The sequence below is a fragment of the Cognataquiflexum aquatile genome (assembly GCF_003316845.1).
In the GTDB taxonomy this organism is placed as follows: Bacteria; Bacteroidota; Bacteroidia; order Cytophagales; family Cyclobacteriaceae; genus Cognataquiflexum; species Cognataquiflexum aquatile.
In genome coordinates, this window is the sequence record NZ_QMIK01000001.1 from 346,029 (window position 1) to 403,699 (window position 57,671).

A 57,671-nucleotide genomic window follows, 5' to 3' on the forward strand; every position below is an offset into this window, starting at 1 on the left:
TACCCCTTTTGACCTGATCAACTTCACTATGGCTTCAATCTTCTCAATCAAGTCCTTGGAAGCGGTAGAAAAAACCAAATGGGCTTCGTCAATAAAGAGACATAATTTTGGTTTGTCGGCATCGCCCTGCTCGGGAAATGACTCATAAATCTCCGAAAGCAAGCTCAACATAAAGGTCGAAAATAGCTTGGGTTGGTTTTGGATATCAGTCAGGCGGATGATCGAAACCACTCCTTTGCCATCCACTGTTCTTACAAAATCCTGCACATCAAAGGAAGGTTCTCCAAAGAAATTCTCTGCCCCCTGCTGCTCCAACTCAATGATTTTCCGCATGATCGTATTGACCGTGGCGGAGGAAACAGCTCCAAACTCTTTGGCAATTTCATCCTTGCCCTCATTGATCACAAATTGAAGTACTTTCTTGAGGTCTTTGAGGTCAAGCAAAGGCAGGTGATGCGTGTCACAATACCTGAAAACCAAAGCTACCACGCCCCTTTGGGTATCGTTCAATTCCATAATCTGGGAAATGAGTACAGGACCAAATTCAGACACGGTGGCTTTGAGCTTCACTCCTTTTTCATGACTGATGGACATCAGTTCCACCGGCAGACCGGTAGCCTCAAAATCAATCCCGATAAGGCTGCTTCTTTTTTCGATGTGGGAATTCAAACTTCCGGCCTGCGCAATGCCGGACAAATCACCTTTGAGGTCCATCAACACCGAAGGAACTCCATGGAGTGAAAGCTGTTCTGCGATCACCTGAAGGGTTTTTGTTTTCCCTGTACCTGTGGCACCGGCAATCAGTCCGTGACGGTTTAGGGTTTTGAGGGGTATTTTTACCTGCGCATTAGCAATTGGTTCATGGTCCAAAATCCCTGTTCCGAGGATGATGGAATTCCCCTTGAAGGTGTAGCCTTGCTCTAAATGTTGTTTGAAATCTTCTGATTTACCCATAGCAAAAATTGAAAAGGAGTGAATTTTCAGCTAAAATAAAAAAACCTGAATACAAATAGCTGTATTCAGGTTTTTTGTAGAATGATTTGGGATTAATGGGTGACGACAGGTTCCAAAAGTTTGGCCTGTCCGATAAAATCCTCGATTTGGGACAGTGCGGGAACAGCCCTGGTGAGGTTTTTTTCTGCATTGGTATCAACCAAGGCTTTGTGAAGATTTTCAGCATTTCGGGTTCTCAGTTCTTTGACAGTATCGACTCCGGCAGCTTTGAGCAATTCGGCAAACTGACTTGCGATGCCGTTGATTCTAAATAGGTCAGCCATATTGACCCAATCAAGGATTACACCTTCTCCGATTCCGCTTGCATCGGCTATTTCTTTGCGGCCTTTTTTGGAAGCTCCTTTTTCCAAGAGCCCTTCAACTGTACTGATTCCGGCTGCTGCCAGTTTTTCTTTGTTTGCTGGACCGATTCCTTCGATCATGGTGATGGTTTTTGCCATAAAATTTAACTGTTTAAGTGAAAGAAATTATTTAAAGAAATTACCTAATCCACCTTTTAAAAGGTCTCCTGCCTTTCCAAGAAAGGAATCCCCAAGTCCGCCGCCGATCATTTTGGTAAGGTCAGAGATATCCAAGTTGCCTTCTTTGTAATCGGAAATGGCCTTAATAATAGCAGGGAGAATTACTGTACTGATTTTACCTGCAATCTCTGGGGAGACACCCATTTTAGAAATGAGGTCCTTGTCCAATCCACCGAGTAGATTTTGAAATACCGGTGACTGATTCGCAGATGCTCCCATATTCACCATATCCAATATCCCGTCCAGGTTTCCTGAAATGGCCTCCCGGCTGATGGAGGATACCAAACTGTCTTTTGACAAGTCCAAGGCCTGCTTGGCCTGGTCTGGGTCAAGACCTACTTTTTCTTTCAATCCTGCCGTAAGTTGGGCGGATACTTGTCCTATTATTTCCTGAAGCATGGTGTAAATGGTTCTTATTTTGAGACAAATTAATCAATAATCTGTTTTCGTGGTTTTCTGAAATGGTTTATTTTTTGATCTGTCCCACACTTTTTTACCATTGTTTTGTTGATTAAAGGTATTTACTTTGCTTCAGTTAAATTACCAAATCCCAATATTTACCAATGGTTTTGATCAAGCTTGGTTACAGTTCAGATTCTATTCTCAGGGTTTTCTTAATAGGAGTAATTTTCCTTTTCTTCGCTTCGCCTGTTTTTGCGCAAGTCAAACCAAATTTGGGGGGATCGACAAGGTTGATGAACAGTGCTTTGGCAGAAATGGAGAAAGGGGATTATGAAAAGGCCAATGCTTATTTCAGACAGATCATTGAGAATAACCTGTCAATTCCACCTGAAATGCCTTACTTTTTTGCAGAGACACTTTTTCAATTGGGACAATATGACAACAGCCTTAACTTTTTGACCAAATACCTTGAAATCAACGGGTTCAAAGGGGACAATTATGAAGCAGCCAAAGCCCTTGAGGCCAAGTTAAAAACCAACATGGCTGCCATTTACAACTGTAAATTGTGTGATAACCGTGGCTACCGTTATTTGAATTGCCCTACCTGTGAAGGTGAAAGGCAGATCGAACAGGCATGTATGTACTGCAAAACAAGGGGTATGGTCGGCTGTACCAAGTGCAGGGGTTCGGGATTGGTGACCAAAAAAAATGTATTCAATATTGTGGAATACTACGAATGTGAAAAATGCTCCGGTGACGGAAAACATACCTGTCCCAAATGCATGGGAAGTCTCAAGGAAATGAGTGATTGCAGGACCTGCAAAGGTCAGGGCAGGTTATTGTCTGAGGAGATCTGTGACCATAAACCGGGAACCCAACCGAGACATTTTTCTACCGGATTTGAAAAATTGAAAGAAATGAGCCATTGAGGGGTGGTTATTTGGTTAAGGGTTAATGGTTATTTGGTTATTTGGTTATTGGTTTTAGGTCCCTGAGCTTGTCGAAGGGTTGGTTATTGGTTATTGGTTATTTGGTTTTAGGTCCCTGAGCTTGTCGAAGGGTTGGTTAATTGGTTAATGGTTATTTGGTTAAGGGTTAATGGGTATAAAAAGAAAAAACCTGAGGGGACTCAGGTTTTTGTGGTATAGTGTATCAGGAAGATTTTTTACTTGCAATATTTATCCATCGCTACTTGTGCCTCTTCGTGACCAAGCTTGATGGCTGCACGGATATCTTCACAACCTGATTTTTTCTTGTCTGTCGCAATCTTCAGCATGCCCCTATAATAATACGCTTGCCCAAAATTCTTATCCATCTTGATGGCTGTACTGTATTCTATCATCGCCTCGCCGGTATTCCCAATTTGGTGCAATGCCCTTCCTTTCAGGAAAAAAGCCATCGCGGGCGCTCCGGGAATCTGCACTGCGTAGTCCGCAAACAACAATGCAGAGGTATGGTTTTTCTGCTTTTGGTAGATGTTGGAAAGACTCATCAAGACTTGTGTATTTTTGGAATCAACAGCATAGGCAGCAAGGAAGTCCTTTTCTGCTTTTTTGAATTCCCCCAATTCCTCATAGGATCGGCCTCTGTTGTAGAGGCCTTTTAAGTACTTGGGGTTGTTTTTCAATACATTGTCATACTCCTTTACTGCCTCCTCGTATTTTTCTTCGCTAAATAAATTATCTCCTTTATTGGAAATATTTTCCGAACAGGCTGACAAAGACATTATGCCGATAAGGGAGGCAAAAACCCAATGCTTTACTTTCATTTTGGTAATGGTAATCTTTAAACGGCTACATTATTTTCTCTTAATGCATCGTTGAGGGAGGTTTTCAAGTCAGTGGAAGGTTTCCGCTGACCGATGATGAGCGCACATGGTACCTGAAAATCACCTGCAGGAAACTTCTTGGTCAAAGATCCGGGAATAACCACGGACCTTGCCGGAACAAATCCTTTGTATTCTTTTGGTTCAGAACCGGTGACATCAATGATTTTTGAGCTTGCGGTGAGGGTAACCCCTGCGCCGATCACTGCTTCTTTCCCGATCCTCACTCCTTCTACGATGATTGCCCTTGAGCCGATAAAAGCACCATCTTCGACGATAACCGGGGCCGCCTGAACGGGTTCTAAAACCCCTCCAATTCCCACTCCGCCGCTGAGGTGGACATTTTTACCTATTTGGGCACAAGAACCAACAGTTGCCCAAGTATCAACCATCGTGCCACTATCCACATATGCCCCAATATTTACGTATGATGGCATCATTATTACGCCACTTGCCAAAAAAGCACCATACCTCGCTACTGCGTGGGGAACTACCCTGACACCCTGCTTGGCATAATTGGTTTTCAAAGCCATTTTATCATGGAATTCAAAAGGTCCCACTTCGATGGTGTGCATTTTTTGGATGGGGAAATAAAGGATTACCGCCTTTTTTACCCAATCATTGACCTGCCAAGAACCGTCTTCCAATGGTTCAGCAACCCGGATTCCGCCGCTATCCAATTCAGAAATCACGGTTTTGATGGCGATTTCTACTTCCTTTTCTTTTAACAATTCCCTGTTTTCCCAGGCTTTTTCGATTATTGACTTTAATAATTCCATATTTTTGGTTTCGGTCTTCTAAATTTTATCCATCAATGCAACAAATCCCAATTGTGATCGCTTCTGTGTTAAAACCACTCAAAGATCCAAGGGCGTATTATAGGTTTGCATTTTCATTGCGTGAAACAAATAAATACAATATTAACATCATAGGATTTTCCTTAAAAAAAGAACCTGAGGAAGAAAACATCAAATTCCATTCTATTTTCTCAAAAAACAGAAATGACAATTCAAGAGCACTCGCAGGAGCGAGATTTTTTAAAAGATTATTCCAAATCAAGCCAAAACTGGTCATTGTTACCACTTTTGAGCTTTTGCAGGCTGCAATTCTTGCCAAATGGATGTTGGGATTTGCCTTGGTTTATGACCTACAGGAAAACCACGTCCTGAATCTCAGTCAAAACAAAACCATGTCAGGATGGAAAAAAGATTTATCCAAAGCTTTCGTTTCTTTGATTGAATCCTGTTCAAAGCCTTTTATAGACCATTATTTCTTTGCGGAGAAAGTGTATCAGAAAGAATTCCCAAAAATTAAAAGCCCTACCCTCCTCCCCAACAAGTATTATGGACCTGCACAGGATATCAAGCCTGTTTCTTTTGCTTCAGGTAAAAACCTCCGGTTTCTGATATCAGGAACATTGACGGAAGTATATGGGATTTTGGAAGGAATTGAATGGTTTATATCTGTTCTTGCCAATTATCCACAAGCTACCTTGACTGTCATCGGACATGTCCCGATACAGGGTTATTATCAAAAACTTTGCGAAGCAACCGCTGACCAAAGGTCGATACAGTTCGAGGGATCAGAAAATCCCATTCCCTATTCGGCTATTTTAAAGGCTTATGCCGAGTCGGATATTGTCCTGCTTCCCTACCATCAAATCCCAAGTATCAGCCCCAAAATCCCGAGTAAAATGTACGAGAGCATTGCCTTGGGAAAGCCTTGCCTCTTTCAGGTCAACGCAGAATGGGAAGATATCTGTTCTGTTTATCCTGCTGGAAAAGCAATTGACTTTAGGGATTTGACACATTCTCAACAACATTTAAATGACTTTTTAAAGGGAACATATTTTGACCTCAAACCCGGGGATGAGGTATTGTGGAAAAGTGACGAAGCAAAATTTTTAGAGGTTGTTGCGCGGTTGACCGAGAAGGTTTAACCATTTCCATACCCACTTATTATCTTCTATAATACAAGCCAAATTCCTTTTTAGGAGCTTCTAATGGCGTTTTCGTGTTAAGGTAACAGCTTCCTTTTGGTCCATTTTGAGCACATACTATTTACCTGACATGATATAGGAATCAAGCTACTGTTCCTTTTTTATCCACTCACCACAAAAAAGTTATCCACTATCCTGCCTGTTTGGAAACTCCATTCGGATGTCAGGAAACTGAACGGCGTACCGTTGTTTGAGCCAATATATAAAAAATATGGTGTCATAAATGATTGTTTTTCAATGTCTTAATTCTATATTTATACTTAGCTAATTTTATTTTTAGCCTACCCTAAATCATAAACCACAGTATTGTTTGAGTTATCCACAGGCGATTTAGACACTATAAAACTATTTTTAAGGTCAATCTAAATTTCTATCTTTGGGACTAAACCAACGAGAACCATGATTACCCTCACCTCTGCTGAAGAGAATTATTTGAAAGCCATCTACCACCTGTCTGATGGTGGAAAGAAGGGCGTGTCGACCAATGATGTCTCCGCTGAAATGAAAACAAAGCCTGCCTCTGTCTCGGACATGCTTCGGAAGTTGGGCGAAAAAGAAGTGATCGAATACCGCAAATACTATGGCCTTCACATTACTGAAGAAGGAAAAAAACTTGCCCTCCAAACGATTCGCAAGCACCGCCTTTGGGAAGTGTTCTTGGTGGAGAAATTAAAATTCTCTTGGGATGAAGTCAATGAAGTAGCCGATGAATTGTCCCATGTCAAATGCAAAGTTTTGATCCAAAGACTCGATGAGTATTTGGGTTTCCCCAAGTTCGATCCACATGGCGATCCCATCCCGGATGAATACGGTGATGTACGGGCAAGACCACGTCAACTGCTTAATGAGCTTGACCTTGGTTCAACAGGTCAGATCGTTGCTGTCAAAGACAGCAGTCCTGCTTTCCTCCGATACTTGGACAAAGTGGGTGCTTATATCGGTGCCAGGATCAAAGTCATGGACAAGACAGAATTTGACGGTTCTGTCGAAATCCTTGTTGATAATAAAAAGTCAATATTCATGTCAAAAGATGTGGCGGGGAATATTTTGGTGATGGTGTAAAGGAGGGTTGAATGTTGTAGTTGTTGTAATGGTTATAGTTGTTGTAATTGTTATCTGCTTCGCGTTGTCGTTTTTGTCGGGTTGGGGAAGTTTAGGGTTAAAGGTTATTTGGTTATTTGGTTAACTGTTTCTGTCGCAATCCTGAATTATTAATTCATCATTCTTAATTCTGAATTTCCCAAAATGTTGGGTCTTGTGTCTCATGTCTCATGTCTTGTGTCTTATGTCTTGATACTTGATACTGAAAAAAAGACTTTTCCACGAAATTGAACTTCAAACCAAAGCAAGTCGTTAAATTGGAGTAAAATATGATTGACCAAAATATGAAAAAGTTATTTGGCGCTTTGCTGATCACCCTATTCAGCTTCCAAATCACCATGGCTCAGGATAAAATCACCTGGCTGACATTCGAGGAAGCCGCAGCCAAAACTGCTGAAAATCCCAAAATGATCTTTGTGGATGTTTACACCGATTGGTGTGGATGGTGCAAGAAAATGGACAAGGACACTTTCACCGATCCTGAAGTCATTGGCTTTATCAATGAAAATTTCTACGCTGTCAAAATGAATGCTGAGAATGGAAATAGGAAATTTAGTTTTAAAGGAAAAGAATATTCAGAAGCGACCATGGCCAGGGCGATGCGGGTAAGTTCTTACCCCAACTTTGTAATCATGGATGCCGTGATGGAAAACATCGCCCAATACCCGGGATATAGAGAACCTGTTCCATTTCTCGCCGGATTGGATGAGCTAGTCAATAAATTCGGCAAGTAAGTATGTCATTTTCCCTGCACGAAAAAGAAGATACCATTGTGGCATTGGCCACCCCTCAGGGAGTCGGTGCCATTGCGGTCATCCGACTTTCGGGAAAAGATGCCATCAAAATCACAAACAGTGTTTTTAAAGGGAAAGACCTGGAAAAGCAGGCTTCCCACACCATTCATTTTGGAACTATCCGCGATGGAGACAAAATCATCGATGAAGTCTTGGTCTCCGTTTTTGTCGCACCGAAATCCTTTACCAAAGAAAACGTCGTGGAGATCTCCACGCATGGGTCTTCCTTCATTGTCAATCAGGTCATCAAATTATTGATCCGTCATGGAGCAAGACCGGCCAAACCGGGAGAATTTACCCAAAGGGCTTTTCTCCATGGGCAGTTTGACCTGGCACAGGCTGAGGCAGTAGCTGACTTGATCCATTCAGATTCTGAGACCTCCCACCAAGCAGCCATGAATCAAATGCGTGGTGGCTTCAGCAGTGAGATTCAAAAACTCAGAAATGAGCTGATCCATTTTGCTTCGATGATCGAGCTTGAACTTGATTTTGGGGAGGAAGACGTGGAGTTTGCAAACAGGAATGACCTGAAAGTCTTGGTGGAAAAATTGCTTCTCGCCGTTGAGTTGCTGGTTGCGAGTTTTGATTTGGGCAATGTGATCAAAAACGGTGTACCAACGGTCATCGCCGGAAAACCCAATGCCGGAAAGTCCACCTTGCTCAATGCGCTTTTGAATGAAGAAAAAGCTATCGTGTCAGAAATTGCCGGCACCACCCGGGATTTTATTGAAGATGAAATCAATATCGGCGGTGTGATTTTCCGCTTTATCGATACGGCTGGACTGCGGGAAACAACAGATATGATAGAAGCAATCGGTGTCAGCCGCACACAGGAGAAAATGAAAACGGCATCTCTGATTCTGTATCTTTTTGACCTGACGGATACCGATATGGTTGAGATCAATCGGGATATCAATAGGTTGGAAAATCAGGGCGTACCCTTTGTCAAGGTGGCCAACAAAATAGACAAAGCCTCTGCTGAGTTTGTCAGCGAACTGAAAGCAAAGTATCCTGACACCATTTTTATTTCCGCTGGGCAAAAGGAAAACCTTGAGGTGTTGAAAAGCCGCATTTTGGAGTTGGTCAATCTGGACAAGTTCAGGACGGGCAATACCATTGTCACCAATATCCGGCATTACGATTCCTTGGTCAAAACAAGGCAGTCGCTTTTGGATGTTTTGGAAGGTTTGGACAGGCAGATCACCAATGATTTTTTGGCGATGGATATCCGCAGATCCCTGCATTACCTTGGTGAAATCACAGGGGAGATTACCACAGACGACCTATTGACCAATATCTTTTCGAAGTTCTGTATCGGGAAGTGAGTTAGAGGTTGTCGGGTTGTCGGCTTCGCGTTGTCGGGTTGAAAAAGTTGTAATTGTTCTAGTGGTTGTAATTGTTGTCTGCTTCGCGTTGTCAGGTTGTCAGCTGCGCGTTGTCGGGTTAGATTTGTTGTAATTGTTGTAATTGTTGTCTATTTCGCGTTGTCAGGTTGTCGGGTTGGTAAAAACACCCTGAAGGGGTGGCATGTTTATAGAAAAAATGTGAAATGAGGTGGGTTTGGTTTTGGCTAATTTGATGGGCAATTGTGAGGAAAGCTTTCCGCCAAAGCAGGGATGGTGATTTTTAACCACAGATTTAAATGATTTGCACAGATTTTTTACCACATAGGGTCATAAAGAACATAGAAGTGGATTGGTTCCGCCACGATGGACAGGTGTAATGGTTTTCGTGTGTTGGGGTTGTTGAAAGCCTTTTTTTACAAAACAAAATCTGACAGATACCGCTCAGAAATAACCGGTAGTTTGATTTCGGATTTAGGATCTTTTTCGGTAAAGAAAGACACCTCCCGAACACTTAATCTGAGTGAAGAATCAATTTTTAGGTTCGAAATGATACCAAAAAAAATGGAATTCAATAAAATCATAGCTAGAAAATGGGTTATCTGGCTGGGGGCTCAACTCTATTCATGAGAGGAAAAAATCATATTTGGAATTCATTTTTGGCAAGGTAGCCCTTTGCCTTTTTAGGAAGAATTAACCATTAAATAACTTGGATTTGAATTCACTGCTTTTTATCAACCATATGTAACATGTCCTTAACAAGAGGCCTTCAGGATTATTTTTTGGTTATTAAAACATAACAAGGATATAAAAAGAAACTAGACCTCCGACCGTCCCTCCCATGGTAATTTTGGAAAGTACTTAATCCAATTTAAACCTATTGATTATGGGAAATTTTACTTCTAAAAAAACACGAGCAACGCTTCGAATGTGCGTAATCTGCACCGTGATCTTTTTTTCGGGAGGATTGTCAGGAATTCAGGCTAAAGCCTTACCTGCATCTTCGGATATAAAAGACTTTGCAGTAGTCACAGGAACTGTTAAAGATGAGACAGGAGCGCCGTTGCCAGGTGTAGCACTTCTTGTCAAAGGAACGACAAGCGGAACCATAACAGATCTTGATGGGAAATTTTCAATCGATGTGCCTAATGATGCAACTCTTGTGGTTTCATATTTGGGGTATATTACTACGGAAGTTCCAATCAACGGACAATCATTGCTGACGATCCAATTACAGCCGGAAGATTCTCAGCTAAATGAGTTTGTTGTGGTAGGATATGGTATTCAGAAGCGATCAGATGTGACCGGAGCTATTGGTTCATTGAAAAGGGAAAACTTCAACCGGGGGATTATTGCAAATCCTGTAGATCTATTACAGGGTCAAGTTGCCGGTGTGAATGTTACCTCCGTCAGTGGAGAACCTGGAGCAAATCAAAATGTGATCATCCGGGGCATTGGAAGTTTGCGCTCAGGAACACAGCCGCTTTATGTGCTTGATGGCTTCCTGTTGGATAATTCTGATACCGGAATAGCCTCCAATCCGCTCAATTTTTTGAATCCTAATGATATCGAAAGCATAGATGTGTTAAAGGACGCAAGTGCCGCGGCCCTTTACGGCTCCAGAGCATCCAATGGTGTCATCGTAATCACCACTAAGAAAGGTAAGGCCGGGACTTCTCAGGTAAATTTATCCGCATCTACGGCATGGTCTTCGATGGCCAATCAAATCGATGTATTTGAGGCAGATGAGTTTCGACGCCAAGTGGTAGCAGTAGGCGGCAATTTGGAGGATTTCGACGGAAATACCCGTTGGCAAGATGAATTGACACAGGTAGGGTTCTCTCAGGATTACAGTTTATCTATGAGCGGAGCAAACAGTGAGAAATTTTCCTATTTCGCTTCCCTAGGCTACTTAGACAAGGAAGGTATTTTGAAGAACAGCAATTTAAAGCGCTATTCCGGTAAACTGAACATGAATCAGAAAGCTTTCGACGGTAGACTTATTATAGATTACAATCTGACAGCCTCCTATACTGAAAATCTCCGACCAAGCATCGAATCTACCATCAGTGATATGCTTAACTTGAATCCCACGATTCCTGCCTTAACGGATGGTGAACCTACCTTGCTCAATACCAATGCATTGAATCCGTTAAAGCGAAATCAGCTTTACAGTGATAATGCCGCAAACAACCGGATCTTGGGTTCCATATCTCCATCTTTCGAAATCATTGAAGGCCTTACTTATAAGTTAAATCTTGGGGTAGATTACTCCAATACCAACAGATACATCCAGTATAAGCCGTTTACCGAAGTTGTAAATGAGTCCAATGTGGCAAATGGCAGTTTGGATCAATTGATTTCTGCCAACACCAATAGTTTGGTAGAGAATACCCTTACCTATAGTTGGAATAATTACAAGCACAATTTCAATGTACTTGCAGGTCATTCTTACCAGTCATTTTTGGACGAGTTCAGAGGTACTTCCGCTAGAGGATTTGCAGCTAACAATATCGAACCTAGATTTCAGGATCAAAACAGTACCAGTGAATTTCCGACCACGATAAGCGCCTCAGGAGTTAGAAATGAATTACAATCCTTCTTCGGAAGACTCAATTATGTCTACGACGAAAAGTATTTATTCACAGCCACAATCCGTGCAGATGGGTCTTCTAAGTTCGGAGACAATAACAAGTATGGTTACTTTCCCTCCTTTGCTTTGGGTTGGAATGTGACAAAGGAAGAATTTATGGCCAACTCGTTTTTCAACAACTTGAAAGTGCGAACGAGCTGGGGACAAACCGGAAATCAGGAAATACCATCCAAGATTACCCAGGCAAGTTTCTCTGAGGATCGATTAGCCACAGGTGCAGGCAGTCTTAATACTTACCCTATCGATACCCAAGGAAGAACTTTGGACGACTACCCGTATGGAATTGTTTTTACCCGCTTGGCAAACCCGGATTTACAATGGGAGGTTTCCACCCAGTTTAATGCAGGAATAGACTTTGCTGTCTTTAACTATCGATTGACCGGTGCTTTGGATTATTTCAACAAAGTATCCTCCAACATCCTCTTAGAAGTAGTTCCTGCAGATCCGGTTCAGCCTACTTCGACTTTCTGGGATAACATCGAAAGCATGGAGATTCACAACAGCGGAATCGAATTGGCTTTGAATTACAACAGCAAGCCGAAGCAATCTTTTTCCTATGAAATTGGTGGCAATATTTCATTGATTCAAAACGAAGTAAGAGACTCCCCTTTTGCAGTCCTGACTACCGGTCAAGCTCAAGGCGCAGGTCAAACAGGAGCGACCATCAACGGTTACATCAACGGTCATCCGATCGGAGCATTTTATATGCTTCAGTTTGATGGAATAGGAGAAAATGGCCTCAACAGGTTTGTGGATATCAACGGAGACGGAGCAATTCTTGATAATGACAGAAGCGTGGTAGGCAGCGCAATCCCAAAGGTGATTTATGGTTTTAGAACTAATCTAAGGTATAAGAATTTTGACTTTGGAATGAATTTCAACGGTGGAGCAGGAAATGAAATTTATAATCATACAACCATGTCTCTCTTTACCAAGTCTCAACTTTCCAGATCCAACAACACCACGGATTTTGCAGTCCAATTCCCAAATGAATCTTTCAATAATGCCAATACGGTCTCTACCCGATTCCTGGAGAGTGGATCTTACCTAAGATTGAACAATGCTACTATTGGATACAGTTTTAGACCAGATCGGCTTGGAGTGGGCAATACCTTTCAAAATATCCGTATTTCCCTTACAGGTCAAAACTTGTTTGTGATTACAAACTATTCCGGATTTGATCCGGAAGTAAATACCGGAGCAACATCTGGCGGTATTCAAACCTTTGGTATTGATCGATTTACCTATCCAATGGCTAGGACATTTATGGTCAATTTGAATTTAACCTTTTAAAGAACGTGTTGATAATCATTTCCCATATGAGATTCCTTGTGGACTCAAAAAAATATAATCATATGAAAACTATCAGTTTTAGCAAATTAATACCAGTTGTCGCTTTTTTTCTCGCTTTCTTAAGCTGTACTACATTAGAGGAGGAAATCCTCGATGAGTCACTTACTGGAACGGGACAAGCGGAAATAGTAAGTGGATCCATTGCTCCGGTATATGGCATGATGCGTCAAGTATGGCTTCATACGGTCAACTTTGGACTACAGGAAGTAGCCTCTGATGAGGGTATCCTTCCCTATCGAGGTGGTACGGACTGGTTTGATGGAGGTAAATTTATTGCCGTACACCAGCATTTGATGACACCTGGAAATAGCTTGGTTGGAGATACCTGGACTTTTATTACCCTGACTTTGTCAAGGGCAGTGGCAGCGGAAGAGCAATTGGGATTAGAAGTACAAAATGGAAATTCAAGTGCCCAAAATCCACTTTACGAAATGGTAGCCATAAAAGCTTACCTGAACATGCTGGCTTTGGATAACTGGGGACTTGTTTTCAGAAAAGAACGTTCCAATCAACAATCAGAGATTCTCAGAGGTCAAGAAGCTGTGGATTACCTTGAATCAGAGCTCCTGTCAGTAGTCAATTTGATCAGCACCGGTGAGCCCGGTAGAATGAATAAACATGCTGTGGAGGCCTTATTGGCACGTTTGTATTTGAATGCTGCAGTATATCGGGATCCATACGGAACTGCGAACTTCAGGATTGAGGATATGGATAAGGTAATCGAATACACCAGCAAAGTCATCAACGGAGGCTATACCTTGTCACCTGAATATTTTGACTTGTTCAATGATAACAACAAAACCAATCCGGAAATTATTTTTTCTCTTGATCAGCGCGGAGTCCTTCAGACCGAACACAGCAGATGGCAGTATTGGTCTATTTCCGGGGATCAAGTCCCAAGACCGGAATTTCCCAATACGAGAGGAACAGATGCAGTTGCAGCCACTCCTGACTTCATCCAGACTTGGTATGATGCGTATGGAGAGGTGGATCCGGCCGATGCAGATGCCCGCTTTTTCCAAGAGAACACGATCGTTCCTGAAAACCTCAGAGATCTGACCGGTTTGAATCCTACCAATGACGCAGATCATTATTATTGCGTAGATCCGTTAAAATTTGAGATGGACAGAGGAATAATCAGAGGAGTTATTTGGGGACCAAGAAAAGATGCGGGCGGTAACATATTGAAGTGTCCCGATGGTAAAGTGAGAATCTACCCGGTGATTAATAGAAGAAGCAGCGGTGCAAACATTCGCTATGTCGATCATATCTTCCAAGTAGATTTTACCAATGAAGGAAGTCTACACAATACAGGACACCGATTTTCTAAATATCAATTTAGCAGAACTGCTCCAAACTGCTGCAGCAACAGTAGCGTGGATATCGTTCTGCTTAGATTAGGTGAAGTATATTTGATGCGTGCTGAAGCTAAATTGAGAAAAGGCGATACTGCCGGAGCTCTTGCAGATGTCAACACGCTGAGAACTTCTAGAAATGCACGTCCTGCCCAAACCCCAGCTCCACTGAATGCTATCGATTTGGATATTCTTTTCCGTGAATCTGGATTTGAATTATACTGGGAAGGTCTGAGAAGAACCAACCAAATCAGATTTGGAAAATATGAGGATAGCTGGACCGAAAAGACTAACAGTGATGTCAACAAAAGACTGTTCCCGATTCCTCAACGAGCGATCGACGGAGCTTCTAACATTCCCGGGTTCCTTAAACAAAATCCTGGGTATTAAAACTTTGAATTTATCAGAATCTTTGCCAATAACCCAATATTCTACTTCAACGGGACGGATCCCGATAGCTATGGGGACGAAGTCGAAAGACCGGTGTGTCGGAAGTTTCAGACCCCCGCTAAGAACTATATTGAATAAAAATTATTCTAAAATCATCGTTGTACAAAAAATTAAATGCGTCCATCTATATGATAAAAATCCGGCTGAATTTCAGTCGGATTTTTTTATCTATGAACAATGCGAAATACAGGGATTGTTTACTTCCCTAAATCTAAGACCTTCCCTTCTTCCGGATAGATCAAAAAGTGGTCAGAAGGATATGAATTCATCATCTTACCCAAAATCCAAAAGAAATCGATAAGCTGATTTTGGACTGCGAAATTACTTTCTGCTTTGGTTTTGAAGGTGAGTTCTGTCAGGATATGATAGAATTTCAGTCGGTGCAAAGGAATGAGGTCTTTGCCCAAGTGTCCGCCGTTTTTGATCAGGTAAAAATCCATCATCAGGTTGTTTCCATCTTTGTCAACCTGCAAACTGTCATTCCGGAAACTATTATCCCCTCCCCTTTTCGCCATGACTTTTCTTCTGCCAAGAGCATCCGCTACCAAAAAAGTGTTTCCTTCCAAATCATTCAACTGCACCCAAAAAAGGATTTCTTCTTCAGACAATCCTTCCACCAAAGAAGCCAAATCCATTGGCCAATCCGAGGACAAAAACCTCAGTTGGATCAATTGCTCCAAATGGCCCAAGGTATATCCAAGGTATGATTTGGAGGAAAGAATGGATTTGTCCCATATTTTTTCTGGATACAATCTAGAAAGGTAGTCATGCTCCATCCCGTAAATGCCAAAAAACTCATCAAACCTTGCCACTTCGTACAAGGGTACAGTAGTGATTTCCAATGCATGGTCAGGTCTCTGGGAAATGATTTTATATGCCGGAGGAAATGCCGCAAGTGAAGGAACCTGTATGTTGATCAGGGATTTCCCTGTTGGCGTCCAATGGATTCCTGTGTCATTGAGGTGCATGTGACCTGCAAGATGCACCCTGATTCCTGCTTCAGCGTATTGGTCGGAAACCTGATGGGTAGGTACCCTTACCAACTGGAACTTGTTGATGCCAAAAACTGAAGCCATCTTTTCTGAAGTGCCGTCATGGAAATCTGCCAAGGGATAATGACTGAATGAGAGGAGTGTTTTTCCACGCTTTTTTGCTTCGGCGGTGACATTTTTAATCCAATTGAGTTGGTGCTGTTTATGTTGTGCTGCGAGGTTAAACCCTATACTCGAACCGCTCCACCCCTTTAATTCATTGTCTTCTCCAAACCGTGGACTGTACACATTGCCATCGATAGCCAAAAGCCAAATCCCTTCCACCGGTTCCACCACATAGCTTGCATCCGGCAAAAAATAACCCGAGTCGCCAACTTCATACAACCGATTTTTTATTTCCGAAAGCGCCAATGCTTTTTCAAATTCATATCCTTCGTAATCGAGTCCCAAAAAAGGATGAGACCAAAAAATATCCTTTTGGTCAGGAAAGAAGCCAAATGATCCCAATTCTTTACAAATCTCATAATACCCCCAATAATTGATTTGTTCTATCCTTGGGATGCTGTCCAAAGGATTTTTGCCTTCAAAACCAGCTATTGTTTGAGGACGTCCTTGTGCTCCAATATAGTCCACTTTACTTCCGACGCCTCCGAAAGGAGTTACGGGATCGTGGTTTCCGGTCGTGATAAAAAACCGCATCCCAAAATCCTCTGCGTACTGATCCAATATGGTTTTGAGCAATTTTACATTCATCGGTTGCCCGTCATCAGTAAAGTCTCCCGGCAAAACCACGAACTTGATCTCTTTCTTTCTTAAATCCTCCAAAGCCTCCAAAAACGCAAAATAATTTTCATTAAAAAGTCGCGTGGAATTCATTTGGCTGAGCATAGTTTTAAGGGTCGCCATTTTGCCGGTTACCGGATGGGCCACACCCTGAAAACCTGAGGAATCAAAGTCTGCATCCACATCGTGAAGATGGATATCAGCCAAAAAAGCCACTTTAGCCTCAAGTCCAGATTGGGCCAAAAGTGGCACCTGAGGCCAAGAATACATCATTCCCGCACTCAGAAGTACGGGAATAAGTTTGGAGTAATTCACTTTAAATTCAGAATAGAATTAGGTCGTTCAAAGGTTTTGCCATCAAAACTTACTGTATAGTCAGATGGAAAGAGGGTCGAAGGAATGTAATAATCCGTGGAAATCACTTGCGCTCCTGAAGCTTTCGCTTTTTCAAATTTGGTATAGTCTCCTGATCGTGCCTCTTTGGTATCAGAGTCTGCCCGGGTTCGGATGATGTATCCTTTTCTCACCAAATCCTGAATGTAGGTTTCGTTGGCAACAGGATCGTTGATGATTCTGAATCCGGCTTCAGGGTTTCCTTCTTTCAGATTGACGAAAAGAACCGCGTTTTTGAGTTCAGGCTTTTGGGTAAGGTAGCGGCGGATTTTCTCCTCACTTTCATCCAACACAAAAAGGAACTTGCCTCTTGCAGCATCCATTTCCGGCCAGTTTCCGGCCAAAACTCCCTTTTCAAGCGACCCGAAATCACCACGAACTTGATCCGGTGTAATCAATTTGTCCATTCCCAAGTAAGTCCTTACTTCCAAATCGATGCTGTCCAAAGCTGTCCCTGTAAATGAAAGCGGGCTGACAGTCATCGGAACTTGTCCGTCTTTTGCGTTGATCAGAACAAAAACAGGATGGTGATCAGGATTTTGGTCGCTCCAGTTTTTAAGTTCTAAAAGTGCATTTTTGAAAAGTAGGTGATGAGATTGCACATCCAGATCCTGTACGTGAAAAAGCTTCATTCCAGGTTCCTGAAGCTCCTTTTTGGAGTCAAAAACAGTTCCTTGCGGAAGCATTGCAAGCGACTTTGGGTTGGCATATTTCCCTCCCATTGGATCATGAAATACATCCAATTCAAGATTACGAAGTCCCAGATCCAATTGCTCGGAAAGTGGCAGGTGCTCGTATTCCAAACTTTTCGCAGCAGCGGGATTGATTTTTTGTAAATAATCCAAAATCGGGGCAGGCATCGCACTTTTGTACGAGTTGTGGCTTCCGATGACCTGGGTTTGATTCAACCTCAGAGTCTGGGCATTGGAAAAAAAAGCAAATGACCAAAAGAATAGAACAAGCGCAATCGAACTTAATTTTTTCATCAGTGAAACAGGTTTTGAACAAACAAGATGGCGCTTTTTGGAGTCAGGACGAGGTTTTACATGTCAACTTATTGTTAACTTTCCTATGAATAAAATGCTTCCAAGTGAAAAGTTTTTTTCTTACCTCAAACCCAGCTTGAATAATTAAGAAGAAAAAAATTAAATGTGTATCCGGATGAAACCAAGTACCAAAAGTAACCAGAAAGGTGTTCTTTGGGCTACAGGAAATCGAGTCGACATTTTTACAGCTACTTTTTTTCTTGGCAAAAAAAGTAGCCAATCCCGATAAATATCGGGACAAGACGGCCAACCGCACTTTCTGGCTATTAAAACTCCCGTTTTAATCCCTTATCCGCGCACAAGGCCCTTGCCGGCCTCCCGAAGTTTCGGGATCATTCCTCCCCACCTCGAACATATTAGGTTCAGTTTTTGGTAGAAAATTTGGGAATTTTTCGAGTACGTGCAACAATGCAGATATCCATAAAAATATAAAGTTTTAAAAATGTTATCCTGGCTTCAGGTATTGTTATCCAAAAAGGTGCTTTGGTTTATGTTTTTGTTAAATCACCCAATCCGGTGATAAATCAGGACAATCGGCTCAATTGCCTTGCTTACTTTTGAAGATGAAAAAAATACTTTTCCTCCTCCTCTCCTCGGCATTCTTGGCATTGCTTGCGGTTGGGCAGGAACTTCCCACCTACAAACTCCACTCCCACAATGATTACCTGAGAACAGTGCCATTTTGGGATGCTTTTGGGGCCGGATGTGCATCGATCGAGGTGGATGTGATTTTGCAAAATGGAGGTTTGATGGCAGCACACGAAGCAGAAAGTATCCGACCTGAACGTACTTTGAAGTCGCTGTATCTCGAGCCAATCCAAAAGGCAAAATCACTTGGGATGATCGCTGACTTTAAGTTTCATTTGTTGATTGATTGCAAAACAGAGGCTTATGCCACTTTGAATCAAATCGTAAAAGATGCCTCTGAATTTGAGGAGTTGCTCTTTTCTCCCCAAAATCCAACAGGACTCAAGCTCATCATATCAGGCAATCGACCCAAACCCGAAGATTACAAAAACTATCCTCCCTATGTATTTTTTGACTACCAAAGCAAAGTACTCACCCCTGACCTTCCCTGGGAAAAAATTGGTATGGTCAGTCTGAGTTTCAGGCAATTTTCAGTTTGGAATGGCAAAGGCAGGATTGTCCAATCCGAAAGGGATTCATTGGTGTCATTTATTTCCAAAGTACACTCTTTTGATAAGCCTGTCAGGTTTTGGGCTTCTCCTGACAGCAAGTCAGCATGGAAAGCTTTTGCGGACCTTGGGATAGATTACATCAACACCGACCAACCTTATGAGGCCAATCAATACCTCAAAAACCTGAATGATAACATTATTGTAGGTATAAAAATCCAAGAGATTTATAAGCCTGAGTTCGACCATGACGGAATGGAAAATAAAATTGATCGGGTCATTTTGATGATCGGAGACGGAAATGGATTGGCGCAGATTACGGCAGGAATGTTTGCCAATGGCAACCAATTGAACCTCACGCAGCTTAAAAATATCGGTTTTGTCAAAACCCAGGCAGCGGATGATTTTACTACCGATTCCGCAGCAGGAGCGACAGCCTATGCTACAGGACAAAAAACCAATAACCGGGCTTTGGGTACGGATCCAGACGGAATGGCGCTGCAAAATATAACGGAATTGCTTGACTCTTATGGTTTTAATTCCGGAATCATCACTACAGACAACCTCACTGGGGCAACTCCCGCATCCTTTTACGCCCATCATGCCGAAAGGGATGACATAGATGAAATAGCCCGGTTCCTGCCTCTCAGCAAAGTCGATCTTTTTATCGGAGGAGGCAAAAGGGATTTCACCCAATTTGGGTCTGATAGGCTGAAGGAATTGGAAGAAAACGGTTTTACCATGATGAAGAGTATGGGAGAAATTGCAGATTCCCCTGCCGACAAAGTGGGCTATTTTGCAGCAAATAGCGGAATGCCGACCATGGCTAAAGGCCGGGAAGATTACCTTCTACAAAGTAGTAAGAATTCAATAAGCTTTCTGGAATCCAAAAAATCGCCGTTTTTTCTGATGGTGGAAGCAGCCATGATTGATTCTGGCGGGCATGCAAATAGCGGTAATGCCGTTGTCACCGAATTGTTGGATTTTGATAAGGCAGTAGGTTGGATGATCCAATATGTCGACCAAAACCCCAATACCCTTTTGATCATCACTGCAGACCATGAAACTGCCGGTCTGAGTTTGCCTCAGGGGAAAGTGTCTGAAAATGAGGTGGAGTTGGCTTTTCACAGCGATGACCATACCGGGATTATGGTGCCGATATTTGCCTATGGGGCACATTCAGGCGAATTCCGAGGAGTGTATGAAAACTCAGAAGTATTCCACAAAATCATGTCCTTGATCAACCAATACCATCAGCCAAAATAAAAGACTAAATCCTAATTGTAATCATAGTGCTTTATTTGATGGATTGTCCATCAAATCGTCACTTAGTGCTTTTTCGGAAAGGAAATTTCCGCAAGGGGACGGGGTGGATTTGACAGGTAATTGTTTATGGCAGAAAGCCTGGTTTCTTGGATACTGAAAAAAGTAATAAAATAAAACCAAGGGCTTCAACCAAACTATTTTTTAGTCATAGAAGGTAAAAAAAAATGACACTGCCAAAAGCAGTGCCTTATTCCTGAACAAATGAAAAAAAATACCTTTGAAGAGCTTTCACAAATGTATGCTTCATTTCAATCCAACATTGGATTCGAGGGTTACCAAATTGCTGTCATTTTGGTGCTTTTTCCCTGACAGTTTTCACAAAAAAATAATCCAAATCAACCCTTTCTTGTTCCTATATTAAAATATCACTTAACATTGGCTTTCGGCTTTTTGATTTTAGGTAATTTCGCTTTAAACACAGGTAAATTATGAAAATGAAGAATTATACTCCCTTGAAAGAAATAACAGAATCAAGGTTAAACTATGCGAAACTTTATCTAGAAGAACTTAAAAATCCTACTATTGCCGGTTCTGAGATTGAGAAAGCCCATCAATATTCCTTTCTGTTCCATTTAAAGGGTGTTGTGGATGCATTTTTGGTAGAAATCAACGAAATCTATGGACTGGGACTTAAGAAAAAGCATCTAACTATCGATAGCCTCAAAGTTTCGAAATCTGGTTCCAAAAAACCCATCAAAGAAGGCAAAAAACTCGGTAGGCTAATGGAAAAAAACAATTGGCTTTCAGAACTGAAGTCCTTTGACCCTAACAAATTAAAGGCATTGAAAAAATCCAAGAAATCTAAGGACAAGGATGAATCATCTACCTTGGAGGAAGAGAAAAGTGCCATACAAATAACTTCTGTTTTGGAAAAGTTTGAGGAGTGGCACTCCAAAATGGAAAAATTGATAACTGAACTTAGGGAATCAGCACTTGAAGCAAGTGGGAAATCGGCGAAAAAATAACAGTCTTAAAATGTAAGCTCCTAATTTGACTCTCAGGTTTGAAAACCTGAGAGTTTTTTTGTTTTACCATTGACTTTTAATTTATCGTTTTGGATGGAAATATTTTTTACTTCGCCCTAGAGTAATGAGAAAGCAAATAAGGAGAAACTTTTTGTCTGCCGCGGGTTTTCAGGTTGAAAAGGTTCCGCCACGGCGGACAGGTGTAAGTGATGTAATTGTTATAGTGGTTCTATGTTGTTGATGGATCAAGTCTTTGATCTTGTGTCTTGGATCTTGTGTCTAATGGTTTATATTCTCCATCCTTTTGATCTTGGTTTTCCACGACATCAATCTATTGTGGAATTGCAATAGGGATGTAACAAAGGAAAACAGAAACAGCATAGCTATAAAAGCAACCGTCAGTCCTACCAATTGGTAACTGATAAAGCCAATCAGGATTATCCCGGACATCAGTCCCACAATCCCCAAGCTGCTTGCTTTGTGCCTCAGACCGGTGGTCAAGACCAAATGGTGAAGGTGGGTTTTGTCGGGATTGAAAGGACTTTTACCTGATTTCATTCTTTTTCTGAAAACACGGAGAGCATCAAAAACCGGAATAAGCATGACCGCCACCACGCCAAGGATTACCAAAGAGACGTTGGCTGTATTCTGTGCGGATTGGATCAGCCTGATTCCTGACACCACCAAAATAAAGCCCATCATCAATGAACCTGCATCTCCTATAAATACTTTTTGGCTTTTGCTGAGATTAAATCTCAAAAACCCAAACAATCCACCGATGTAAGTCAGAAAAACCAATGCAAGCAGGAACTGATTGGTCAAAACAGCCAGTACGGTGAAAACCGCAAAGCCGGCAATGGCAAGTCCTGCCGCAAGTCCGTCTATGCCATCCATCAGGTTGAAGGCATTTACAGCCCCCGCAATCACTACCACCGTAAGCCCATATTGCATCCAATCTGCCAATTCATAAATACCAAAAATACCGTGTAGGGATTCGATTTTTATTCCTTGAGAAAAAATGAAATGTGCCAAAATCAACTGAATTGCCAGTTTCATGGTAGCTCTCAATTCAAAAAAATCATCAATCACACCCATCATCAATAAAATGCTCATGGCGAGGTAAATGTTTTTGAAACCCAAAATGTCCAAATCAAATGGCAAAGCCAAGCCTAAGGCCAAAGTGGTGGCGATGAATATCCCGACACCGCCAATCAAAGGAATGGGCAAAGTATGTACTTTCCGGAAGTTGGGTTTGTCCACCATGTTGATTCGGAAGGCAATTTTTCTCAACACAGGTATCACCAAAAGTGTCATTAAAAAGGCGGCCAAAGGGCCAATGATATGGATCGAATTCATAGAAAAGGTAATTAGAAGTTTAAATTGGTTTTTAAGTGGGCATGGCCCAATTCAAGGAGTTGGTCATAGGGGATATTTTTGGTTTCAGCTTCCACATCGGCTTTTTCTGAGGTGTTCAGGGCCTCTTCTACCAACAGTTCATATTTGAAGGCAATATGGGACCAGGTGTACCTGCGCTTGGCGACTGCCTGCATATCTTCCCCTACCTGTTTCAGTTTGGCAGTATAGATTTTGTTGATTTCGGCAATCAAACTTTCCTGATCAGAAAAGTACAGGGCCCTGTTTTCGGTGGTGACTCTGTTGTAGGAAACACCGTTTGCCAGGATAGGCAAGCCTAAGTACATCGCTTCTACCAAGGAGGGATTGGTCCCTCCTGCCGAATGCCCGTGAACATACAGAGAGGCATTTCCGCGGAGTACGTCCAGCTTTTCCTGGTTATAGATGGGATCCAAAATGTGGATATTGGGATGCTGACTGTATTTGGTTTTGAGGGACTTTCCGTAGTCACTTTTGTCCCAATTGCCGACGATGACCAAAGGCATCCGACTTGTTTTGGTAAAAGCTTCCAAAATGACATGCACCATGTTTTCGGGCTCAATCCTGCAGACCTTAAAGGCATATTGCTCTTTGAGAAAAGGATATTGTTCCGTTGCTTCTTCAGTGACCGCAACTTTCATGGTATGGTCTGCCCCGTACTCGATGATTCTGCTCAAGGAACCGTATCGGGCTGCCGTGTAATCCTGAATGGCTTCATTGTCTGAGATGTCGATATGGGAGTATTTGACCGCCTTGCCTTCTGCCCAAAACAAATACCACTTGGCTAATAAATTCCACTTGTCTCTTTTCCACTCAATCCCATCTATGGAAATGATGATTTTCTTATTGGTAAAGATCCGGACGAAAGGTAAAATCCACGCACCCGCAACACCAAGCACCAAAAGCACATCTGCAAAAAAAAGTGCGTTTATGATTGATAAGGTATCGTAGGGAATGCTTTGGATTCCGTTGGCATCAAAAGGCAGGTATTTGAGTCTTGCTCCTTTATAGCTTGACACCCTTTCTGATTTGCTGTACTTTTTCCCTGAACAATAGACAGTGATGTCATGCTTCTGACCGAGGTCTTCGATGAGATGCTCGGCAAGGGTTTCAAAGCCACCATAATTGGCAGGAACGCCCACGGTCCCGATGATGGCGATTTTCTTCTTTTGTGTTAAATTTTTGTTCATGATTCTTTCAATTAAATGCTTCAAGACGAAAGCAGTGCCAAAACAATAAAATGCTTGAATTCAATAGATTATACAATATTTGTAGGAATATAATTTTCCATTTTTTGGAAATGAATTGCAAAATGGAATAGGATTGAAAAGGGAAACAAGGGAATTTCACTTCTTTTCCTTTAGAAAATATGCTACACTACCTGCACGGTTTTGAGAAATCTCTTTTGCTCAAAGGATGCCACATATTCCAACCATGACATTGCTTTTTGGTCTTTGAGTGAGATCTGTGCATTGGGTGTATCGACTTTCCAATCAATAGCGAGGTATCGGTCAAGGGGATAAACTCCGATTTCCATTTCAGGATTGTAAAAAGCATCACACTTGTAAGAAAAGATGGTCTTGTCTTCCAAAACTGAAAATCCGTGAAGACATCCTTTTGGAATAAACAATTGGTTTTTGAGGGTGCTGCTGATTTCTGCTGTGAAAATTTCACCGAAGGTGGGTGAGTCAAATCGGGCATCCACCACTACATCTATCACCCTGCCCTGAATTACCCGGATAAGTTTGGCTTGGGCGGATTCTCCACGCTGCGCGTGGAGTCCACGGATGACACCGTAGTTTGACATGGACTCATTGTCCTGAACAAACTCCGTTTCAATTCCGGTGATTTGTTCGAATTTTTCGCTGTTAAAGCTTTCAAAGAAGTAACCGCGTTCGTCTTTAAACACTCTTGGTTGGATCAAGAAGCAGTCTTTGATATTGGTTTTTTGTATTTCCATCATTTTATGGTTTAGTATTTTCTTTTTATCCTCTTTTTGGCCAGTAAACAGATATTTATTTTCAAGCGGGACGGAAGACGGAAGACGGAAGTCGGATGTAGCGCCCATTTCGGTCCTCTGCCATGATTAAGATTGAATTATCATTTTTCTGGCATAATAGCGTAAAGCCGTATTTCATATTATCCATCAAACAATCCTGTTGATTTGCTCTTGCATGGTTTTTTCTTTGAACACCTCTAATCTTTTTAAAGCTGCTTGGGAGAAATTTTGGAAGTTAACCGGGTTGCCGATCAGTTCAAGAAACTTCTTGTTGAGCCCTTTCCTGTCTCTTGGATCCACACTGTATCCTGTCACTTCATCTTGAATGACTTCCAAAATCCCTCCTACCGGAGGCACAATTGCAGGTAAACCGTATGCCATTCCTTCGATGATGGTCAGCCCAAATGTCTCTATCCACCCATCAGGTCGGGAGAGGTTTACAATCACATCTGCCCATTGGAAAAAGGGATGGAGGTTTTTTTGGGAAGGATATATTTCTAGATTTTGAGGAAAATGCTGACCTGAGAAAAAGGAATCAATTTCTCCTTGACCGGCATTCAAAACCATTTTGAAGAAAAAATCCTGATGGTCTTCGGCAAGCTGGATAAATTCATAAAGTCCCTTATAAGCTTTCAAGGAGCAAACCATCAATACATGTGAAGGCTTTTCGTTTTTCTCCTTGGGTAAAACATTGGACAAAAAACTTTCATCAATGGCATTGTAGATCAAATGGTTGGGAATATTGGTGATTCCATGACTCTGCGCCACATATCGGGAAACGTTGATGATATCGGAAGCTGTCCATGACACCACTTTGAACAAAAACCATTTCAAAATTGCAGGGGTGACTGTGCTTTCATGAATGTGGTAAATTACACGGCAACCTTTTAACTTCCCTATCAACGCCGCTCCAAAAGGCAAAACGGTGTTGATGTAAAGGGTATCGGATTTCTTTACTTCGCCAATCATCTTGAAGAATAAGATGAGCTGACTCAAGGAATAATATATCAGCCTCAACCAGGGATTGGCTTTGAATTTATACCATCCATGATGATAGTTTACTCCTTCCAAATTGGAAAGAAAGCCATCTTGGTGAACCATGGTATAAAGATGTACTTCCTTCCCTTCATGAATCCAGCTTCTGATGATTTGACCAAGTACTTTGGGACTGCCGCTGCGGTCATTCAATAAATGAAAAGCGAATATTCTAGATTGTGCTTTCATAAGTCAGCGTAGACTTTTTGAAGTTGTTCCCCTCTCCTATCCCAATGGAAGAAATTCTCAAACTGCTTTCTTGCAGCCTTTCCCATTTTTTTCCTTTTTTCGGGGGATGCATGCAACTCTTGGATAGCAGCCGCCAAGCCATTTACTGTTTGGCCATAATCTCCCATCGGGATCGCAAAACCGTTTTCCTTGGTGATAAATTGTCCCGGACCTTCATTGTCCAGACAGATTACCGGCAACCCAAAAGACAAAGCCTCTGCAACCACCATTCCCGCCCCTTCGTGGGAAGGGAAGAGAAATGCGGATGCTTCTTTGAATTTTGCCATCAGTTCCCCCCTTTCAATCCAGGAGATAAATGTTACCCGATCCGCCAATTTCAGATCAATTACCAAGGATTTTAAAAACCCTTCTTCCGGTCCGCTACCGATCAAAAGGAGCTCGCAGTTCTCTTTGTCTTTTGTGTCCAAACCGTTCAGAAACTCAAAATAGGCACGGATTGTCAAATCAAATCCCTTGAGCGGTACAAAGCGTCCCGCTGAAATAAGGGTAAATTTATAACCGATCGTGTCGAATTCATTCCATCCAAAATCCTGGGTAGCTACTGAAGGTGCAATGGAATAATTGGATTGAATGCCTAAAATATTTGGTACACTGTTGTTCATGCAGAGGATATGGTCCGCATTTTTGACAGTCTTGTGCAGGGCCGGAGAGATTTTCCAGAAAAATTGCTTGACCATCCAAGTCAGGCGGTCAATGATGCGGTATTTATTTGCAAAGGGTTGGAGGTATTGGGAAGGAATCAGAGGATGATGTCCCACAGGTCCCCAAACAAACGGCTTATCCAACTTCCAAAGAAACGAGGGAGTCCAGTCGTTGTGAAAATTGAGGTTATGGACGATATCAAATTTCAGGTTTTGCTTCTTGATAAAAGACATGATTCCACGCTGCCACATGAGGTAATACAGCATGGCACCCTGTCCACCCTTCTTCCAAAACCGCATCCAATAAGGCAAATCGAAGTATAGGAATTGGATATTGTAATACAGTTTGTCCGGATTTTCAGCAATGTATTTTTCTATATGGGGACGGTTATTTTCTCTTGTGATGGCGATAACTTTGTTGAAGCGCGCAATCTGCATCACAAAATTCCAGCCCATCCCGTCTTCAGAACCTTTAAATGGGTTGATGGCATAAGCAGTAGCTAAAATTGTTTTCATATTCTGGTTTTTAAAAGTTTTGCGGGGACACCTCCGATAATTGAATTTTCGGGAAAGGATTTGTTTACCACCGCTCCGGCTGCAATGATGCTTCCATCGCCGATTTGCACTCCATCCAAGATGGTCACCTTGCTGCCGATCCAACAGTTTTTGCCGATTTTGATGCCTTTCCTTGATACACCCTGATGGCGGATGCCTATTGACAGATCGGATGCGATGTGATTTTCAGGATGGCAACTGAAGTACTGCCCGATGATGGAATCATCTCCTATCTCCAATCCTCCTGCACCGCCCAGGTAGGCATATTCACCCATGCCCACGTTGTTACCTATTTTGATGAATTCACCCAAATGGTTGAAGGAAGTAGAAACCACCACCCTACTGAATGCCCCGATGCTCACATTGTCACCCATCCATACGCCATGCTTTCCCAATGCACTGATATGAACATCATTGCTCACTTTCAGAAACCGTCCAAATGTGATTTTAGGAGAGTTGAAAAAGCTTACCCGCTTTCCAAACATCGCCATTTTGGGATTTTTGAAGAGAAACAGCAACTTCAAACCTCTCAACAATCCCCAACATTGTGTCCAGATAAAGGAACAAAGCGCGGCATTACCCAATGCCGGGTCAAAGGAGAAATCAGGATTGCGCCTACGGATGACTTTTTGTATCAGGTTCTTCATATCAAACAAGTTGTGTTTGGGCTTTGGAAGTGATGATTGCCATGGTTTCTTGGAGGTGCAGGTTTTCGATTGGGAAGTATTTCCCTTTCGCCTTCTTATCCAAATCACTGAAAAGACTCAGGTAATCTTTGGTCAAAGTGGCAATCGCCTCCGCGTCTAATTCTTTTTTCCGTTTGAGGATGGTTTCGGTATCTGCGTACAAAAAGAAGTTGAGGTCGGGTTGCAGCAATAGTCTGTACCCTGCCTTTGTCAGCCATTTGGGCAGGCGGATATTGCTGCGCAAACTGTCGTTGATAAAATCGAAATAGTAGCGGTCATACAGCACCACATCGCCGCGCATCACATGCTTGACATAGACATAAAACTGCCCAAACAAATAGTCTACATAGTAATATCCGAAGCGAAGCAAAGAACTGACCCAATTGTTGTTTTGACCCTGACGGGGAAGGGTATTGGCAGCTTTTTGTTCAGCTTTTTCTTTTCCTTGGGTTATGGCGCTAAGGATGGGCAAAATCGAAGGACGGTGTCTGATCACCACCACTTTTTTGCGCAGCTTTTTCTCCAGTTCTTTTTTGGTATGCTCAATGACGGTGGACTTTCCGGCCCCGTCTACCCCACTGAAAGTGATGATGATACCCTTTTGATGGAAAATATTCCTCAGCACATCCAAGGCATAATTCATTTTGTTGATCATTCCTGACAAGCCTCTGTTTTCAGGCATTGATTCAACTTGGGCACTAAGCATCGCATGATCAATGTTTGAACTTTCTTCCTTCTCAAAAAAATTCAGATATCGATCAGGAATTGGACTGAAATTAAGGCCATAGAAGTATTGAAGGAAAGTTTGCGTATCGCTTGGGTTCAGTATTTTGACCCCAAAGTCATTTCTTTCCGACCTGTTGATCACTTCTGAAACCTTCATAAAGGCCAAGGATTTTCTTTTGAGTTGCCAGATGAGGTCCAAGGCAAGCACGCTTCCATCCTGCAAAACCACAACCATATTCAGCATGTGTGATTGCGGCTGAATGTTGACACGCTTTACCAGAATGTGCTGCTTGATATATTGAAGCAGATTTTGGGCAGTGGGTTTTTCTGTCAGCAGGTCAATGTCTGCGTATTCGGACAAACTTGTGGGATGGATATTGGGAAATTTGACGGCCGCATATTGTTGGTTTTGCACAAAGTCAAAGACATTCCCGATCAGCAGGGAACGAGGGCTTTCTGTGGAAGATAGTACATCGCTGATGGCTTCATTCCAGGTATTGAGCAACCAATTGACTTGGGTATGCCATTTTTCCTGTTGGCTATAGATGCGTAAGTAATAAGAAGTATTGACCAATAAATACGCTTTGAAGCAGGTACCAAAATCCAGATTGGACCTTATCTCCTCTTTGGAAAGTAACTCAAATGCGGGAATCAGTTTTGGTTTGATGTCTCTGTAAGGGAGGTGGTCCACCAAGATTCCCTGCTGCATCACGAAGTGGAAGGCATCAAAACCAAAAGGCATGCTTTCATGAGCGAGTTCAAAATCATACAGGCTGATTTTTTCTCCTTCTACGAAGCAGTTCCAAGGCGTAAAATCACCGTGGGCAAAATGGGTGGGGATTGATTGCTTGCTGAGTGAAATGGCCAAAGTTCCCAGATTTTCTACCAATTGCTTTGGCAATGAGTCGAAGGAGACTTCTTTCTCGATTGCAAGATTTCGGAGACAGTTTAGGTAGATCTCTGTTTCGCCAAAAAGAATGACTTCTCTCGGTTGGTTTTTTGTGAGCTCCTTAAGCGCTTTGACATGAAGTAGAGTAAATGAATTAATCCGCTTTCCCTTGCTTCCCAAATCGGAAAGTGCGAGGATGCCGTTTCCGATGCTTTTGCTAGAAGGGATTTCGAGATATTGTCCTCCGTTCACCAGATGAAGCATGGCTTTTTCCTGTTCGATCAGCCTGGTGGAATTTTCATTCAGGGCAATTTTTACAAATTTCTGTTTTGCAAAAAGAACCAATTTTCTGTTTGGACCCGCAGTACCGGTAAACAATGCGAAATTGCTCTTTAGATAAGGATTCAGAATATGTGTCTCCTCGAGAAGTACTGAAAGGCTGTTTTTCTTAAAGAATAGATGCTGCAATTTCAAGAAGAAGACGGCTTTGATCAAAACACTGAAGACATTTGATCTGAAGTTGGAAACCGCATAAAACCTCAAAAAATCCGGGTTTGGGTTTTCGGCATTCCATATCCATCTTGGACTTCCGTCAGGATTGTGCAAAACATAAAGTTTTCTACTTCCTGCAGTTCCTGAAGTTTTGGTAAATCCTAAAGCTTGTAAAAATTGTTCCATTTTTTAATCTTGTTTTATGACTTATGCCAAATGCAGTGCCTGAAACATAAATCATTGAAAAACAGGATTTTAAGGCTATTTTTGGGAAAATAAATTTTCCATATTTTGGAAAAATGTATATTATTGGAAACCATGGCGGTAAAAAATAATGGGTTCAATTGCTAATCTGAGTTTGCTTTGGAACCAAGAATCCATCAATAACTTATCCGTGACGGCGGATCCAATATCCATCTGTATCCAATATCAATCAAAATCCAATATCAATTAATATCTATTTAAAAATACAATTATCAATTTATCCTTCCCATTTTGACCAAATGAAGGCGATGTCTTGGTGTAAGGATAGTTCCGCCTTGGAAGGAGATGTAGAGAATGACCAATTGGTAGAATAGAATCCCATAATTGGATTCTCCGAAAACCCCAAATTCAGTAAAGGAATTGATGATGATGGGTATCAGCAGGCAAAATAACATCAGCTTCTTTTCTGCATCTTCCCGTAAAATCCCTCGGGCAGTAAAAATCATTTGAAAAACCACCAAAGTCATTCCTATCAAACCGAGGTTCATCAATACCTGCATAAAGGTATTGTGGGTCATTTTGCCAGGGTAGGTATGGGCACTTTGAAAATACTCCTTGTAATCGATCCGCATAAATCCGAACCCAAGCAAAGGTTCTCTTGGCAAACCTTCATTGATCAAAGCCTGCCAAAAAGGAAGCCTTCCTGTCAAGGTGAGGACTTCCTCCATCCTTTCGGGATCTCCGTCTTTGAGGACTACTTTATAGATAGCAATCGGGGCCACCATCATCATGACCACCATTGCGGCAATGGCGAACTTTTTCTGTTCGGATTGAAGCAGATGAAACCCAATGATCAACAAAGCCCCAATCAAGGATGAACGAGAACCTGTGGCAAACAATCCATAAAACAAGATGAGCAGCTTGACAATGGTCCACCACTTGTTGTGGTTTCTTCGGATGTCAAACATCAGCCCTGCAACCCCTACTCCTGCCAACATGCCCAATTCGTTTGGATTCATCATGTACCCGCCCAAACGGGCCTCCTCGCCTCCATGGGTAAGGCGGTAAAAAACATCCGGATTGACCCACATCCCGATGACAAACACCAGGATAAGCAAAAAGGCACTGTTGCCCAAGAGGTTATAAAGTCTGATGGGATGCTTGGGGAAATATTGATCCAACAAGTAAAGGCTTTTGACAAAGAAAAAGCAGAAAACCAGGGTTTGGGAAGTCATAAACCACTGTAAGGCACTGTAGCCGACATTGGTGCTCCACATGAATGAAGCAAAACCCAAAAGCAAATACAGTCCATAAAAACTGATGGAGAGCACGTTATTGGTTTTTAGATTGTCAGCAGCACCATACTGAATGATGCTTTGGTACACATACCAAGAGGCTGCCAACATTCCCATTCTCCCAATGACTTTGATAATGCGGGTGATGACTACATTTTCACTCCAGGTAAAAAAGCAGGCAATCATCAGGAGCAAGATCAGCAACAACTGCCAATTGATTTTCCTGAGAAAGGCACTATGGTCTTTGGGTATAAATTCCAGTTTCATTTATAGATACAATTCATCAAACTTCTCGACCAAAACAGGCCAAGCAAATACGTTTTCGAGCATTTCTTTGGCACCTTGGATGTAGGGTTCCATTTGCCCGGATTGATAGGCATTATAGATCTCCTCCATACTTTTTTCCAAGGCATTTATACTTTCATTTTCAATGCCTATGCCAGCCTTAAAATCCGAGACATAATCGGCCACATTGGTAGCCTGTGTGACGATGGTGGGTGTGCCCAATGCTGCTGCTTCCAAGACAGCTGTAGGCAGGCCTTCATTCCTTGAAGGATGGGCAAAAACGTGCATTTTACCAATCAATGCATCCTTTTCTGCTCCAAATTTCTTACCCCAAAGCACCACATTTTTGAGTTGTTTTTCGGTGATGAAATTCTCCAGGTAAGCCTGTCCTTCCCCTTCCCCGATGATCCATAATTTGGAACCGGGATATTTTTTCTGGAAAATAAAATAGGCCTCCATCAGCAAATCCAAGCCTTTGGTATGCGTGTCCAAGCGACCGACAAAGCCTATGGTGAAATCTTTATTTTTTAATGGTTTGATACTGTCCACCTTCAAATCAAATCCATAAGGCAACAAAAATGAATGGGCATTTGGGAAAATATGATTCAGACCCTCAACCTCACTTTTGCCGATGGCATGCACTTTATGGACCCTTTGGAGCAGAGATTTTTCGAACAAATGGAAATAGTTTTTCTTCTGAAAGGAACTACGTTTCATGGCGACTTCATTGTAAGCGCCATGGGGTGTGAGTACATATTTGATGTGGTTTTTAGCCATAATACCAGACAGACTGCTAAAAAGCGGGATCCATCCGCCATGCAGGTGAAAAACGGCGTTTCGGTTGGAAAGAATTGCCTTTTTCAAAGCGGCATTTACTGCAAAAGGAAAACTCTCCGCCCGAAATAGAACAGTTTTGAAATTTCTTTCCGGATAATCATGGACTGGATTGGGCGTGACACCCCAAACCTGAACCTTTTTTCCTGCTTTGGATTGTTCTGTGGCAAGGTGAAAAACCACCTTATTTACCCCATTTAGGCGGTCAGGATTGGCTTTGCCTAAAACGATGTGAATGATTTCCATAATTGAAGATTTCTGTTTAATAAAATGTAAACCCAGTACGCTATCAGGAGAAACTGAGAAGCTGCCAATCCTATCAGGACTCCGGTCAACCCAAAATTTGAAAGAAGCGAATGGGAAAAAACCAATGCGAATGTCAGGCTGAACAAATAGCCGTAAAAGAAATGCCTGTTGAGTCTCAATGCGCGGATCAATAACCGGATGGGTTGGCTGATGAAAACCAATACATACAACAAAGTAATTGCTTGCAGGAGATAGGCATACGAAGCATATTCCTTCCCTCCTGCCAATACAAATATTTGTTGCGAGAAGATGAGGGTGACCGCTAACACGGGCAAAAACAACATCCCTGCTTTGCGGCTTGCATCGGTCAAGAAGGCCAAGCCTTGATGGATGTCGGTATTTATGATGATGGCAGTCTGGGGAAGAATGTAATTCTCAAAAGCCTGCAGCAACACATTCAATACGCCCATCAGCGATTGGGCAAGTCTCAAGGCACCTAAAGCAGCCGCTCCAAGGTAAATCCCCGAGGCCACCACAAACAGATTGCTGGACCACCATTGGGTGATGGCCGTAAGAAACAACCATTTGCCTTCTTTGACATGTAAATGAAAAGATGTTAGGAGAACTGCCTTCTCAAAGTAAACTGGCTTGATCTGCCAAAAAAGAAGTAGAGAGGACAAAATGTAGGGTATTCCTACAAAGCCGAATAAGGAAGAAAGGTCTTTTTGATGATCCAAATAGAAGAAGAAAAGGCCTGCTGACAATCCCAAAGTGGAAATAGCATCCAGCAGAAGTGTTGATTTTGGACGGTTTAATGCCAATAAAACCCTCCTGCCAAAGTCATGCAAAAGAAAGCCTGCTGCAAATACCAAAGCTGAAAAAGGGAAATTGGCCTGAATGATAAAGGTCGTTACAAAAATCAAGGCCACAAATACCAAGACGGCCAAAACCTGAAGCCAAAAGGCAAAAGTCAAATATTGCTTCAGGTTTGTAATTTGTCCTACCAAAACCTGCAAAGGCTGGATCACAAATGCCCCAATGCCACTTACAGCAAGGTAGATTCCCAATAAATACCCCGAGTATTGTCCGAAAGTTTCCATGTCCAACATCCTTGCGATGATAATGGTAGATAGAAAACTCGTGCCGCTAAAAAGCGCCTGATCGAGAAGGACAATGACCTTGGGACTGTTTGCAACTTTCATATTATCCTTTTCTTTTTAGGGTTTTCATTCCCTTTTGGATGAATTGAATACTTTCCCTGATCAGGCTTGGGTTGTACCCTGCCCTGTTGATGGCAAGGAAAACCTGTGGCAACTTGTACTCTTCTTTGATCAAATCCACTTCGGTTATCAACTTGGCAGGGGTAAGCCTTGTGTCCAAGCATACAATATTCAATCCTGCGATGGCCATAGTCGGAAGCGTATAGGATTGTCCAAAGTCAGAATTCATCACAATGGTTTGATCAAATTGTGCAGCCTTTCCATGAAGGAATTTTTGCCAATCCTTGGTAGTCAAAGTCTTTAACCGCGAAGCCGACACGTAGCCATAAATGGCATTTGTACTGATTTTTTCTTCTTGGTAAAAACCATTTCCGGTCTCGGAATTATTGCATCGGATTTCTATCAAAAGCACTTTTCTACTTTGTCTCCATGCTGCATTGGCCATTTCTTTGGCGATAAAACTTACCCCATGCTTATGGTCAAAGCCGGTAAAACAACTGATTTGGTTGTTGTTCAGAAGACCTTTTACTTCCCATTGGGCGATGGTTTTTAAGAAAAAGTCTTCCTTTTCATTTTCATTTTTAAGTTTGGGAACAGCTGCGGCTATCGGAATCATGCTGTTGGATTCCACAGAAGCCTGGTCGTTGACCCTGCCTTTGAGCATGTGCACCACGAATATCAAAGACATGGCGCCCAACATTCCAAGAATGGCGGAGACGGCTTTGATGATGATGCGGTTGGGGGAAACAGGCTCTTTGCTTACCGTGGCGGGGGTAATGATGCGGTGAAAGGCTATCTTTGCTGCTTTGGCTATTTCTGCTTCGATTTTCTTTTGGTTGAGGAAATTGTACGACTGTTGGAAAATCTCGAACTCTCTGTTCAGGATGGTCATCATTCTTTCCTTTTCAGGCACTTCGATAAAAGCTTTCTCCGATTCTGAGATGTCAAAGCTCAACTTGTCATATTTGGTCTGAAGATTTTTGCGGGTATTGGTGATGCTTTCGGCGAGGTAGGAAGTCAAATCCTGGATTTTGGCATCCACGACGATGACCTTCTCATCTTTTTCGGTGTACTGTAGGAGCAAATCCTTTTTTTCTGCCTGAAGCTGCTTTATGTTTTTGATGATTTCTGTCGAGAGCAGGTCGGTAAAAGCCTCAAAATTCGGGGCCAATTCTAGGAAATTTTCTTTTCCCGACTGGACATAGTTCTCCAGATCCCGAATCGCTTCAAGGCTCATCTTCAAATTGGTTTGTTGGATTTTGAGTTGGGAAATCTGCCGGAGATCCGTTTCCGTTTCCTGCCTGATATTGGTGATGTTATTATTGTCACGGTAATTGAGGATCATTTCCTCTGATTCCACCAGTTTTTCGCTGATTTCGGAGATCCGTTCGTTCAGGAATTGTACCGTGACATTTGCCGCCCCGTATTTGTTTTCAATGTAATCTTCGATATACGCTTCTGCCAAGGCATTTGGAAACAAGGCTGCTTTGCCTGGATGGGAAGATTTGAAGCTGATCCTGATGACAGGGATATCCTTGTCCACTGCGATGATATCGATACCGGCATTGATCTGACTGATTTGTTTGGAAAGGCTGTTGACTGTGAATAAATAGTCATCTGCGATCTGTAGGTGTTTCTTTTCTTGGAGCAATGGCTCATTCAGCCGGACGATTGCCAATGAATTTTCGATCAATACCGTGTCACCAATATGGCCCTGATAAACATTTTCTTTTCCATCACGGATGGTAAAATCTTTGTTTTCACTGATGCTCAGGTTAAAGGTGACATCTTTGAGATTTTCATTCCATTCTAATGGAGAAATGATTATTGGGCTATCTTGAAACAATTCTGTCTTTCGGATACTGCCTGACCTGAAAACCTGAACTTCAAAAGGAACCTTTTCCAAAGCCTTGGAGATAAGTGCATGGGACTTGAGCAATTCTATTTCCCCGTTGATTTTTTGGGTTGTAGCAAACACATCCAGGTCTTTGAAGAGGTTACTGTTGGGAACACCTTCTGTCAAATCCGCCAAGCGCAATTTAGCGGTACTTTCATACATAAGAGTTACATACTGCAGGTATCTGCTTGCTACCAAAAATGCGAGCACCATTGCTCCGGTGATGATAGGCCATCCACGCAGGTAGGGTTTGATAAAATTCAAAGAATCGTTCATGTTTTTGAAGGATTAAAATGCACCGAAAAGGATGGCTGCGGCGGTAATTGCGGTGGCAAAAGGGATGATGATGGAAACCCTCCTATCAAATTCCTTATTTTTCTTGGAAGGAACGACAACCACATCTCCGGGGTAGAGGTTGATGTTTTTCCTGAGGTAATCTCCATTTTCAGTCAGGTCGATATTGGCCACAAAGACGTCCTCTCCTACCTGTCTCATGACCATGATGTTTTTGGCATTGGCATACGTTTCCAAACCTTTGCAGCGGGTGATCATTTCCAAAAGGGTATTGCGTTCTTTGTCGACATTGATTACCTGAGGATCGCGAACTTCACCTAAGACCGTGATTTCGCGGTTTAGGATTTTGATGTCCACTACAGGGTTTTTGATCCATTCTCCAAAGCGGATTTCTAAGGCTTGTTTGAGTTGACCGGTAGTCATGTTTTCCACTTTGACCGAACCGATTTTTGGGATTTCGATATTCCCTAGTGCATCTACCATCAGCCATTTGCCATACACTTCATTGGAATTGTAAATGCCGTATGTGGAACCCACACTCAGGTCATCCTCTCCCCAGATGCTGACGGTGATCTTGTCATCTTTTCTGATATGGTACTCATAATTGCCCTCGGGCAAAAAGATACTGTCCAGATCCGCAACAGCATTCCCGGCCTCTTTGTCTACAAACAGGTTGGTTGTTTTGCAGGATGACAAGCCCAAAGCAGCAAAAAATACGAGGGTTAAAAACCTTTTCATAGTTAAACGAGGTTCAGGAAGGATTTCAGGACGGATGGCTTTCGGTCTTTCAGCTTTTGCTTGATTACTTCAATCCTTTGGATTACTGCCAGAATATTCATTTCCAGGTTACCGTCTTTCTGTAGGTAGTCAATTGCCCCATGCTTAAGGGTATCCACAGCGGTTTGAATGTCGCTTTGACCCGATACCATCACCACAAAAATATTTGGGTTGTATCTTTTAATTTTGCGAAGAGTCTCGTATCCTGAGTACACATCCATCTGGTGGTCCAAAAATACGATGTTGGGATTTTGATGAATTTCTGAGAGACAGTCCATGCCTGTTTCGAAAAGAGTCACTTCCTCTACCCCGTTGTTTTTTAGAAGTTGTTCCATGATTTCCAAATGAAATCGGTCATCATCTACTACAAATACTTTTTTACTTAGTGTTGTCATTTTTTTGTTTTGTTTGATGAATGACCTTATGCCAACATTATTCCAAAATTCATAATTCATTGTTTTTTAATGTATTATGTAATTTTTGAGATAGAATTTTATTCCAATTATTGAATTATTTCCAAAATATGGAAACAAAAAAAGCCACCTTTACTGGTGGCTTAATTTGTAGAATGGCAGAATAATTTATTGCTTGAGTAATTTTCCTCCGTAGGCTTTACCGGATTTGGTATAGGCCTGGATAAAGTAAATGCCTTCGCGGAGCTGATTCACATTGACTTCCATGACCGGGACCAGGTCTATTTTTCCACTCATCATGGCCTTTCCGTCAGGGTCAAAAATTACCCAATAAGAAATCAATTGAGGTTCCATCAATTTAAAAGGATCTGCCTCTATACTGAACATGACTCGGTCTGTTGCCGGATTGGGATATATTTTCAGTGATTTGACGTCTGTTTCTCCACTGAATTTGATAGTATTGATTACCGTATTGGTCACAATCGGATCTTCAAAGTCAAAATAGATTTTGGCATCGTTGGGCAATTGGGTGCCTTCAGGAATGTTGGCTTTTGGCCTTATGGTATATTTAAAGTAGCCATGGGCTCCTATGGAATCCAGCATGGCCGGAGGAAGGTCGATGTTTCGGTAAGATACATCCAGTTTACCTTCAGCAGAAAGTGAATAGGTAAAAGGGTGGCTGGAAGAAGACAATTCAAAGGTATTGAGATCAAGCCATTCCGGTAATTCATTTTCAATCCTGACATAGGTGGCTTTGTAAGTACCCATATTTTCAAACCTGATGGTATAGATGAGCGATTGGTTTTTGCGGATATAACCTTCAGGTCCATCTCCTTTTGGACTGACCAAAATGTCGTTTGGATCAATGGCTCCAACAACCTCAATCTCTTCTGAGATTTTATTGTTTTCCTGGTTGATATCTTTTCCGCCTGACTCTACATAAGCCTCAAGAAGCAAAAATTCTCCTGTTTCAGCCTTTAAACCAATACTATCCGTCAATTGAAGAGACCTTACCGATCCAGGATCCAAAGTGCCCAAGTCCCAGATGTATGTTTTGGGTGATGGTGAGGTGAATTCCTGATCTGCAGATTTGAGGTATGCTTCTTCCGGTAGCTTGAGATAGGCCAATACTTTTTCGGCTTTTTCAGTACCCTGATTGCTTATTTGGATGATGGTTTCGTTGGTAAATCCTCTTCGCCAAGCGGTTGTAGCCACTTGGACGCTTAGGTCATTGCCGATTTGAACGGCATTTACCGGAAGTTTGATTTCCATAGATTCAGGTCCGTTTGGAATTAGGAACTGAGCGAATTTTGGATTAATCGTCCATTGCGACTGGTTGAGCGTGGCTTTTAGGCTTCCCTCATTAGTATAAAATTCGAACTGTCCTTTGTCATTGGATGCCATGTTGATTTTTCCGTTGTTGAAATTCAGCCGGATATTGCCGACCAACTGTTCGTCCTCGTCCTGAATTCCGTTCTTGTTTTGATCATGGAATACTGCGCCGGAGATTTTTTTTCCTCCTTCTTCCAGAACCATGTTGTATTGGTTTGTTCCAAATTTGGAAACGATCTGCTTTGTTCCACTCGGCCAAATCACCTGAACACTGTCCACCCTCTCCCCTGCGCCAATTCCAAAATGGATATATTGGGTGCCTTGGCTCCCAAATCCACTGAGAGGCAGATTTTGGCGGTATTGCCACTGTCCGTTTGATTTGATGGCCACTCTAGCGCCTAAAGCTTGTTTGTTGGAATATTCACCTTGTAATTGAAATCCTATCCACTTGTTCAGATTCCCATTATGGCAGAAAAACTTGGTATTTCCGTCGGTATGGGTGGATACAGCCATATCAAGTTGTCCATCTTTGTTATAATCCCCGACAGCCAAGCCATAGGAGTTTCCCAATTTTCCTGAGATGATTTCTCCCAGTTTTTTCGTAAAACCCCCTTGTCCGTTGTTGATGTACAAATAAGACGATCCTTTGTCATTGGTGATGAATATATCCAGGAATCCATCATTGTTCACGTCAAACCACGCTGCACCATGACTGTCACCGCCGTCCTGTGCGACAATACTGTTTTCCATTTTCTCAAATGTGCCATCCCCTCTGTTTTGGTACAGGTCATTGTTTTGACCAGAAGCATTGGTGACGAGAAGATCTACAAAGCCATCATTGTTAAAATCGCCCCATGCCGCCCCGACACTGTTTTTTGCATCGGCTTCTATTGCTTTATCCTTTACTTTTTCAAACTGAAAATTGCCTAAGTTTTTGAAAAGGGAATTGGGTCGGTTATTGCCATTAGGAATGAAAATGTCCACCAAACCATCATTGTTATAGTCGGCCAAAATCGGTGCCATGGCACGCTCACTTTCTAAAGTTACCGGGGTGTTGGTGACAGGAGAGAATGTGTTGTCTCCTTTATTGCGGTACAGCTGGTGAAACCGGGTGGGGAAAAAGTTGGTCATGATCAAATCCACAAATCCGTCATTGTCAAAATCAGCAAATGCGGCGCCATGAAAATATTGTGGATCGGGATCTATTCCTGAGTTTTTCAATTCTGAGAAGTTGCCGTTTCCATTGTTGAGAAATAGCTTACTCTTATGTTGGGTCGCATTGACCAGTAAGACGTCTTTTCGGCCGTCATTGTTAATATCTGCCCAGACTGCGCCTACAGTATTGGTTTTTTCATTCACCAGCGGATGATTGGTGATTTTGGTAAATGTGCCGTTCCCGTTGTTTCGGTAAAGTTCATTGTTGGCCGAAACATCCTTGGTGGCGATAAATAAGTCCTCAAAACCATCATTATTGTAATCTGCCCAAGATGGATTCCAGCTATTGTTAGCACTGCTTGCTATGGTGGCAATCTGACAAGCTGAATAGAATAGGTTGCTGGTGTTGGATGCATTGTTTTGGATACCTTGAGTCAGATACGACTGTTGGAACTCCCCGTCTACAGTTCCTGATACCACTGTTTCGATACTCAAGACGGTTTCATTTGATATCGCCGAACCATTATTGTAGGTAGGTGCAACCAGTAATTTGGTTTCTATGGAATAATTGTCGTTTCCTGCAATTGTGGGTAAAGGGGTAAATGTAACGGTGCTTCCTTCTGCAGTGGAGGCAATATTACCTTTTTCTAGATTCTGATCATTTTTCTTCAGGTTACTTTCCAATGGAATCAATCCCGATGCAATTTTTACCTCTACGATTGCATTTTCCACCTTTTGGTTTCCGCCCATTTCTAAGGTAGAAATCATGGTAACCTCTTGTCCGGGATTAGCAACAGAACTGCTGAGCAAGCCTGATTGTGAAAAACTTTGGGGCAGAGAAGATCCAAAGTAATTCATCCAATTGTCATTGAAATTGGTGGAAAGTACTGAAATATGTTCTGTGGCTTCGATGACCACATAAGGTCTTTCAGGTCCGGAAGGTAGTCCTGTCCCGTTGTAAATGCTTTTCCATTCATCCATAGAAAAACTCGCATCCGCATACCTTCCTGCCTCTATCTGATAAGTTTTGTTCAATTTCTGACCGTTTGTTTTGGCATCTTTAATCGTCACTTGGGTATTGGTGTTTCCCGCAAAAAGGAAAAAATGTGAGATACTTCCCTGGAATAATTGCTTCGTAAAGGGATTGATGACATTATTTTGCCGGCTCGGGGGAAGCATGTATGCAAGAAATTTTTTTCCTGAAGAGGTACCTGACTCAGAAGAAAGCATGGTAGCCATATCTGAGGTATTGGTAGAACCTGTTTCCATCCAGTTGGCCTCCATCACAGATACACGCTTGCCGGGAGAACAAGTCACCCTGAATACGGTTGGAAAAGTTGCATTGCTGTTTTGTTTGCCTACCCAATCTGCAGGTTGGAGGCTATTCAGCGACCAGCTGTTCATCGCAACCCAGCTGCCATTTAAGTATCGACTCAGTTGGACTTGATTGCTGTTGTCCCAAGAAACAATCCTGATTTCCTGTTCTCCATTGGTTTGGTAGGGAACAGAAAAATAAAACAGGTCACCCGAACCACTGCCATTTGAAGAAGGGACATACCCCCCACCATCCCTTGCATTTCCCCAAAGGGCTCCATATTGTACGCTGATATCTTTATTTGATTCGATCAGGTAGGTACCTCCGGATTGCATCACATCTCTTCCGTTTGGATAAAAATTGATGATATCCTGACCGGGGTTTAATGTTCTTTGGACGACTAGCTGCTTTTCAACAAGATTGATATTGGTATAGCCCGTTTGCGTTGTCGGTTCAGTTGATATTTTAAAAATGGAAATAGTTGAATTGGCCTCATAGGCAAAAACGTTTAAGTCTCTTGGTGAAATTGAGGTTTTTGGTGCATAAACATAAAACTTTTGACCTACCGCTTTTTTATTTACTGAAGGTACAAAATCATGCTGCCAATCGCTGTCTGTGGACATTGAAGCATATACAAGTTTGTCACTTTGGATGGTAAAAAAATCCCCGTCTCTGGCCAAAGTTCCTCCTGAAGCATAGAGTGCGTCGTCATTGATGCCATTGTCTTTGATATAAAGTAAATAGGACTGCCCTGCCATCAAAATTCCGCTGACATTATCATCACTGTCCCCATCCATTCCATCGTCCAAAATGGAAAATGAAGTACTGTCGCTCACCGCTGTCACTATGAGTGCCACGTTCCGCTGAAGTGGTTCATTGTTTGGTGGAACATAGATATTAAAAAAAGTAGAGGGTTCACTTTGGCCAAGGACTTTGGCTGAAAGTAAAATGAATAGCGAAAAGAGGTAGATTTTTTTCATGACACAGGATTTTCCCTGCGTCGGATCAAATGCCGTTCCTTATGAAAAAAATGAAGTCAAATGACTGATTTTCAGATAGATTAGAAAAATGATTGGAAGTTGTTTTTTTCCACATTTTGGAAAAAAATTCTGAATTTAGGAAAGATCCTCATTTTGTTCCAAAGTATCAGCGACAATAAGAAGCGTAGTGATAAGCTGTTGGACTAGTGAATGGAGTTCCTTTTGGGTTCCTTCGCCTAGGTCATATTTTTCCACTTTTCTCACCGTTTCTTTGAGAGAAATGATGCCCATCTGATCGATGCTTGGTTTGATTTTATGGGCTGTTTTTTGAAGGATGTCGAGATTTCGGGAATCAAGTCCAGTCTGGAGAATGGTGCAATTTTCCCTTGAGAGGGTAATGAAGATTTTGATCATTTTTTTCACAAATTCCTCATTGTCCCTGCTGAATTGTCTCAACATAGTCAAGTCATAGAGGGGAATTCTGTTTTCAATTTCTTCCGGGGAATTATCATCCTGATTCCCATTTTTTCTTGGCAAGGGAGGTTTTGCCAAACTCAACACATGTTCAATTTTTCTGAAAAAGTCTTGTTCATCGTAAGGTTTGGTGATAAAATCGTTCATCCCTTTGCTAAGGTACAAGTCAATGTCATGTCTGAATGCGTTGGCGGTAAGCGCAATGATCGGAGTGATTACATGAAGCTTTTCCCTGATGATGACTGTGGCCTCTACGCCATCCATCACCGGCATTTGGATATCCATCAGAATGATATCAAAAGAATCATTTTCTACAATCTCCACAGCTTTCTTCCCGTTTTCAGCCTCCACAGTTTCAAATCCCAAATAATCGAGACTTTGCATGGCAATGAATCTGTTCATTTCGTTGTCTTCCACCAACAAAGCCTTTAATCCTTTAAATTGATCTGCCGAGATTAGATGGCTTTTGTTTACCAAACTTTCAGGCTTTCCTATCGGAAGTGTAAAGGTAAAGCTACAGGTAGTTCCTGCGTCTTTTACACTTTTGACTTCCATCTTGCCTCCCATGAGTTGAATCAGGTCATGGGAAATGGCCATTCCAAGACCCGTTCCTTCATATTTTCGGTTGAAATCATTTTGCTCTTGGGAAAACTTGTCAAATATCTTGGAGATAAATTCTTCTGACATTCCGATTCCGCTGTCTTTGACTTCAAATTCCAGTTTTTGACGCTCCGGATTTTCCTCTACCAATTCTACAGTAAGCTGAATACTTCCTTTTTGGGTAAATTTAATGGAATTGCCTATGAGGTTGATGAGAACCTGCCTTAGGCGGGTTTCATCGCCCAAAAGAACCGGTTTGATGTAAGGGCTTACATTGATTTTAAAATCCAGGTTTTTATCCCTGGCTTGGGAGTGCATGATGGAATGAATATTAAATGCCAATGCCGAAGGGCTAAAAGGTTGCTCGACAATTTCCATATCGCCTGATTCGATTTTTGCAATATCGAGCACATTGTTGAGAATGGTCAGAAGGTGCTTGGCCGAACTTTCGGATTGTTTGACATAAAAATGTTGGTCATTGTTCAGTTTTTCCTTGCTTAACTGACGGATCATCCCAATGATGACATTCAAGGGAGTCCGGATTTCGTGGCTCATATTGGCCAAGAACAGTTCTTTCGCTTTGCCGGCTGATTCTGCAAAGTTTTTGGCCTTTGCCAATTCCTGTTCCAGTCTTTTTTGTTCTGAAATATCAAGATGGATTCCTATACTGCCGATCATTTGGCCTTTGTCATTGTAATTGGGTGCACCACTCACAAACCACCAATGGGGTTTTCCATATTTATCCAGAATCTCAATTTCATAACTGTCAGAAATGGATTTTTTCCTTTGGTCATTCTTTTCTTCGATTTTTGGTCTATCCTCTTCTTTCAAAAACAAATCACCTGCTTTTTTGCCCTTCAGTTCCTCAAGTTTATATCCGGACATTTCGCAAAAACCTTGGTTGGCGTAAAGGATAGAATCATCCATATCCACCTCCAATAATCCAAGATTCATATTTGAAATGATATTTCGGAACTTTTCTTCCTGAAGCCTGAGTTGGTATTCCCATTTTTGACGGTTTCTGATATTGATCAACATTTGACCAAAAAGAAAGAGCAACCGCTTTTCTTTATCGCTATAGTTATGGTAGTCATTGACAGAATCAAATCCAACAAAACCAACGAGTTCATTTCCATCCAGCATTGGGATAGAAATAAGACTTTTAATACCCTGCGGTTCCAGGATAGATCTCAATCCACCCTTACCATCATCTTCCAATTTCTGGACGTCAGGGACGTAAAATGCTTCGTTTTTTTGGTGGCGCTCGACCCAATAAGGAATAAATTCCAGTGGGGTTTCACTGAGATTTTCTATTTCAGGACTGATTCCTTTATTGCACCACTCATAGGTGTTGGTAGTGACTCCTTTTACAAAATCGTAATCAAAAATATAGGCCCTATCTGCCGAGACAAATAGACCCATCTTTTCAAGTGAGCGGTTGATGGTGTTTTCTACATCCTTGGTATCAAGGTTGATATACGTAGAGGCAATGTCAATAAGCGTCTCCTGAAGCCTCAATTCTTGCTCAATGGTCTCTTGGGCCTGGTATTGGCTAGAACGGTCTACCACCACCCCGTCCAATCTGACAGGATGATTTTTTCCTTCGTAGATCAGCTTTCCTCTATTATGGATATATTTAACTTTGCCCGTAGGGGTAATTATCCTGTATTCTGCCTTGTAGATTCCTTTCTCCTGCAATTCCTGAACCATCCAAGGCACTACATCTTTGTCATCGGGATGGATCAGTTTTTTCCACAAAGAACTATCCTTTATCCATTCGTCTAGAGGGATTTCATACAAATACTCCGCAGAGGGCGAAATAAACAATGATTGGAAATCAGGAAAACTTACTGACCAGACTACGTCAGTCATTTCATTTAAAATGCTTTGGAGCCGGGATTTGGTTTCTAACAACTCGGTATTTGAATTTTTTATTTCAAAAGATTGCTTGTCAATTTTGCTGATCAACTCTTTCAATTCCCTTTCGGTGATTTCAGCTTGTTTGGCTTTGTGCAGGAAGTCAAATGTTGGGTCGTGTGGGGCAAAATCAGAATAGGTGATTTTGAAAGGTTTCAGTTGTTCGATATCCATTACCCAAAGGCTGATGAGAAAAACCAATGACGATTCATCCAAAGTCAATCGGTAATCACCTCTAAAAATCAGCCCGGTATGAATGTGTTTCAAAAAAAGTATATCATTATTCAAGCTTCTAATTGTATGGAAGCTCACCGTTTCGATATAAGGCCTTTGAATAATAAAATGGGATAAAAATGAGGTAGAGATAATTTCACCTGTAACTTTTGATAAACTTTTTCCTGATTTGATCACCATTAAAGACTTATCCACAGCAACAGAGAAAGGGAAAGTCTCCATAAAAAAATTCAATTCATCTGACGGAGTTATTCCCATGATACCTTAATGATTTCGTGTGTGTTTTCTCCAGGAACCGAACCGACATGTTTGGTGGTGACTTCTGTAGAAAAGAATTTTCCCAGACCGGAAATCAATCCGTAAACAAAGTCTGTGAGCCCTTTTCTTTTGGAGAAATAATGCAAATGAACCGATTTTTCCTCTACATGTGAAACTTGGAATTCCGGAGGGGTCAATTTGGGATACACCATCATTACCCTGTTGTGAAAAGCAGGTAGGTTAAGAAGAAAGGATTTAAAATTCTCCCCGCCACTTTCCAATAAATAACCATAGTGGTTTTTGCCGGTATGCAATATCCACCATTCACCAAAGGATTTCAATACTTCTGATAAAGGGATATCTAAATTATCGGAGATAGTTTGTGCCAAAACAAAGGTAACATCGTCATCATAGCTCTCATTGCTGATAAAGTATTCAATATCTATTTTGCTTTGGGTTTTGATCTCCTCCCATTTTTTTGCTCCAAAGTTTTGAACTACCAGCTCTTCGATAGATTTATTTACGATTCCGTACATAAATGATTAATTTAATTTGATTTCCCCATTTTTCAACATGTTGTAGATTTTGGATTTGCCAATGTCCAATTTGTCAGCCACTAGGACAACATTGTCTTCATACTTTTTTAGAAAATGTGCAATAATTTCCACTTCGAAGGCTTTTAGCGTCTTTTCTTCAGAGGAATAGGCTTTGTTTTCCCCTATTTCATAAAAGGTCAGGTCTTCTGCTTTGATCTCCGGAATATCTGCCATGACACATGCGAGGTCCATGACAGCCTTGAGTTCCCTGACATTGCCGGGCCATGCATATTTTCTCAATTTGGATTTGGCAGCATCGCTTAGCTGCAATGCTTTGATCTTGTTGGCTTTTGCAAATTCTTCGATAAAATGCTTTGCCAAAATGATCACATCGTTGTCTCTATTTCGAAGCGGAGGCAGTTCGATCGGAAGTCCCACTATTCTGAAAAACAAATCTTCCCGAAAACGGCCCTGTTTCACCTCCTCAGCCAGATTTTTATGGGTTGCAGTGATCAGCCGAATATCTACTTTTATGGGTTTATTCCCCCCCACCCGCACGATTTCACGCTCTTGGATGACTCTTAGAAGTTTGCTTTGGAGCGAAATGTCCAGTTCTCCGATTTCATCAAGGAAAAGTGTTCCTCCCTGTGCCTCTTCAAACTTTCCGGTTTTGATTCCTGAAGCTCCGGTAAATGCCCCTTTTTCATGGCCAAAGAGTTCGCTTTCGGCTAATTCTTTTGGAATAGCTCCCATATTGACAGCCACAAATGGTTTCTTTTTTCTTTCACTGTTGAAATGAATCGCCTTGGCATATACTTCTTTTCCCGTTCCAGTCTCACCGGTAAGGGACACATTGATATTGGTGTTTACAGCTTTTTGGAGGAGATTGAAGGTTCTCTTTATAGCATCGCTCTGGCCAATAATGGTGTTTTCGAAGCTGAATTTCTGTCCGAGTTGCTCTTTCAGTACTTCCACTTCCTGCCGTAGGTGGATGTTTTCACGGATATGAAGGATCGACTTCCAAAGTTGTTCCTTGGTATGGTCATCTTTGATGATGTAATCCTTGGCCCCTGCCTTTAAGAGTTCCACCGCCACGCTGATTTCCTCTTGGGCACTGATGACGATAACCGGTACCTGTTTGTTTCGGGCATGAATCTCCCTGAGAAGTTTATCACCTTTCATGTCCGGCAGACCAAAGTCCATGCAGATCAAATCGGGCTTTCGAAAAAGATTATTGAGAAGGTCTTTGGCACTGGTAAAAATCTCCAAAGAGTAATCAGGATTCATGCTAAGGTGATGCTGGAGAATCTGCCCATACCAAGGGTCATCTTCGACAATATTTATTTTGAATTGGGAACTACTCATCTTAGGATTCAATCATTTCTCTTACAAATAAATACAATATTCAAAATTATAATTTAAATATCCTTGCATAAGGTTTCCAAGAATCATGTTTGCACGTTTTCGATTAAAATTTCCATACTCGTGATTTTCATTTCATTTTAGATTACCATTCTCTAGGCATGGACGGAAAAAAAAATCGATGTTTAATTTGGCTATTTCCGTAAAAAGCTGAATTTCTTTTAAATTTTTTAATTCTGTAATTCTTTCCAATATATCACTGAAGGTCAGTATCTTAGTTTGTTGTATTTCAAAAAATTTGATTTACGCAAAATTTTCAAACCAAGATCCATTCGGAACAAGGATTACACTTTTCAATAAAGTTTTTAAACCCAATAAAACACTAATTATGGACCCATTTCAAAAGAGAATTCAGAATCTTCAAAAAACCCTCGGCACCGCGGAAACAGGTGTTTTTGATTTGGTCACTACCAATTCAATTTTGAAAAGCCTTGGCATCCAAGTGCCCCAAACAGCTGATTTTACGGAAAGAAAAAAATCTGTCCAAAGGTTTTTGGGATTTAAGGGAAATGATGTCGACGGGATTGTCGGTACCAACACCCTTTCACGATTGGAAATGCTTTACAGCCAAACTCTCCCTCCTATCCCTTCGGGTGCGAGTTTGATTGCCTCCAAGAAGTCATTGGATGTCATCGTGGAATTTGAGGTTTCCTCCAAAGCCATTTATGAGAGGAAGTACAAAAGCCCGATTCTGCCGGGAGAAAGCAGCGGCATAACCATCGGGATCGGCTATGATTTGGGTCATGTAAGTGCAACAACATTCACAAACGATTGGAAAAATGTACTAAACAATTCCGATTTCAGTATTCTTTTAGGCACTGTGGGAAAAACAAAACTCAATGCCCAGAACGCTTTGACAGATCAAGTAAAAAGAGTTACCATTGATTGGAATACCGCAATTGAGGTTTTTTATACCAAATCCATGCCTGTTTGGGCTAAGAATACAAGAAAAACCTATCCGGGATTAGAAAAACTTCCACCTGATGCCCAAGGAGCGATCATTTCTCTAGTTTATAATAGAGGCTTTAGTTTGGGTCCGGAAGACCGTAGATTGGAGATGAGAAATCTAGTTTCATTAATATCTTTTGGAAACCTGAAATCCATCGCCTCAGAAATCAGAAAAATGAAAAGATTGTGGGCAATCACAGAAAGCCGTGGAATTCATTTAAGGAGGGACAAGGAGGCCGATTTGATTGAAAATGCCACGTTTGTTATCAAGCCGGAAGATTGTGTTTTTATTTAGGAGGATAGTCGATTGACGATAGTGAATAGACGATTATCCGCGGTTTAAATGTTTAATTTTGAGCTGGTAGCAAAGTAGCGGATAATCATATTAAACTATTTCCTTTTTTGAAAGAATACAAAAACCCCTTTTTTATTGGACACGATGATGTCTTTGAGGCCATCTCCGCTGATGTCTTCTGCCAACACATGCACACCCACACCTGAATTGTCATCGACTTGGTGGGGAATCCAGGTTGGCTTGGAACCCGGTACAAATTCATACCAATACAAATAGGGAGTTTCAAACTCCCCAGGATCGGATCCCATATGGGCAAAATACCTTTTGCCGGTCACAAAATCAGGCAATCCGTTGGAATTGATGTCTGTAAATGCCACTCCATGTGTCTGTGTATAGGTATCATCAATTAGGCGTGTGGTCCAAGTTGGTTTGCCTTCTTTGTCTTTTCCCTGCTCGTGCCACCAAATCCCCAAAGCATGTGCCGAGGAAGACAAGACATCCGTCATTCCATCTCCATTGAAGTCGTAGGCATACATTTGGGCAGCTGCCTCTCCCAAATTAGAAGGGTGGAACTTCCAATCGGGAGTCCTCGGATCTAGGGGTGCTTCCCACCATCCTTCTTTGATGATCACATCATTTCTTCCGTCCTTATTCATGTCACCAAATCCCAATCCATGTGAAAAAGGTGCGGAACCTTGGCTTTCCTTTTGGCTGATGGGATATTCCCTCCACTCCGTGACTCCTGCCATGGTTTGTGGTTTAAGCCAAATCATCTGTCCTGTGGCAGAGTTTCCACCTAAGATTTCCAATTCTCCATCTCCATCTACGTCATAAAATCCTGCAGATTCATTGCCCAAAGTGGGATGGATGACATGCCGCTTCCAATGTCCTGTTTGGTTTTTGGGATTTTCAAACCAAAATACTTCCTTTCCGGGAAATCCGATCCTGACAAAATCGACCCAACCGTCTTTGTTGACATCCATGCCGTGGCAAATGAAGGCATTGCTATAGCCTTTGTCATATTCAAATTTTTGGGGTTGGGTGATTTCGTGTCTCTTCCAATCCGGCGCTTCAAACCAATAGGCGCCTGCCATTACATCCACCTTTCCATCTTGGTTGACGTCCCCTACTCCCACGCCCTCAGCCAAAAATTCTGAGGTCAAGATCTGTTTTTGGAAGGAGATTTTGTTTTCACCCTGTGTTTTGGTTTGGGCAAATCCGGCCTGGACACATCCCAAAAGAAGTAAACACACTATCAAGGTTGAAAGGGTTGACCTGAGGTTTGGGGCAAAGAATTTATAGATAGGTTTCATGGTTTCTTATTTGGTGTTCAGGAGGTAAACGAGCAATGCATTGAATTCTTCTTTGGAAAGCGCGGTATTGAAATTGTCCGGCATGAGGGTGTACTTAGAAGGGGTCATTTCTTTGATTTCCGGTTTGGAAACAGAAAATTCCTTGCCTGTTTGGTCGGCCAAAACCACTGTCTGCCCTTCTTCCCTTCTGAATAGCCCTGAGACAGTTTGACCATTGTTCAGGGAAATATTGTAGGTTCTGAAATTCTCCGTAATGTTTCTGTTGGGATCAAGAATTTTGGTAGCCAAGGCGGTTTGACCCCAATTGCCGACACCATCCAACTGCGGCCCGATAAGACCTCCCTTGTTGGCAATCTGATGGCAACTGCTGCAGTTTTTCTCAAAAACGGTAGCACCCGAGGCAAGGGTATTATGATCGGGAACGAATTCAGCCAACCTTTCGGCAATCAGCTTCTGTCGTTCTTCGGAGATCGGAACCAAGTTGGCGGTGAGTTCCTGAAACTCTTTCAGCTGTTGCGGTGTGATGTTGGCAAGCATATTCTCTTCCACCGTCCTTTGCTTCAACAATCTGGCAGGCGCATGGCCTTTTTTGATAAAGGCCATCAGTTTGGATTTGCCATCTGGATTTTTAACCATTTCTACAATGATGGTTTCCTGAAGTTCAACAGGTGCGTTTTTAAGTCCTTCGCCCATCATTTGCCTGCCTAATGGGTCGTCCCACAATGCCAAGGCCGATGCCATTTTTCTTCTCATGCTGATTTCTTCCTCAGGGTCATTCACTCGTTCAGATACCATAAGGGAGTTTGACTTAGAGTCAATCATCATCAAAGCCCTTGCAGCAGTAGAACGGATATCTTCATCAGAGGTAGGTTTGTTCAGCAATACTTTCAAATTTTCGGTGACTGTAGTCATCTTGTATTTCCCTGCTGTTTCGGAGGCAAACACCAATTGGGATTTTTCTAGATCGGTGTAGGTTTCCTTCGCAGGGATGGATTTTAACATACTTTCCGCCAAGGCCTTGTACCAAGATTGGTAGGAAACAGGAATTGACATTGTCCGTTGGTTCATTCCTTGCGAGGTTGCATTGGCCAATAAATGGGCTTCAGCGGGTTCTTCTACCGCTTTTTGTTTGACCCATTCCAGCAGCTTTTCCATTTTGGAAGGGTGAATGGTTTTCGCGATTGCTTCTGTAAATCCTATTGTGTTTTTATCCGACTCTTTGAATTTGGCAAGGTGGGCCAATAGATAATCTCCTGTTTCAGGGACATTGAGGTCGGAAACCACAAGCGCCACTACCTTGGCCTGTGGTTCGGGCCAACTTTCTTTCAGGGCCATTTGCAGAATTTCCTTTACCTGCAAATGATTGGAAAGCGCCATCAGCATGGTATATGCCAAATGCGTATCGTATCCGGGAATTTTTGAATGGAGTTCCACAAGCTTTTTATAGGCTTTGGGGTTTGGATGTCTGCTCAATAATTCCGCAGCCGCCCTTTGGACATGTGGATCTTTATCTGTCAAGTCTTCCATTGCTTTGGCATATTGGCCTTCAGAAAGTTGACCGTAATTCGAAAGGATTTTGTAAGCATGAACTTTTACCCTTCGGTCAGGATGTTGGAGGGCATTTTGGAGGACATTATCCGGCACTGCCTCTAGTCTATACAAAGCCCATAATCCTTGGATCAACTGCTCAGGGCTTGTTTTTTTGTCCTTGACCATTGTGGAAAGAGAAGGTATGGCATCCTTTCCATACCTGTCCACCAATTCATCGGTCGCTACCATGCGGAGTTGGAGGATGCTGTTTCCCATTGCTTGAATCAGTTCATCCTGACTGGCTTTTGACCAATCGGTTACTTTTCTGCTATTGCCCTTGTAGGTTATTTTCCAGATCCTGCCACTTACGCGGTCTCTTCCGGGATGGTCAAGGGGAACTTCGTAATGGCCGATAATCCTGTTGTAAAAATCAGCAATGTACATCGCCCCATCAGGACCTATTTTGATGTCTACCGGTCTAAACCATGGGTCTTTGCTGACCAAAAAATCCTCTTGGGCTATGGCTTTTGGCGTGCTGCCATTGAATTCCATGGTGTTTCGGCTGATCCTGCATGTCACCACATCGCCGGAATAGAAACTGTTGCGGTATTCTTCCGGAAACTGGTCATCTGTGTAGTAAACCAAACCCGATAGCGCTGTGGACTTCAGGCCATAGTCCATCATCGTGGGTGCAAATCCCATGTTGGGTTCTTTTTTTCCCCATTGGGTATAATTGCCTCCCCATATCAACTGGTAGATGGGCAGTGTATGGCAGTCTGCTGAATAGTGGTAGCCCATGTCGTCGTAATCCGAGCCAAAAGGATTGATCCGACCGTCAGTTGTCTTCTCTGCCCGGCTGCCATCCGGTCTGAACCGGAAGGTATTTCCCGACACCATTTTGATAGAATCATGGTCTTTGCCCGAAACCACCGAAATATTGGAAAATCCATGGGAAGCGTGGATCCATCCATCAAATCCGCGGAACAGGTTATTGACCATCCCGTGGGTATCCTTGTGCTCAAACGGACCAAGCAAAACTTCTCTTTTGTCCGCTTTGCCGTCATTATCGCTGTCTAAAAATTTGTAAACATTTGGGATGGAATAGGCAATAGCGCCGTTTTTGATCGGGACAATCCCAATAGGAATATTGAGGTCATTGGCAAAGTCCTGGATTTTGTCAGCTTTGCCGTCTCCATCAGTATCCTCGAGAACAGTGATTCTATCTTTTCCTTCGCCCTGACCTGCGGCGATGGGATATTCGGAGGATTGGGTGACCCAAAGTCTTCCTTTCTCATCAAAAGCCATATTGATGGGTTTGGTGATATCAGGCTCTGAGGCAAAAAGTGTCACCTCAAATCCTTCAGGAAGGACAAAGTCCAAACGTTCCTCCTCAGGAGTTTGGAACTCTGAGGTCCGTACATGTTCTGCATAGATATCGGCATCTGCTTGAGACGATTCAGCTTGCTCCTGTGATGGTTGCCTGCAACTTTGGAACAAAACAAAAAAAAGCGCTAGGAAAAGGATGGGTTTATGGAAATGCTTCATCGAACAGGTCAAATTGGGTTGGCGGATCAAATCCTATTAAACTTAATTTTAATCCGTCAAAGAAGCAATAATTATGGTTTTTTGTTGATACGAGGCAGAATGACAATAAGAAGGTCCAAAACAGGAACTCCAATTGATCAGAATTGGTGATAAAAAATCCAACCTACAGTAGAAGATTACTGTGATATTCCGTGGCAAGGTCAAGGTACTTTTTTCCTTTTGCCAGATCTTGTGCTTTTTTTTCAGGATCGGGTTCTGATAAGCTGTTTAAAAGGAACACCTTAGCCCTGATATTTGCACGGAGGCACTTGTAATACAGATAAATTGATTTGTCTTCTTCCATGGGGAAGCAAGTCAAAGTTTTGTTGTATGTTTCCAAAAACACATCAGAAAGGTCTCTCCTGCCATAAAACTCCAAATCCATACAGAGAAACGCGATTTCATAAAGGATATCAATCTGCCTGAAAGCATCTTCAAATTCAATACCATCAAACAGGACCGGTTTTTTATAGATAAAAATATTGCCACTGTGAAGGTCTCCATGGACATCTCTTTTGAATCCTTCCCTACTCCGTTGCAATAACCTTTTGCCATGTGTTTCCAAGAATCGGTCACTCCATGTAGTAAGCTTGGGAATTATTTCCAAATAATCCTGCCCAAGTTCCTTCGAAACCACTTCCTGAACAGAAGTCAAGTCATTGAATATTCTCTTTGCCTGTTCGTGATTATGGTCTTTGGTAATGATTTCGGCTTTTTTATGAAACTCTGCAACCTGTTTGGCCAAAAGAGAAATACTGGACGGATTTACTTTGTTTTGCTTGAGAAGCACATCCATTCTTTTTTTGCCTTGCATCCGCTTCATGCAAACGGCATAATCTTTAACCTCACCCTCACCCTCACCTTCACCTATATTCCAATTTCCCTGAAAATTAATGATGGGCAGCACGGAAAGATAGATGTCAGAAAAGCGGCTATTCAATTCCATTTCCTTTTCGCAATACTTCTTTCTTAGCTCAAGAGTGGAATAATCTAAAAATGACAATTTGATGTTTTTCTTGATTTTAAAGGCATGTCTTCCAGCGAGGATCACCCATGAGATATTGGTCTCTTCCAAAACTCCTTTGATTGGAATACCTTCATACTTTCCTTTGGCCATCAATTGCCGGACATCGTCTCTTTTCATGGCTTGAATAAATGAAATTAATGGCTTTCTCCACACTTTCTTCGATAAAGCCATCAATGGATTGAATCAAAAGGTGTTTTTCGATGATCGGTTCAAACTCAGATTTGATCTTTTGGTATACATCTAAGTCCGCTTCGCTGTCCTCTCTTGGTTTGGATAGCCTTTTGGTAATCAGCTCTTCCTCTGCTTGGATATGGATGATTGTTAATCTCCATGATAATGACTTTGCTAAGAAAATCACCAAATCCCTGACTTGCTGGAGAAAAAAAGTACCGTCCAAGACAACGCTTCTCCCTGAATTATGAATTTTCTTGGCCCTGAGGAACATTTCCTGATAGACAGCCAGTTTGTTATCCAAGCTATAATTCCCCATTAGACCCAGCTCTTTTCTAAGCTCATCACTTCCCAAGTATTGGGCCCCGATTTCTTTGGCTAAGGCTTTGGCAAAAAAGCTTTTTCCTGAACCCGGTAGTCCCATTACCATGACAAGTACTGATGCTGATTTTGATTGATTTTCCATTTCCCTTTCGTCCAATTTTCACTTACCGTTGGTTTGAATCAAATTTTGCACCACATAAAATTTAATTCTCCAATATTTAATTAATATTCTGTTTCTCCTCCTTTTTCAGCTCCTTTTCCTGCTTTTTATAGTATTTCCGAAATAGAAAATTCCCCTTCAGTGCTTCCATGTTCTGGTTGAAATTGTAGGTACTGAGTTCAATGTTCTCCATACTTTTCATCAATGATTGGCGCATCAGGCTATCACTGAGGATCAAACCGGCAGTTCCTTCCCCGGCTTCGATAGCAGTGACCATTTTTTTGATTTCTTCCATCATTGATGCGGCTTCAGCGCTTGTTTTTAGGATATTTTCGATGGATTCATTTAGATTCTCGGCCATGATTGAATCTGTAAAAGCCTGTTTAACGATCCCGTTTCCCTGCTCCAAACTCTCCATTAATTCTTTCCCTGTCTTGGCAAGTTCTGCAGCATTGGACCCTGCTTTTCTGAACTCTCTGATTGCATTTTTGATATCATTGGGCATTTCTTCATCAGAAAGCAATGCCCAAAGACTTTCACTCTTATTCAATTTTTCGGACACCTCGGAGAGGTTTTTAAGGGTTGTTTCCAGGTAATCACCTGTGACGCCTAATTTCTCCAACATCTCTCCCGTATCAAGGGGCGGTTTGGAATACAGGATGTCGCCTTCCTCCACAGGTTCTGATTCGCCCGTCTGAGGCAGGATATGGATGATTTTATTTCCCATCAAGCCATCTGTATTGATGGTGGTGATGGCATTCTTTTTAATAAAGGGCTGCATTTTCTTTTGGATATACAGCGTGAGGTGGATCGTGGAATCATTTGCCATTTCCACAGATTTGACTGTGCCTACATTGATGCCCTGAAAACGGACATTGTTGCCGGGAACAAGGCCATTGACATTTTCGACTACAGAGATGATGGTGATCGATGAACCGAAGATATTTTGGTTTTTCCCGATCATGTACAAGGTAAAGACCAGGAAAATCAGTCCTGCCAAGACCATGATTCCTAATTTCGAATTTTCAATTTTTTTCTTCTCTTTCATAGTCAGTCGAAAAACTCCCTGATTTTGGGATCTTTGGATAAACGAAGATTTTCAAAGGTATCATCCGCGTAGCATCTGCCGTCGATCAGCATGATGACCCTGTTGGAGGTAATGCGGATACAGTTCAAATCGTGGGAAATGATGACAGAAGTGGCATTGTATTTTTTTTGCACTTCCATCATCAGTTCACTGATTTCTCTTGCTGTGATCGGGTCCAAGCCTGTAGTAGGCTCGTCATAAAGGATGACGCTGGGGTTTAAAATCAGCGCCCGGGCCAACGCAATTCTTTTTCTCATGCCACCGGAAAGTTCGGAGGGCATCATATTTACAGTATGCGCAAGACCTACATCTTCCAAGGCTTCTTTGACAGCATTTTCAGCATTTTTTGCCCTTTCTTCTTTGGTCCAATGTATACGCAGTGGAAATTCAAGATTTTCTCTGACAGTCATGGAATCATATAGCGCATTGCTTTGGAAGAGAAACCCGACTTTGGCCCGCAACCGGTCAAGTTCATCCTGATCTAGTTCATTGATATCATGGTCAAGGACAATGATCTGACCTGAATCAGGTTGGATCAGGTTGATTATACATTTGATCAAAACCGACTTGCCTGAGCCTGATTTTCCGAGGATTACAAGGTTTTCTCCGGGGAGTACCTCCATGGAAAAGTCACGCAGCACATGGTTTTCACCAAATGATTTATTGACGTTTTTCACCTGAATGACCGGTTTCAAATCTTTCTCCATCTATGTCAAACCTAGGATATCCGTAATCTGAACCGCTATCAAATCAATGATAAATACCAGAAGAGAGGCCACTATCACTGCCGTGGTGGCAGACCTGCCCACTCCTTCAGTTCCTTTGGTAGAATTGTAGCCCTTATAGGTCCCGATGATTCCTATTGCAAAACCAAAGAAGAAAGTTTTGACCAATGATGGCAACATGTCGCTGAAGTCAAGCACTCCAAAAACCTGAAACCAATACAAATGCCAGCTGACCTGACCCCTGATATTCACTCCCAAATACCCACCATAAAGTGAAATGGCATTGGCCAAACTTGAGAGCACCGGCACCATCAGTGTGGCGGCCATCACCCGGGTTACCACAAGGTATTTGAAAGGATTGGTTCCTGATACCTCCATGGCATCGATTTGTTCGGTCACGCGCATTGACCCAAGTTCAGCACCCATCCCCGAACCGATTTTTCCGGCACAGATCAGCGCTGTAATTACCGGAGCAATTTCCCTGATCAGGGAAACAGATACCATAGAAGGCAGGTAAGATTCTGCCCCAAATTCTACCAAAGTCGGTCTGGACTGTATCGTCAAAACCAGTCCCATGATAAATGCAGTGATGCCCACAAGCGTCAGTGTCTTATAGCCTATCCAATAGCATTGGTTGATGAATTCCCGGTATTCCTGCTTTGGTTTGGACACTTCCCTAAAAAAACGGGCCGTAAATCGGGAAA

The 57,671-nt window shown here is 42.1% G+C and carries 41 protein-coding genes (2 of these 41 cut by a window edge); 10 read left to right on the forward strand and 31 right to left on the reverse strand.

Annotation, left to right across the window (positions count from 1 at the left end; translation table 11 throughout):
* The 3 genes from DQW11_RS01515 to DQW11_RS01525 all read right to left on the reverse strand — a co-directional run.
* A protein-coding gene (locus DQW11_RS01515) for a helicase HerA-like domain-containing protein (RefSeq protein WP_113922215.1) crosses the window boundary here: on the reverse strand, window positions 1-954 show its 5' portion. The gene continues 588 nt to the left of window position 1, outside the view; the window shows 954 of its 1,542 coding nt (coding positions 1-954); the start codon lies at window positions 952-954; the stop codon falls past the left edge of the window.
* Window positions 955-1,046: 92 nt separating this feature from the next.
* The gene (locus DQW11_RS01520; RefSeq protein ID WP_113922216.1) at window positions 1,047-1,454 is read right to left on the reverse strand and encodes a DUF4332 domain-containing protein; all 408 of its coding nucleotides are present in this window, start codon (window positions 1,452-1,454) and stop codon (window positions 1,047-1,049) included.
* Window positions 1,455-1,481: 27 nt separating this feature from the next.
* Complete coding sequence (locus DQW11_RS01525; RefSeq protein WP_113922217.1) at window positions 1,482-1,934, reverse strand: DUF937 domain-containing protein; 453 nt, start codon at window positions 1,932-1,934, stop codon at window positions 1,482-1,484.
* A 164-nt stretch (window positions 1,935-2,098) separates the two neighbouring features.
* On the opposite strand from DQW11_RS01525, the gene DQW11_RS01530 reads away from it, so the two are divergent.
* Window positions 2,099-2,866 (forward strand): tetratricopeptide repeat protein, encoded by a 768-nt coding sequence (locus DQW11_RS01530; protein ID WP_113922218.1) that lies wholly within the window; start codon window positions 2,099-2,101, stop codon window positions 2,864-2,866.
* A 236-nt stretch (window positions 2,867-3,102) separates the two neighbouring features.
* On the opposite strand, the gene DQW11_RS01535 is transcribed toward DQW11_RS01530, so the two are convergent.
* Entirely contained in the window at window positions 3,103-3,705 is a 603-nt protein-coding gene (locus DQW11_RS01535) for a tetratricopeptide repeat protein (protein WP_113922219.1), read from the reverse strand.
* A gap of 17 nt (window positions 3,706-3,722) precedes the next feature.
* Window positions 3,723-4,541, reverse strand: coding sequence for a 2,3,4,5-tetrahydropyridine-2,6-dicarboxylate N-succinyltransferase (locus DQW11_RS01540; protein ID WP_113922220.1), 819 nt, complete (start codon window positions 4,539-4,541; stop codon window positions 3,723-3,725).
* A gap of 35 nt (window positions 4,542-4,576) precedes the next feature.
* Between DQW11_RS01540 and DQW11_RS01545 the strand changes: the two genes are divergently transcribed.
* The 6 genes from DQW11_RS01545 to DQW11_RS01575 all read left to right on the forward strand — a co-directional run bounded on the left by DQW11_RS01545 (window position 4,577) and on the right by DQW11_RS01575 (window position 14,750).
* On the forward strand, window positions 4,577-5,701 hold the full coding sequence (locus tag DQW11_RS01545) for a glycosyltransferase family protein (RefSeq protein ID WP_113922221.1): 1,125 nt from the start codon (window positions 4,577-4,579) through the stop codon (window positions 5,699-5,701).
* 459 nt (window positions 5,702-6,160) lie between these two features.
* Window positions 6,161-6,823 (forward strand): metal-dependent transcriptional regulator, encoded by a 663-nt coding sequence (locus DQW11_RS01550; RefSeq protein ID WP_113922222.1) that lies wholly within the window; start codon window positions 6,161-6,163, stop codon window positions 6,821-6,823.
* Window positions 6,824-7,146: 323 nt separating this feature from the next.
* Window positions 7,147-7,596 carry a thioredoxin family protein gene (locus DQW11_RS01555; RefSeq protein ID WP_113923160.1) on the forward strand — a complete coding sequence of 150 codons (450 nt, stop codon included), beginning with the start codon at window positions 7,147-7,149 and terminating at the stop codon, window positions 7,594-7,596.
* 2 nt (window positions 7,597-7,598) lie between these two features.
* The gene (gene mnmE / locus DQW11_RS01560) at window positions 7,599-8,981 is read left to right on the forward strand and encodes a tRNA uridine-5-carboxymethylaminomethyl(34) synthesis GTPase MnmE (protein WP_113922223.1); all 1,383 of its coding nucleotides are present in this window, start codon (window positions 7,599-7,601) and stop codon (window positions 8,979-8,981) included.
* A gap of 904 nt (window positions 8,982-9,885) precedes the next feature.
* Window positions 9,886-12,945: a SusC/RagA family TonB-linked outer membrane protein gene (locus DQW11_RS01570; protein WP_232826647.1), complete on the forward strand. Its 3,060-nt coding sequence runs from the start codon at window positions 9,886-9,888 to the stop codon at window positions 12,943-12,945.
* 62 nt (window positions 12,946-13,007) lie between these two features.
* On the forward strand, window positions 13,008-14,750 hold the full coding sequence (locus DQW11_RS01575) for a RagB/SusD family nutrient uptake outer membrane protein (RefSeq protein WP_113923161.1): 1,743 nt from the start codon (window positions 13,008-13,010) through the stop codon (window positions 14,748-14,750).
* A gap of 257 nt (window positions 14,751-15,007) precedes the next feature.
* On the opposite strand, the gene DQW11_RS01580 is transcribed toward DQW11_RS01575, so the two are convergent.
* Both DQW11_RS01580 and DQW11_RS01585 read right to left on the reverse strand, forming a co-directional pair.
* Window positions 15,008-16,900, reverse strand: a complete 1,893-nt coding sequence (locus DQW11_RS01580) for a metallophosphoesterase (RefSeq protein WP_113922226.1) — start codon at window positions 16,898-16,900, stop codon at window positions 15,008-15,010.
* Entirely contained in the window at window positions 16,897-17,964 is a 1,068-nt protein-coding gene (locus DQW11_RS01585; RefSeq protein WP_113922227.1) for a phosphatidylinositol-specific phospholipase C1-like protein, read from the reverse strand. Before DQW11_RS01585 ends, DQW11_RS01580 begins: the two co-directional genes overlap by 4 nt.
* Before the next feature lie 623 nt (window positions 17,965-18,587).
* Between DQW11_RS01585 and DQW11_RS01590 the strand changes: the two genes are divergently transcribed.
* Both DQW11_RS01590 and DQW11_RS01595 read left to right on the forward strand, forming a co-directional pair.
* The gene (locus tag DQW11_RS01590; protein WP_113922228.1) at window positions 18,588-20,426 is read left to right on the forward strand and encodes an alkaline phosphatase; all 1,839 of its coding nucleotides are present in this window, start codon (window positions 18,588-18,590) and stop codon (window positions 20,424-20,426) included.
* Window positions 20,427-20,914: 488 nt separating this feature from the next.
* Entirely contained in the window at window positions 20,915-21,451 is a 537-nt protein-coding gene (locus DQW11_RS01595) for a hypothetical protein (protein ID WP_113922229.1), read from the forward strand.
* A gap of 279 nt (window positions 21,452-21,730) precedes the next feature.
* Here DQW11_RS01595 and DQW11_RS01600 read toward each other — a convergent pair whose 3' ends face one another.
* From DQW11_RS01600 to DQW11_RS01680, 17 genes are all read right to left on the reverse strand, one after another.
* Complete coding sequence (locus tag DQW11_RS01600; RefSeq protein WP_113922230.1) at window positions 21,731-22,807, reverse strand: glycosyltransferase family 4 protein; 1,077 nt, start codon at window positions 22,805-22,807, stop codon at window positions 21,731-21,733.
* Between the two features lie 11 nt (window positions 22,808-22,818).
* Window positions 22,819-24,033, reverse strand: coding sequence for a DUF1972 domain-containing protein (locus DQW11_RS01605; RefSeq protein WP_113922231.1), 1,215 nt, complete (start codon window positions 24,031-24,033; stop codon window positions 22,819-22,821).
* Window positions 24,034-24,215: 182 nt separating this feature from the next.
* Window positions 24,216-24,806, reverse strand: a complete 591-nt coding sequence (gene rfbC, locus DQW11_RS01610) for a dTDP-4-dehydrorhamnose 3,5-epimerase (protein WP_232826648.1) — start codon at window positions 24,804-24,806, stop codon at window positions 24,216-24,218.
* 183 nt (window positions 24,807-24,989) lie between these two features.
* Entirely contained in the window at window positions 24,990-26,066 is a 1,077-nt protein-coding gene (locus tag DQW11_RS01615) for a glycosyltransferase family 4 protein (protein WP_113922232.1), read from the reverse strand.
* Window positions 26,063-27,283 carry a glycosyltransferase family 4 protein gene (locus DQW11_RS01620; protein WP_113922233.1) on the reverse strand — a complete coding sequence of 407 codons (1,221 nt, stop codon included), beginning with the start codon at window positions 27,281-27,283 and terminating at the stop codon, window positions 26,063-26,065. The genes DQW11_RS01615 and DQW11_RS01620 overlap by 4 nt, the downstream gene beginning before the upstream one ends.
* A complete protein-coding gene (locus DQW11_RS01625; protein WP_113922234.1) occupies window positions 27,280-27,969 on the reverse strand; it encodes an acyltransferase in 690 nt (229 codons plus the stop codon). Before DQW11_RS01625 ends, DQW11_RS01620 begins: the two co-directional genes overlap by 4 nt.
* Window position 27,970: 1 nt before the next feature.
* Window positions 27,971-30,301, reverse strand: coding sequence for a nucleoside/nucleotide kinase family protein (locus DQW11_RS01630; protein ID WP_113922235.1), 2,331 nt, complete (start codon window positions 30,299-30,301; stop codon window positions 27,971-27,973).
* 290 nt (window positions 30,302-30,591) lie between these two features.
* Complete coding sequence (locus DQW11_RS01635; RefSeq protein WP_113922236.1) at window positions 30,592-31,881, reverse strand: O-antigen ligase family protein; 1,290 nt, start codon at window positions 31,879-31,881, stop codon at window positions 30,592-30,594.
* Complete coding sequence (locus DQW11_RS01640; protein WP_113922237.1) at window positions 31,882-32,979, reverse strand: glycosyltransferase family 4 protein; 1,098 nt, start codon at window positions 32,977-32,979, stop codon at window positions 31,882-31,884.
* Window positions 32,955-34,181 (reverse strand): MATE family efflux transporter, encoded by a 1,227-nt coding sequence (locus tag DQW11_RS01645; protein ID WP_113922238.1) that lies wholly within the window; start codon window positions 34,179-34,181, stop codon window positions 32,955-32,957. The genes DQW11_RS01640 and DQW11_RS01645 overlap by 25 nt, the downstream gene beginning before the upstream one ends.
* A gap of 1 nt (window position 34,182) precedes the next feature.
* Window positions 34,183-36,372, reverse strand: coding sequence for a GumC family protein (locus tag DQW11_RS01650; protein ID WP_113922239.1), 2,190 nt, complete (start codon window positions 36,370-36,372; stop codon window positions 34,183-34,185).
* 12 nt (window positions 36,373-36,384) lie between these two features.
* Window positions 36,385-37,128 carry a polysaccharide biosynthesis/export family protein gene (locus DQW11_RS01655; RefSeq protein ID WP_113922240.1) on the reverse strand — a complete coding sequence of 248 codons (744 nt, stop codon included), beginning with the start codon at window positions 37,126-37,128 and terminating at the stop codon, window positions 36,385-36,387.
* A gap of 2 nt (window positions 37,129-37,130) precedes the next feature.
* On the reverse strand, window positions 37,131-37,562 hold the full coding sequence (locus DQW11_RS01660; RefSeq protein WP_157965994.1) for a response regulator: 432 nt from the start codon (window positions 37,560-37,562) through the stop codon (window positions 37,131-37,133).
* A gap of 186 nt (window positions 37,563-37,748) precedes the next feature.
* Window positions 37,749-42,362: a CRTAC1 family protein gene (locus DQW11_RS01665; protein ID WP_113922242.1), complete on the reverse strand. Its 4,614-nt coding sequence runs from the start codon at window positions 42,360-42,362 to the stop codon at window positions 37,749-37,751.
* Window positions 42,363-42,497: 135 nt separating this feature from the next.
* Window positions 42,498-45,845 carry an ATP-binding protein gene (locus tag DQW11_RS01670; protein ID WP_113922243.1) on the reverse strand — a complete coding sequence of 1,116 codons (3,348 nt, stop codon included), beginning with the start codon at window positions 45,843-45,845 and terminating at the stop codon, window positions 42,498-42,500.
* Window positions 45,836-46,381, reverse strand: a complete 546-nt coding sequence (locus tag DQW11_RS01675; protein ID WP_113922244.1) for a heme NO-binding domain-containing protein — start codon at window positions 46,379-46,381, stop codon at window positions 45,836-45,838. Before DQW11_RS01675 ends, DQW11_RS01670 begins: the two co-directional genes overlap by 10 nt.
* A 6-nt stretch (window positions 46,382-46,387) precedes the next feature.
* Complete coding sequence (locus tag DQW11_RS01680) at window positions 46,388-47,746, reverse strand: sigma-54-dependent transcriptional regulator (RefSeq protein WP_113922245.1); 1,359 nt, start codon at window positions 47,744-47,746, stop codon at window positions 46,388-46,390.
* 385 nt (window positions 47,747-48,131) lie between these two features.
* Between DQW11_RS01680 and DQW11_RS01685 the strand changes: the two genes are divergently transcribed.
* Entirely contained in the window at window positions 48,132-49,046 is a 915-nt protein-coding gene (locus DQW11_RS01685; protein ID WP_157965995.1) for a lysozyme family protein, read from the forward strand.
* Window positions 49,047-49,141: 95 nt separating this feature from the next.
* Here DQW11_RS01685 and DQW11_RS01690 read toward each other — a convergent pair whose 3' ends face one another.
* The 7 genes from DQW11_RS01690 to DQW11_RS01720 all read right to left on the reverse strand — a co-directional run.
* A complete protein-coding gene (locus tag DQW11_RS01690; protein WP_113922247.1) occupies window positions 49,142-50,359 on the reverse strand; it encodes an FG-GAP repeat domain-containing protein in 1,218 nt (405 codons plus the stop codon).
* A 6-nt stretch (window positions 50,360-50,365) separates the two neighbouring features.
* Window positions 50,366-53,434 (reverse strand): PVC-type heme-binding CxxCH protein, encoded by a 3,069-nt coding sequence (locus DQW11_RS01695; protein ID WP_113922248.1) that lies wholly within the window; start codon window positions 53,432-53,434, stop codon window positions 50,366-50,368.
* 163 nt (window positions 53,435-53,597) lie between these two features.
* Entirely contained in the window at window positions 53,598-54,617 is a 1,020-nt protein-coding gene (locus DQW11_RS01700) for a hypothetical protein (protein WP_157965996.1), read from the reverse strand.
* Window positions 54,571-55,137, reverse strand: coding sequence for an AAA family ATPase (locus DQW11_RS01705; RefSeq protein ID WP_157965997.1), 567 nt, complete (start codon window positions 55,135-55,137; stop codon window positions 54,571-54,573). Before DQW11_RS01705 ends, DQW11_RS01700 begins: the two co-directional genes overlap by 47 nt.
* A gap of 76 nt (window positions 55,138-55,213) precedes the next feature.
* Window positions 55,214-56,203, reverse strand: coding sequence for an MlaD family protein (locus DQW11_RS01710; protein ID WP_113922251.1), 990 nt, complete (start codon window positions 56,201-56,203; stop codon window positions 55,214-55,216).
* 2 nt (window positions 56,204-56,205) lie between these two features.
* Window positions 56,206-56,949 carry an ABC transporter ATP-binding protein gene (locus DQW11_RS01715; protein ID WP_113922252.1) on the reverse strand — a complete coding sequence of 248 codons (744 nt, stop codon included), beginning with the start codon at window positions 56,947-56,949 and terminating at the stop codon, window positions 56,206-56,208.
* Window positions 56,950-57,671, reverse strand: partial view of an MlaE family ABC transporter permease gene (locus tag DQW11_RS01720; RefSeq protein ID WP_113922253.1) — the 3' portion only. It continues 58 nt past the right edge of the window; 722 of the gene's 780 nt are visible here — the last part of the coding sequence; the start codon falls outside the window, past its right edge; it ends in the stop codon at window positions 56,950-56,952.

What these genes read in the sequence shown, in the direction of transcription:
- DQW11_RS01520 (WP_113922216.1), bottom strand. Translation starts at nt 1,454, where the DNA reads ATGGCAAAAACCATCACCATGATCGAAGGAATCGGTCCAGCAAACAAA.
- DQW11_RS01525 (WP_113922217.1), bottom strand. Translation starts at nt 1,934, where the DNA reads ATGCTTCAGGAAATAATAGGACAAGTATCCGCCCAACTTACGGCAGGA.
- DQW11_RS01530 (WP_113922218.1), top strand. Translation starts at nt 2,099, where the DNA reads ATGGTTTTGATCAAGCTTGGTTACAGTTCAGATTCTATTCTCAGGGTT.
- DQW11_RS01535 (WP_113922219.1), bottom strand. Translation starts at nt 3,705, where the DNA reads ATGAAAGTAAAGCATTGGGTTTTTGCCTCCCTTATCGGCATAATGTCT.
- DQW11_RS01540 (WP_113922220.1), bottom strand. Translation starts at nt 4,541, where the DNA reads ATGGAATTATTAAAGTCAATAATCGAAAAAGCCTGGGAAAACAGGGAA.
- DQW11_RS01545 (WP_113922221.1), top strand. Translation starts at nt 4,577, where the DNA reads ATGCAACAAATCCCAATTGTGATCGCTTCTGTGTTAAAACCACTCAAA.
- DQW11_RS01550 (WP_113922222.1), top strand. Translation starts at nt 6,161, where the DNA reads ATGATTACCCTCACCTCTGCTGAAGAGAATTATTTGAAAGCCATCTAC.
- DQW11_RS01555 (WP_113923160.1), top strand. Translation starts at nt 7,147, where the DNA reads ATGAAAAAGTTATTTGGCGCTTTGCTGATCACCCTATTCAGCTTCCAA.
- mnmE (WP_113922223.1), top strand. Translation starts at nt 7,599, where the DNA reads ATGTCATTTTCCCTGCACGAAAAAGAAGATACCATTGTGGCATTGGCC.
- DQW11_RS01570 (WP_232826647.1), top strand. Translation starts at nt 9,886, where the DNA reads ATGGGAAATTTTACTTCTAAAAAAACACGAGCAACGCTTCGAATGTGC.
- DQW11_RS01575 (WP_113923161.1), top strand. Translation starts at nt 13,008, where the DNA reads ATGAAAACTATCAGTTTTAGCAAATTAATACCAGTTGTCGCTTTTTTT.
- DQW11_RS01585 (WP_113922227.1), bottom strand. Translation starts at nt 17,964, where the DNA reads ATGAAAAAATTAAGTTCGATTGCGCTTGTTCTATTCTTTTGGTCATTT.
- DQW11_RS01590 (WP_113922228.1), top strand. Translation starts at nt 18,588, where the DNA reads ATGAAAAAAATACTTTTCCTCCTCCTCTCCTCGGCATTCTTGGCATTG.
- DQW11_RS01595 (WP_113922229.1), top strand. Translation starts at nt 20,915, where the DNA reads ATGAAAATGAAGAATTATACTCCCTTGAAAGAAATAACAGAATCAAGG.
- DQW11_RS01600 (WP_113922230.1), bottom strand. Translation starts at nt 22,807, where the DNA reads ATGAATTCGATCCATATCATTGGCCCTTTGGCCGCCTTTTTAATGACA.
- DQW11_RS01605 (WP_113922231.1), bottom strand. Translation starts at nt 24,033, where the DNA reads ATGAACAAAAATTTAACACAAAAGAAGAAAATCGCCATCATCGGGACC.
- rfbC (WP_232826648.1), bottom strand. Translation starts at nt 24,806, where the DNA reads ATGATGGAAATACAAAAAACCAATATCAAAGACTGCTTCTTGATCCAA.
- DQW11_RS01615 (WP_113922232.1), bottom strand. Translation starts at nt 26,066, where the DNA reads ATGAAAGCACAATCTAGAATATTCGCTTTTCATTTATTGAATGACCGC.
- DQW11_RS01620 (WP_113922233.1), bottom strand. Translation starts at nt 27,283, where the DNA reads ATGAAAACAATTTTAGCTACTGCTTATGCCATCAACCCATTTAAAGGT.
- DQW11_RS01625 (WP_113922234.1), bottom strand. Translation starts at nt 27,969, where the DNA reads ATGAAGAACCTGATACAAAAAGTCATCCGTAGGCGCAATCCTGATTTC.
- DQW11_RS01630 (WP_113922235.1), bottom strand. Translation starts at nt 30,301, where the DNA reads ATGGAACAATTTTTACAAGCTTTAGGATTTACCAAAACTTCAGGAACT.
- DQW11_RS01635 (WP_113922236.1), bottom strand. Translation starts at nt 31,881, where the DNA reads ATGAAACTGGAATTTATACCCAAAGACCATAGTGCCTTTCTCAGGAAA.
- DQW11_RS01640 (WP_113922237.1), bottom strand. Translation starts at nt 32,979, where the DNA reads ATGGAAATCATTCACATCGTTTTAGGCAAAGCCAATCCTGACCGCCTA.
- DQW11_RS01645 (WP_113922238.1), bottom strand. Translation starts at nt 34,181, where the DNA reads ATGAAAGTTGCAAACAGTCCCAAGGTCATTGTCCTTCTCGATCAGGCG.
- DQW11_RS01650 (WP_113922239.1), bottom strand. Translation starts at nt 36,372, where the DNA reads ATGAACGATTCTTTGAATTTTATCAAACCCTACCTGCGTGGATGGCCT.
- DQW11_RS01655 (WP_113922240.1), bottom strand. Translation starts at nt 37,128, where the DNA reads ATGAAAAGGTTTTTAACCCTCGTATTTTTTGCTGCTTTGGGCTTGTCA.
- DQW11_RS01660 (WP_157965994.1), bottom strand. Translation starts at nt 37,562, where the DNA reads ATGACAACACTAAGTAAAAAAGTATTTGTAGTAGATGATGACCGATTT.
- DQW11_RS01665 (WP_113922242.1), bottom strand. Translation starts at nt 42,362, where the DNA reads ATGAAAAAAATCTACCTCTTTTCGCTATTCATTTTACTTTCAGCCAAA.
- DQW11_RS01670 (WP_113922243.1), bottom strand. Translation starts at nt 45,845, where the DNA reads ATGGGAATAACTCCGTCAGATGAATTGAATTTTTTTATGGAGACTTTC.
- DQW11_RS01675 (WP_113922244.1), bottom strand. Translation starts at nt 46,381, where the DNA reads ATGTACGGAATCGTAAATAAATCTATCGAAGAGCTGGTAGTTCAAAAC.
- DQW11_RS01680 (WP_113922245.1), bottom strand. Translation starts at nt 47,746, where the DNA reads ATGAGTAGTTCCCAATTCAAAATAAATATTGTCGAAGATGACCCTTGG.
- DQW11_RS01685 (WP_157965995.1), top strand. Translation starts at nt 48,132, where the DNA reads ATGGACCCATTTCAAAAGAGAATTCAGAATCTTCAAAAAACCCTCGGC.
- DQW11_RS01690 (WP_113922247.1), bottom strand. Translation starts at nt 50,359, where the DNA reads ATGAAACCTATCTATAAATTCTTTGCCCCAAACCTCAGGTCAACCCTT.
- DQW11_RS01695 (WP_113922248.1), bottom strand. Translation starts at nt 53,434, where the DNA reads ATGAAGCATTTCCATAAACCCATCCTTTTCCTAGCGCTTTTTTTTGTT.
- DQW11_RS01700 (WP_157965996.1), bottom strand. Translation starts at nt 54,617, where the DNA reads ATGAAAAGAGACGATGTCCGGCAATTGATGGCCAAAGGAAAGTATGAA.
- DQW11_RS01705 (WP_157965997.1), bottom strand. Translation starts at nt 55,137, where the DNA reads ATGGAAAATCAATCAAAATCAGCATCAGTACTTGTCATGGTAATGGGA.
- DQW11_RS01710 (WP_113922251.1), bottom strand. Translation starts at nt 56,203, where the DNA reads ATGAAAGAGAAGAAAAAAATTGAAAATTCGAAATTAGGAATCATGGTC.
- DQW11_RS01715 (WP_113922252.1), bottom strand. Translation starts at nt 56,949, where the DNA reads ATGGAGAAAGATTTGAAACCGGTCATTCAGGTGAAAAACGTCAATAAA.